The organism is Streptomyces albidochromogenes, assembly GCF_005981925.1.
GTDB lineage: Bacteria > Actinomycetota > Actinomycetes > Streptomycetales > Streptomycetaceae > Streptomyces > Streptomyces albidochromogenes.
Genome location: NZ_VBVX01000015.1, coordinates 1 through 42,812, shown reverse-complemented (window position 1 = coordinate 42,812; position 42,812 = coordinate 1). Strand labels below are relative to the sequence as shown.

Below are 42,812 nucleotides of genomic sequence, written 5' to 3'. Positions count from 1 at the left end.
CCCCTCGACGACTCGGCCGGGCGCCCGGAGGCGCGCCTTCGGCCTGGCCCGATAGCGGTGGGTGACCGTTCGGCATGCGCGGACGCGCCCGCGCTGCTTCGCTGGTTGCGCCCGCTCTGTCCCGTCACCCGAGGAGTGATCATGAGCGCTGCAGGTGAGTCCGGCGGCCGTGCCCAGGAGTTGCGCCAGATGGCGAGGGAGATGGACCAGGCCGCGGAACGCGCCGCCGACCCGGAACAGCGCAAGCGGCTGGAGGACAAGGCGCGCCGCCTCAGGGAACAGAGCGAGCAGGCAAGCAGCATGGGCGGCGGGGACATCTACCCCCCGCAGTAGCCCGTGCCCGCGACACCGGCCGGTGGCTGCCCCCGCGCCCCAGGCGCGCGCGAGGCCACCGGCCGGTCATCCGCCCGACCGCGAACGGTCCGGACCCGCGAACCCGGCCGTCCCACCGGCGCACCGTGGGCCGGCGATCGGGCCGGTTCGCCGGTACGGCGGCGGTGCGCGGCGACGAAACCGCGCGGCCGCGTGATGCTGATGCCGTGAACATCCAGGACCCGGCACACCCCGGCCCGGCGACCCCTGTGCCCGCCCGCGCGCCCACGGTGGGCGTCGAGGAGGAGTACTTCCTCGTCCACCCCGCCACCCGGCGGATGGAGCCGGCGGCGGCCGAGGTCGTCGCACGGGCCGGCACGGTCCTGGGCGACCTCGTCTCCGGCGAGTTCACCCAGTACCAGATCGAGGGCAAGACGCCCGTCTGCGCCACGTCCGGCGAACTGCGCGCGGAACTGACCCGGGTGCGGGCCGCGACCGTGGCGGCCGCACGCGACGAGGGGCTGCGCCTGTGCGCCTCCGGCACACCGCCCGTCGGAGGCGGCGTACCGGACGACATCGGCGACCACCCCCGCTACCGGGCGGGCGCGGACCAGTACCGCGCCCTCCTCGACGACTTCGCGATCAGCGCGTTCCACGCCCATGTGCACCTGCCGGACCGGGACGTGGCCGTCCTGGTCACCAACCACCTCAGGCCGTGGCTGCCGCTTCTCGTCGCGATGAGCGCCAACTCGCCCTTCCACCAGGGGCGCGACACCGGTTACGCGAGCTGGCGAGCCGTCATGCGCAGCGGCTTCCCCTGCCTCGGACCGCCCCCGTACGCCGCGTCGCCCGCGGAGCACCGGCGGATCGCCGAGGAGATGGCGGCCTCCGAGGCCATGCTCGGGGCGGACATGCCGTTCTGGGACGTCCGGCTCAACCCCCGGCTGCCGACGCTGGAGATCCGCACCATGGACGTCCTGCCGGACATCGACGACACGGTTGCGCTCACCGCCCTCATCAGGGCGCTCGTGGTGACGGCGGAGGCGAAGGTGCTGCGCGACGGCGACCCGGGCCCCCGGACGGGCGGTGAGCTGCTGCGCGCCGCGTACTGGCGCGCGGCGCGGGACGGCTGGTCCGGCGCGGGCGTCGACGCGCTGAGCGGCCGGATCCTGCCCGCCCCGGTGCAGGCGGAGCGGCTCGTCGCGTACGTACGCCCCGCCCTGGAGGAGTACGGCGACCTGGACGAGGTGGCGGCGTTCCTGCGGCGCCTGACGGAACGCGGCTGCGGCGCCCGGCTCCAGCGTGCCGCCGCCGCCATGGGGGCGGGACCCGGTGCGGCCGTGGACGAGCTGATCGCGGCCACCGCCGGCGGACAGTGGGCGCTGCCCCGGTGAGGGGGCGCCGCGCCCCGGGAGGCGCCCGCCTCAGCGGGCGGTGAGGGTCGTCACCAGGACGTCGCGGCAGGCGAGACGGCCGGGGTCGAGCGGCCGGATCGGCGAGACCTGGTGCAGGGTGCGGCGGTCGTCGCCGAGGAGCAGCGTGCCCGGCCGGTCCAGCGTCGTCGCCAGGACCCGCTTCCCGTCCGGGTCGAAGACCGCGCTCTCGCCGCCGTCGGCGTTGCGCCGGTCGACCAGGAGCGAGGAGACGAGGGTGACACCGTCCCGGTGCAGCCCCTCGGGGGTGGGCTCGCCCCGACCGTCGGCCGCGGCCACGACCCGGAACGGATGAACCTTCACGTTCCACCGCGCCGCCCGTTCGAGGCCGCCCGCGAGCTCGCCGAGAAGCCGGACCACGGCCACTAGCACCGGATCGGCCGCGAAGGCGTCGGTCAGCGGGTCGAAGTGGCGGTCCACCTGGACGTACAGCGGGTTGGTGTCCTGCGGCTGCACGAACGGCACATGCGGCAGCGGGGTCAGCTCCCCGGTCTCCGCCGCGAGCGAGAACTGCCCGAAGCGCCGCAGCCGGCAGGTGCCGCTCTCGGCGGCGTACCGGTCCGGCGACAGGTTCTCCCAGTGCGCGCGGAAGCGGTCCCAGGCCCCGCTGTCCGTGCCGGTGCACGCCGTCAGGGCGTCAGGCGGCATCAGGTGTACGCCGGTCGAGGTCAGGGCCCGGCGGGCGGCCTCGACGGAGGCGGCGCGGACCGGGTCGGGGGCGGCACCGGTCGTGGTGCCGTAACCGAGGTCTTCCATTGACGACGTCCGTCCACTCGGGCGCTGTGGCGCCCTGGCGGCGCCCCGGCCTCCCATCGTCGGGTGCCCGGCGACGGGCCGCATCCCGGCCGCCACCCGTCCGGCCGGGGGCGGCTCACGCCGGGCGGGCGCGGTGTGCGACGATCCGGCCATGGATCTCGCCCCCCTCGAACTGGCCGTCAACCGCCTGCGGGAAGCCGAAGCCGCCCTGGACGCCGCCCGCGCCGACGTGGAGACGGAAGCCGTCGGCGCCGTCCGCGAGGGCGCGGCGGTCGAGGACGTCTGCGCGGCGTCCGGGCTCACCCCGCACGACCTGCTGCGCCTGGAGAAGACGACGGGCCGGCTGCCCCACTGAGCCTCGGCGGCCCGCGTCAGCGCTCGGGCACGCACAGGACGGGGACCCGCTGCACGAGGTTGTTGCCGAAGCCGCCCCGGTTCCACGGCTGTTCCCCGGGCTGGGTGCGGCCCGTCGCGTCCGTGGCGCGGACGCTCAGCACATGGCGGCCCGGCCCGGCGGCCCAGGACGTCCGCCACCGCCGCCAGGCCCAGACGTTTCCGTCCGGCGGGGCGAGTTCGGCCTCGCCCCACGAGCGGCCGTCGTCCGTGCTCACCTCGACCCGCGCGACCTCGCCGTACCCGGACCAGGCCCGGCCCTCCAGCGGCACCGGGCCGGGCCGTACGACGCGGATCCGTGACATGAAGTCCGGGAAGCCCGGCGGGACCATCAGCGCCCTCGGCTCGATACGCGTGACCGGCTCGCCGGGATCGTCGGCCTCCTGCCGGTAGCGGTACGCCACGGACTGCTGGAAGCCGGTGAACGGGGTGTCGGTGAGGGTGATGTCGCGCAGCCACTTCACGTGCGCCATGCCGTACCAGCCGGGCACGACGAGACGCAGCGGACGGCCGTGCTGCGGCGGCAGGGGGCGGCCGTTCATGCCGTACGCCACCAGGACCGGCGGATCGCCGCCCATGGCCACCGCCAGCGGCAGACTCCGCCGGTAGTCCTGCTCGACTCCGCGCTCGACGCCGTGATCGGCCCCGCCGAAGACCGCCTCGACGGCGTCCGCGCCGACTCCCGCCTCGTCGAGCAGCAGGCGCAACGGCACCCCGGTCCACTCGGCCGTTCCGACCGCCTCCACGAGCCAGGGCTGGCTCACCGGCCGGGGTGTGAGCCGTGCCCGGCCGTTGCCCGCGCACTCCATGGTCACGCGCAGGGTGACGGCCGGGAGGGACCGCAGGGTCCGCAGATCGAGCGTCAGCGGCTCGCGGACCCGGCCGCCCACCGTGAGCAGCCAGTCCTCGGACGCGGTCACGGGGATGTCGTAGTGGACGAGTACGTAGTGCAGTCCGGGCGGGGTGACGTCGTAGCGCAGCGCCTCCAGCGGCAGGCCGTGGTTGCGGGCCGCGAGCGCGAGTTCGTCGACGCCGATGCCCTCGTCCGGTCCGGCGACGCGCCCCGGCGGGCTGATGTCCTCCAGCCGTGCACCGGGCCCGCCGGACGTCGCGCCCCTGCGTCCGTCCATGCCCCCATGGTGCGCTTCTCCCGGATCCCGGGCACCTCGCGACGGAATTGCGCGGGTTCCCGGCCGGCGGGATGCTGGACACATCAGCCCTCCGGTGTGCTGTCCGCCGCCCGTGTGGCCGAACGGGGGGCGCCCGGGGCGTCGGCGTACCACCGCACACCTGCGGCCCCGGCACGGGGCGGGGTCGCCGGGGGAAGCAGCGGTCCCGCGTCTCGGCAAGGAGATGGTCATGGACGGCAGAACTCTGGAAGCGATGCGGACCGCGCTGCGCGGCCCGGTCATCGGCCCGCAGGACCCGGAGTACGACGAGAGCCGCACGATCTACAACGCCATGATCGACCGGCGCCCGGCCGCCGTCGCGCGGTGCGCGGACGCCGCCGATGTCATGGCGGCGGTCGACTTCCTGCGCGACAGCGGGTGCGAAGTCGCCGTCAGGGGCGGCGGGCACAGCGGTCCCGGCCTGGCCCTGGCGGAGGACGGCGTCACCGTCGACCTGTCTCCCATGCGCTGGGTGCACGTCGACCCGGCCGCGCGGACCGCGCGCGTCGGCGGCGGCAGCCAGCTCGGCGACCTCGACCACGCCGCCCACGGCTTCGGCCTCGCCACCCCCGCCGGCATCATGTCCACCACGGGCGTCGGCGGCCTCACCCTCGGCGGCGGGCACGGCCATCTCACCCGCAAGTACGGGCTGACGGCCGACAACCTGCTGGCGGCGGACGTCGTGCTCGCCGACGGCGGCTTCGTCACCGCGAGCGAGACCGAGCACCCGGACCTCTTCTGGGCGTTGCGCGGCGGCGGCGGCAACTTCGGCATCGTCACCTCGTTCAGCTTCCGGCTGCACCCGGTGAGCACCGTGGGCGCCGGCATCACCGTATGGCCGGTCGACACCACCCGCGAGGTGCTGCGCTGGTACCGCGAGTTCCTGCCGCAGGCGCCCGAGGACCTGAACGGCTTCTTCGCGTCGCTCACCGTGCCGCCCGGCCCGCCGTTCCCGGAAGAGATCCACGGGCAGAAGATGTGCGGCGTCGTGTGGTGCTGGACAGGGGACCTGGACCGCCTCGACGACGCCCTCGCCGTCGTCGGCGAACCCGGCCCGCCGGCCTTCCACTTCGCGGCGCCGATGCCCTACCCGGCGCTGCAGAGCATGTTCGACGAGCTGATCCCCGCCGGACTCCAGTGGTACTGGCGCGGGCACTTCTTCGACCGGATCACGGACGACGCCGTCGACGTGCACGCCAAGTACGCCCAGAACCTCCCCACCCCCCTGTCGACCATGCACCTCTACCCGGTGGACGGGGCCGCGAGCCGCGTCGGCCCGGACGCCACCGCGTGGGCGTACCGGGACGCCGTGTGGTCCGGCATCATCGGCGGCATCGACCCGGATCCCGCCAACGCCGAGATGCTGAAGCAGTGGTGCGTGGACTACTGGCAGGAACTGCATCCGCAGTCCATGGGCGGCGGTTACGTCAACTTCATGGGCGCCGGCGAGCGGCAGGACCGGGTCAGGGCGGCGTACCGCGACCACTACGACAAGCTGGCGGACGTCAAGCGGACGTACGACCCGCACAACTTCTTCCACGTCAACCAGAACATCGAGCCGGCCGAGCAGTACTGACCCGCGGTCACCCGGGGCTCGCGGCCGTGCGGCGGCCGGGGCGCGGGACGGCAGCGGTCGGCGGAAGGGGCCGGACGTGCAGCGACCAGCCGTCGTCGAGGCGCCGTCGGTGCTCGGGCTGCGGCCCTCCGGCGTACAGGACCTGCCGGCCGCTCTCCTCGGCGCCGGGCTGCCGGCCCGGCTGGGGGCGGTGTGGGCGGGCCGGGTCGAGGCGCCGGCGTACGACCCCGTGCGGGACCCCGGGACCGGTGTCCTCAACCCGGCCGGCATCGCGCGGTACTCGGCGCTCCTGGCCGACCGGGTCGGCGGTGTCCTCGGCCGCGGCCTCTTCCCCGTGGTCCTCGGCGGCGACTGCAGCATCCTGCTGGGCAACCTCCTGGCCCTGCGCCGCCGCGGCCGCTACGGGCTGTTGTTCCTCGACGGTCACACCGACTTCTACCAGCCGGCGGCGGAGCCGACGGGCGAGGTGGCGTCGATGGAACTCGCCCTGGCCACGGGGCGGGGCCCGCTGCCGCTGGCCGACCTGGAGGGCCTGGGCCCGCTCGTACGGGACGAGGACGTCGTCGCCCTCGGCTTCCGCGACGGCGCCGAGTCCGCCGAAGCGGGGATGCAGCCCCTGCCACCGCTGCTGCACGCGGTCGGCCTCGACGCCGTGCGCGCGGACGGCGCGGCGACGGCCGCGCGCCGGGCGGTCGGGCGGCTCGGCTCCGGCGCGAGCGCCGGGTACTGGGTGCACCTCGACGTGGACGTCCTCGACGACGCCCTCATGCCGGCCGTCGACTACCGCCTTCCCGGCGGTTTGACCTGGGCGGAGCTGGAGACCGTCCTGCGGACGGCGCTCGCAGGCGAACGGGCCCGGGGGTTCGACGTCACCATCTTCAACCCCCGCCTCGATCCCGACGGGACGCTCGCACTCCGCCTGACCGAGTGCCTGGCCCGAGGGCTCTCGGCGCGTACCGGCCAGGAGAGTTGACGCCTGACGCGCCCTGGCTTCCCGGGCCGGTGCTCACCGCCGGAAGCGGAGCGGTCGGGGCCGGCGGGCGCCCCCGGACCGGCCCACGACCCGGCGGGCCACGGCGTGCGCCCCGGCCGTGGCCACGGCGGCGAACGCCAGGCTCCGCGCGGCGTCGCCGGGGCGCGCGGGGAGCAGGACGCCGGCCCCGCGCAGCCGCCTGCGGGCCCACAGCGTGTAGGGGACGACGGTGAGCGCGGACGTGACCGACCCCGGCGTGTACCGGCCGGCGGCGGCGGCCTGGGCGAGGTGGACGAGCCCGTGCAGCCCGAAACCGTCGACGGCATGCTGGTAGAAGGCGGAGCGCCCGCCCGTGCGGTGCCCCTGGACGGCGGCGGCGGCGACCACCAGGGCCATCGCGCCGACGGCGGCCGCGAACTCCCGCCCGTCGATGGACTCCAGCCGCCGCCACACCGGCTCCGGCACCTGGGGGAAGCGCTCGCGCAGCTCCGGTACGTGTGTACGGGCCCACCGGGGCACCGTGGCCACTTCCTCCGCGTCGTGCACCGCCCAGGCCACCAGCAGGCCGAAGGTGACTCCGGCTCCGACGCCGCCACGCGCCCGGCCGCCCCCGCGTTCGCTCATGCGCACCTCGCTCATGAACGAGCAGTCTGCCAGGGCCTGTTACACCCGACGGGAGAGGGGCCGCCACCGCGCGCGGGCGCCCGCCGCCGGCCCCGAGGGGTGAGCGGGCGCCGCCCGCGGCCCGTAGAGGACGGTCGCGAGCACGGCGCCCAGGAGCCCGCCGAGGAGCTGGGCGGTGACGAAACCCGGGAGCGACGCGGGCGCGATGCCGGTGAGGGAGTCGGTGAGGGCCCGGCCGGCCGTCGCCGCCGGGTTCGCGAAGGAGCCCGACGAAGTGAACCAGATCGCCGCGGCGATGTACGAGGCGACGGCGACCGGCATCAGCCGCGCGCGGCCGATGCGCTCCAGTCCGTGGACCACGAGCACGAGCCCCGCCGTGGCGACCGCCTCGCCGAGCAGCAGATGCCCGTCGGACCGTACCCGCGTGGACCAGACACCGGGCGGCCGGCCGAACATCGCCTCGGCCAGCAGGCCCCCGGCGACCGCCCCCGCGAGCTGCGCCGTGATGTAGAGGGCGGCCTCCCGGCCGCTGAAGCGCGCCGCCGCGCGCCGCTGGGACCACCAGGCGAAGAGCGTGATCACCGGATTCAGGTGGGCCCCCGAGACAGGGCCGAGCAGCAGGATGAGCAGGCCGAGTCCGATCGCCGAGGCCAGGGTGTTGGCCAGCAGCTGCACCCCGGTGTCCTGGCTCAGGCCGGCGGCCTGGATGCCGGAGCCGACGACGACGCACACCAGGGCGGCGGTGCCCAGCAGTTCGGCGGCCGCTCGGCGCGGCAGTGCCCTGTCGATGCCCATGCTGGTCCTCCCCCGCACCGGACGCTGATAATGGAAAGTCTATTCCGTATCTTGGAAGCGGTGGGGAGAGGTGTCCACGGGTCGGACACCCGGGGAGCGCTGCGGGCCGGGGCAGGGGAGCGGGCACGGGGGCGGCCTGAGTCCCGTCGTACGGACCACCTACACTCGTCCTCCGTTCCGGCTGACGCCGGAATCCGCACGTTCCCGACTTGAAGGGCCCTCTCCGACGTGAGTTCCGCGAACCGTGCCGAGGCACCGATCTATGCAGGCCTCGTGGAGGAGCGGGGCGACGTACCTGCCGAGGTGCGCCAGATCGCAGAGGAGACTCTGCGGGAGGTCGAGCAGGCCATGGACTTCAGCGCCGTACGGGCGGCGGGCGCGCGCTGGTAGGCGCCCGGCCCGCACACCCCCGCCGGCCGTCGGGCGCGCCCCCTCAGGCCGCCAGGCGCCGCAGGAGGGCGGGCAGCGCCGTCCCGATCGGCTCGCGCACGACCTCGTCGGCCAGCGCGTCGTAGGGCGTCGGCTCGGCGTTGACGACGACCAGGCGTGCGCCGTGCTCCGCCGCGATCCCCGCGAGTGAGGCGGCCGGCTGCACCTTGAGGCTGGTGCCCACCGCCACGAACACGTCGCTCGCCTTGGAGATCGCCAGCGCCGCGGCCACCACCTCGGGGTCGAGCCGCTGTCCGAACATCACCGTGGCCGACTTGAGGATGCCGCCGCACGCACGGCACGGCGGGTCCTCCTCGCCCGCCCCCACCCGCGCCAGCGCCTCCTCCATCGGAGCGCGGGCACGGCAGCCGGTGCACACCGTCGAGCGCGCCGTCCCGTGCAGTTCGAGCACCTTGCGGGCGGGCAGCCCGGCCCTCTGGTGCAGCCCGTCGACGTTCTGGGTGAGGACCCGCACCGGCACCCCGGACCGCTCCAGCTCCGCGATCGCCCGGTGGGCTTCGTTCGGCCGGGCCCGCCGCGCGGGGCTCTCCAGCCGCATGCGCCAGGCGCGGCGCCGGATGTCCGGGTCGGCCATGTAGAAGTCGTACGTGACGAGCTTCTCGGCCTCCGGATCGCGCCGCCACAGGCCGTTCGGCCCCCGGTAGTCGGGGATGCCGGAGTCGGTGGAGATCCCCGCTCCGCTGAGGACGGCGACCAGCGGACGCCGTGCGGTGCCGTTGTCGCTCATACCGGCGAGCGTAGGCGGCGGCCGGTGCCCCGTCGACGGGATTACCCCGCGCCGGACCGCGCGCCGCCGGACCGGACGCCGGGCGGAACCGCGGGCGCCGCCCGGGGCGTCCCCCGGTCCGACGCACAAGATCGACACACGGGATTCCTACCTTCACCGGGGGCGGCGGCATGACGGACACGGCCACGCGGTACCTCTACCTCGCCCGTCACGGCGAGGCGTCGGCGGACGAGACCGACCTGACCGAGCGCGGACGCCGTCAAGCGGTTCTGCTCGGGGAGCGACTGCGCGGGACGCCGCTGTCCGTCGTCCACCACGGCCCGCTGCCCCGCGCCGCCCGGACCGCGACGCTGATCGCCGGCCAGCTCGACGGCGTACCACTGCGCGAGTCGGAGCCGGCCGGCGACTACCTGCCCCACCTGCCGCGCCGCGAGGAGCTTCCCCCGGACTCGGCCGACGCCCTGCTGGCCTTCCTCGCCCGGTTCCCGGCCGAGGAGCGCGAGCGCGGTCCCGCACTCGCCGAGGAGGCTCTCGCGCGCTTCACCGGGCCGGCCGAGGGCGGTGTGCCCCGGCACGAACTGCTCGTCACCCACAACTTCCTCGTCGGCTGGCTGGTCCGGGCCGCCCTCGACGCACCCGAGTGGCGCTGGATGGGCCTCAACCACGGCAACGCCGCGCTGACGGTGATCCGGTACGCGCCCGGCAGACCGTCCGCGGTGCTCTGCCACAACGACACCCGCCACCTCCCGCCGGAACTGCGCTGGACCGGTTTCCCGCCGGAACTGCGCGTCTGAAACCGAGGGGGCCGGCGGGCGACCCGGCGGCCCCGGAACCGGTAGTGCGGGAGTATGGACGCATGGACTCAGGGGCGCGGCGCAACGGCTTCTCCTCGAGGAGGCGACATGGGCAGGTCTGATCGTTACGAACTGGTCTTCGTACGTCCGGGCGAACCGGCGGCCGTACCGGACGCGGCGGACGTCGTGCAGGTGCACCGCACGGACCGCAGCGGGCCCGGCGGCCACCCGGTGTACGCGGACGACACCGGCATCGTCCTGGCCGAGATAAGCGACCGCGAGGAGGTACGGATGCTCGCCAGCGGCGGTCACCAGAACCCGGCGGTCGCCGTCCAGGTGCGCCCGGCCTAGCGGGACCTGCCGCCGGTTGCCGCGTGCGCGGCCCGCGCTTTTGATGGAGGCGGGGCCCCGGCGGACACCTCGCCCGGACGGCCCGACGCCCCGACGACGAGGCGGGACCGGCACCGGAGAGGAACGGATCGTGGAGCTCGTACTGCGCACCGGAAGGCCGGAGGACGCCGCCGAGTGCGGCCGGATCTGTTACGCCGCCTTCTCCGGCATCGCCCTGGAACACGGTTTCGCCTCCGACGTTCCGGGGGCGGAGGTCGCCGCCGGCATGTTCGCCACGCTCCTGGACCACCCCGGCTTCTACTGCGTCGTCGCCGAGCTCGACGGCCGGCTCGTCGGCAGCAACTTCCTGGACGAGCGGTCGCCCGTCGTCGGCGTCGGACCGATCACCGTGGACCCCGTCGTGCAGAACGGCGGTGTGGGGCGGCGGCTCATGGACGACGTCATGCGCCGGGCGGCCGAGCGGCGGGCGCCCGGCGTCCGCCTGCTGCAGAGCGGGTACCACTCGCGGTCGTTCGCCCTCTACGCCGGCCTCGGGTTCGAGTTCCGCGAGACGGTGGCCTGCGTGCAGGGACCGCCGATCGGCGGGACGGTGGACGGGTACGAGGTGCGGCCCGCGACCGACGCCGACCTCGCCGCCTGCAACGCGGTGTGCCGCAGGGTGCACGGCACCGACCGCGCCGGCGAACTGGCCGACGCGCTGAGGGCGGGCACCGCCCGGGTGAGCGAGCACGGCGGGCGGATCACGGGTTACGCCACCGACCTCTCCTTCTTCGCGCACGCGGTGGGCGAGAGCACCGAGGACATCAGGGCGCTCATCGCGGGCGCGCCGGCCTTCGGCGGGCCGGGCATCCTCGTCCCGGCGTCCAACAGCCTGCTGCTGCGGTGGTGTCTGCGCAACGGGCTCAAGGTGCAGCAGCTGATGAGCCTGATGACCACGGGGCTCTACAGCGAACCCGCCGGGGCGTACCTGCCGTCCGTCCTGTACTGACGCCGCCCGCCCGCACTCCCCGTCCGGCCGCCCGCCCGATTTCCCTGTGGTGTGACGAGATGTTGTTGGGGGCGTTCGGGTGGTTGCCGGCCCGGCGTGCAACTGGACCTCGCCCTCAGGACTCCTGTGAGTCAGTGACGACCCGACCCCTGGAGGCCCTGATGACCGGCACACCGATTCCCGCGTTCTCCCCGAGGACGCCCCGATGGGCGCTCGACCCGTACCGCTTCCACGGCGTGGACGACGACCTCGCCCCGCGGAGCGCGGCGCCGGTCGACGACGACTACGCGCTGCTCGCCCCGCGGCCCGAGCGGCGGCCGTCCTTCGCCCTGGCGGCCACGGACCGGCGCCGGCTGGACCTGCACGCGGCCCTGACCACGACCGGTGTGGCGCCCCTCCCCGGCGATCTGGAGGCCATCGACGTCCTCAGCCGGCTCGACGACTCCACGGTCCGGTCCGTCCTGCGCTGGATCACCAGTCCCTGACCCCGTGCCCGGATTCGGGAACACGGCGCAGGCCCGCCGTGTTCTGCTGAGAAAGGCGGCACGCCGTCCTCCCGGCGGGCCGCCCGGCCTCTCACCGATCCGGACATGACCATGATCAGTCCCCGTGTCGTCTCCCTCGCCCCCGCGGGCGCGCTCGTCGTCGCGCTGGTGGGCTGCGCGGGCGCCGGTGCCGCCGGACCGGACGCGAAGCCGGCGGCCGCTCCCGTCTCGGTGGCCGCCTCGGACACCGCCCCGGCGGGCCCCGTGTCCGCCTCACCGTCCGCCGAGCCGGCGGTGCGCGAGAGCGGTACGCGGCAGCAGACCGCGCTGCTGGCCATCCCGTCGATCGGCGTGACGGACCTGCGCGTCGTGCCCTACGAAGGGACGACGGACGACTGGGCCGGCACCCGGATCCAAGACCGCGGTGTGGCTGCCAGCCCGTACGGCGACGAGGGCGGTGTCGGTCCCGGCGAGGTGGGCAACTACCTCGTCACGGCGCACCGCCTCTCCGCCGGCGGCCCCCTGCGGGCGCTTCCGTCCGTCGACAAGGGCGACTCCGTCTTCGTCACCGCGGGCGGCAAGGTGTACGAGTACGAGATCACCGAGACCCGCCGGACGTCGTTCCGCTCGGAGCGGTCGCTGGCCGAACAGCGGGCCGCCGTTCCGGGATCGCCGGGGGAGAAGCCCACCAAGGCGATGATCACGCTCTCCACCTGCGCGACACCCGAGGACGACGCGGCCGGGAACTTCTGGCGCGACGCCAAGGGCAACCCCGAGCACCGCATCGACAAGGTCGGCGTGCTGGTCTCGACCCGGGCCGCGCCGAGCGAGTAGCGCCCCGCCGCCCCTACGCGGTCGCGGTCGAACACCGGCGCACGCGATGTGGCTTGCGGGTGACGGGCGCCGTGCGGCCGTGTCCGCGCGGGCGGTCCGGCCGTTGCTCAAGTCATGATCAAAACTAAGCGTGTCCTCGCCGTCGCGGCCCTCGCCGCCGGCGTCTCAGCCCTCGCGGCGCCGACCGCGAGTGCCGCCGACTCCTCCGGCTACCTGCTGTCCGTTCCCGACGAGCTCGACAAGCTCGGTTCGAGCGCCGTCCCGGTCGACCGCCGAAGTGAGGTGCCCACCGTGACCAATCAGCTCAAGGGGCTCGGCCAGCTGCACAAGCTCGGCGAGCTCCAGCAGGTCACCGGCCTGGCGGCGCCCCTCACCGGTCTGGTTCCCGAGATGGGCTAGCGCCTTCCCCGACGGCAGGCACCGCGCACCGGACGCCGGGGGCCCGCTCCCCGGCGTCCGGTGCGTCCGCGGGCCCGGTGTCCGCAGTCCGCGTCCACGCCCGTGCGGGTGGGCGACGGCGCCCGCGCACGTCATGCTCCGTCCGGGCCCGGCTCCGCCGCCGTGTGCGAGGACTCCAGTTCCGCCCAGACCGTGTGCCCGTGACCGGACCGCTCGTTGCCCCACGCGCGGGCGAGTGTGTCGACGATGAACAGGCCACGCCCGCCGCCCAGCAGGGCCCCCGAAGGGTGACGCCAGCGGGCGCGTATCCGCTCGATGTCCACGCCCGTCCCCCCGTCGTGCACTTCGAGCCGGACCCCACGGCGCCCGCTCTCCCCGCCCTTGAGCCACATGCGGACCCGCCACGGCGGCCGCCCGTGGCGGACGGCGTTCGACAGCAGCTCGCTCACGATGAGCGTGGCGTCGTCGCCGAGGTCCTCCAGGCGCCACCACGTCAGATGCCGGCGGACCGCCTCCCGCGCCCCGGCGGCGCAGCCGGGCGCGAGGGACACGACGGCTCTCGTACTCATCACTCGTCACCGCATTCCGGGCGCAGGTCTCTCCACAGGGTCGGGGGCCGTCAGTCCACGGTGACCACCACCGAGTGCCGTCCGCTCGCCCCGTCGGGAGCGGTGTGCGTCCGCTTCCCGGTCTGGACGGTTCCCGTACGGTCGGTGGCGCGCACCGTGAGGGTGTGGCCGCCGGGCGTGGCCTTCCAGGGGAACGACCACTGCCGCCAGGTGTCGACGGTGTCCTGGTCGGCGAGGTCCGCCGGCCGCCACGGCCCGTCGTCGACGCGGACCTCGACGCGTTCGATGCCCCGGTGCTGGGCCCACGCGACGCCGGCGACCATGACGGTGCCGGCCTTGGGCCGGGCGAAGGGCTTGGGCGTGTCGATACGGGACTGCGTCTTGACCGGGGCCCTGCGCGCCCACTTCCGCTTCACCCAGTACGGGTCGTAGTCGGCGAACGTCGTCAGCTCGATGTCCTCGATCCACTTGCACGCGGAGACATAGCCGTACAGCCCCGGGACGAGCATGCGGACGGGGAATCCGTGCACGAAGGTGAGCGGTTCGCCGTTCATGCCGACGGCGAGCATCGCGTCGCGGCCGTCCATCACGTCCTCGACCGGTGTGCCGAGCGTCATGCCGTCCACCGAGCGGGCCACCAGCTGGTCGGCGGGGCCGCCGCGTGACGGCGGCCGCACACCGGCCTCCCTCAGGAGCTCCGCCAGCGGTACGCCGATCCAGCGCGCGTTGCCCACGTACGGGCCGCCGACCTCGTTGGATACGCACGTCAGCGTGATGTCCCGCTCGATCAGCTCCCGGCCCAGCAGGTCCTGGAAGGTGACGGTCAGCGGTCGCCTCACGCCCTTGCCGTGGATGCGCATGCGCCACGCGCCGGCGTCGACCCTGGGCACCACCAGGGCGGTGTCGACCCGGTAGAACGTCTCGCTCGGCGTGGTGAAGGCACTGATGCCCGGGACGCGCAACCGGGCGCCGGGCGGAATCGGGGCCGCGGGAGAGGCCGGCCGGGGCAGCCGCACCGCGGCGCGCGAGGCGACCGCGCTGCGGCCGCGCCGGCTGCCGAGGGTCCGGCCGAGAGCGCCCGTGCCGGTCGCGGCGACCCCCGCCGCCGTCGCCGCGATCAGGAACCCGCGCCGGTCCCAGCCGCTTTCCCGGCCCTCGGCGGCCCGGGGGCGCGGCCGGTCCAGCATGCCGATCAGCACGTACAGGACGATCGCCCCGGCCACCGCGCCGGCCAGCGACGGCAGCCCGTCCGCCGGGCCGGTCGCGTCCGGGCGGCTCACCGCCGCGGCGGCGCCCACCGCGCCGAAGACCAGCACACCGGCCGCACCGGCGCGCCGGTGGCGCAGGGCCAGTACGCCCAGGGCGAGCGCCAGGGCGGCGAGCGTCGCCACGATGCCCACTTGCAGGACGAGCTTGTCGTTCTCGCCGAAAGTGCGGATCGCCCAGTCCTTGACGGGCGCGGGGGTGCGGTCGACGGCCGCGCCGCCCACGGCGGTCACGGGCCCGGCCTCGGGCCGGACGGCGGCCGACACGAGTTCGGCCACCGCCAGCGCGGCGTAACCGGAGAGCAGGCCGGACAGGGCGGCGAGCCCGCCGCGGACCAGGGTCGTACGGGAGATCCTCACGTCCCCTATTCGCAGCCGGTCACCGGGCGGATTGGTCCGTCATCGGCCTTCCGCCCCGGGTCCGGCCCGCGAGGGCCGGACTAACGGAGCCGTGGCAGCTCCTCCGGCTCCTCGTCCTCTTCGTCCGGCAGCTTCACGTCGCTGACCGTGACGTTGACCTCGACGACTTCGAGCCCTGTCATCCACTCGACGGCCGAGATCACGCTCTCGCGCACGGAGCCCGCGACCTCCGTGATCGAGACGCCGTAGTCGACGACGATCTCCAGGTCGACCGCCGTCTGCTTCTCGCCCACTTCGACACTGACACCCCGCGAAACGGACTTCGCGGCGCCGGGCACGCGCTCGCGTGCCGCCCCGAAGGCCCGGGAGATCCCGCTGCCCATGGCGTGGACGCCCGACACGTCCCGGGCCGCCATTCCGACGATCTTCTCGACCACGCTGTCGGAGATGGTGGTTCGTCCGCGGCCGCCGGGGTCGCCGTGCTTCCCGCTGAGATTCTGTCCGGTCTCGGTCATGGCCGGTCGTTCCTTCCCAAGAAGAGGAGGTTGCCACCGTCCTTCCACGTTAGGCCCGTCCGGCCGACGATGCTCGGCGCGGCGAGGGACCCCCGGCGACGCGCTCAGACCGCGCGTACGGTGACACCCGCCGCGACCAGCGCCGCGGTCTCCTCCTCGGACGCGCCGTCGTCGGTGACGACGACGTGCAGCGCGGAGGCGGGCGCGACGAAAGCGAGGGCGGTACGGGACAGCTTGGCGGACTCCGCGACGGCGACGACGCGGCGGGCCGAGGCGATCGCGGCGCGTTTGACGGCGGCGTCTTCGAGGTCGTACGCCGTCAGGCCGTCGGCGGGGGTGAGCCCGCAGCAGCCGATCACAGCGGTGTCGAAGCGCACTGCGGCCAGCGAGGCCGCGGTCAGCGGGCCGGTCAGCGCCAGCTCGCCCGGGCGCGGCCGTCCGCCGGGCACGAGCAGCGTCAGGCCCGCTGCCGCGCTCAGCGTGTTCACGGCGTGAAGGGACAGCGGCATCACGGTCAGGCGGCGGTGTTCCAGGGCGCGGGCCACTTCCAGGCAGGTGGTGCCGCTGTCGACGACGACGGACTCGCCGTCGGCGATCAGGGCGGCGACCTCGGCGGCGAGCCGCCGCTTGGTTTCATGCCCCTCCTGCGCGCGCAGGGCGAACGGCGGCTCATCGCCCTGGAGCAGCAGGCTTCTCGCTCCGCCCCGGTAGCGCTCCAGAACGCCCTGTTCGGCCAGGACCTCCAGGTCGCGGCGGACGGTCATCTCCGAGGCGCCGGTGAGTGCTGCCAGTTCCGCGACGCCCATGCGGCCCGCCTCGCGTACGGCGTCGGTGATCTGCCGCCAGCGGTCTGTGCTTCCCATGCGCGCAAGTGAACACTAACGGCGTGCGAAGTGCAATCTTCCGAACATGAGAAGTGTTCGTTATGTTCGTAGGCATGGAAAGATCACTGCGGGCCGGCCGGTCGGCCACCTTCGCGTACTTCGCCCTGAACGGCTTCCTCATGGGGATGTGGATCGTCCACATCCCCTCCGTCGAGCACCGGGCCGGGACGAGCCATGCCGTGCTCGGCTGGCTCCTGCTGCTGCTCGGTGCGGGGGCCTTCGCGGGCATGCGGCTCGCCGGGCCGCTCACCGACCGGGCCGGCGCCCGTACCGTCGTGCCGATGGGCGCGGCGCTGTGCAGCGCGGCCCTGGTGCTGCCCGGCCTGGCCAACAGCACCTGGACGCTCGGCGCCGCGCTGCTGGCCCTCGGCTTCGGCAACGGCTGCCTCGACGTCGCGATGAACGCCCATGCCGTACAGGTGGAGCGCGGTTACGGACGGCCCGTCATGTCCGCCTTCCACGCCACGTTCTCCATCGGCGGCGTGCTCGCCGCACTCGTCGGCGCCCGCACGCTGAGCTGGGGCCTGAGCCCGGCCGCGACCCTCGGCGTGGTGGCGCTCCTCGGCCTCGTCGTCGCCGTGGCGGCCGCCCCGGCGCTGCTGCGGGCCGAGCCGCCGCGCACCACCGACGACCCCGCCGCCGCCGCGCGGACCGGTCACGGGGCGCCCCGGCGCATCTGGCTCCTGGCCGCGCTCGCGCTGATGCTCATGCTCTGCGAAGGGGTGGCCAACGACTGGAGCGTGCTCCACCTCGAAGACGTCCTGGACGCACCGGCCGCCACCGCCGCCCTCGCGTACGGCGCCTTCGCCACCGCCATGACCGTCGGGCGTCTGCTCGCCGACCGGGTGGCCGCGCGCACGGGTCCGGTCGCGATCGTCCGGTACGGCGCGTCCCTGGCCGCTCTCGGCCTCACCACGGCCGCGCTCTCCCCCTGGATCCCGCTGGCGCTGTTCGGCTGGACCCTGTTCGGAGCCGGTCTCTCGGGTTGCGTTCCGCAGCTCTTCAGCGCCGCCGGACACGCCGACCCGGACGCCGCCGGGGCCAACGTTTCCCGGGTCGCCGGCCTCGGCTACCTCGGCATGCTCGCCGGACCCGCCGTCATCGGACCCCTCACCCACCTCGTCCCGCTCAACCTCACGTTCTTCCTGCCCGTGGCCTTCTGCGTCGTCGCCGCCTGCACGGCCGGCGTCCTGAGGCCCCGTCACACCGCCCCCGCGGCGCGGGAGGCCGAAGCCGTGTGACCCCCGCGGACCGGCAGCGAGGGGCCGCCCCCCCCACGGAGGGGGGCGGCCACCGGCCTCCCGTACCCGAGCACGCCCCGCGTTTCGTCATGCCCCGGACCGACATCGCCTCCTCCACCGGTAGCACGCCGCCACGCCCGCGGGATGATCCCGGCGCCGCCAGGCAACGCACCGCCCGCTCCCGTCCTCTTCCGCCCTGAGAGCCGATCATCAGGAAGGGACGACGTATCTTGGGTACGAGCCATGCGAGACACGGGGCAGTGGCCCTGACCGTCATAGGTGCCGTACTGGCGCCCGTGTCACCGGCGTTCGCCGCCGATCCGCCGCGGGCCGACCTGCGGGCGGACGTGAACCGGGACGGGCGGGCGGACGTCACCGGAGCCACGGACACCGAGGGCGAGGACACCTGGTCCGCCCGCCGGGGAGCGGTGTTCCTCCCCAACATCGACGACGACACCCGGCGTTGTCCCGTCAAGGGACCCGACGGCCGGCGCCTGTCGGACGCCAAGCTCGCCGCCTGCAACGACGCGTCCGACACCAAGGTCAACGGCGCCGGTGACGCGGCCGACCTGGCCCGGGTGCGGTCCGTACCGATGACGCACCTGCCCGCCGCGGCGACCGGCACCCTGCAGGTCGTCACCGGCGGCAAGAAGGCGCGCGTCTTCGTCAAGCGCTCCTCCGGCTGGGCCGCGGTCACGGCCGGAACGCGCCTGACCGCCGCGGAACTGCGTGCCGGTGCGGAGTTCGGCGTCGAGGGCACCGACGTCATACGGAACAGCGCGGTCTGGGACGGCCGCGCCGTGGTCCGCCTGACGGTGACCTCCGGCGGGAGGAGCACCTCCGACGACGTCACCCTGCGCGTCGCACCGCTGCTCACCCACCACCACCTGCAGAAGGCACAGCAGTTGATGGTCAGCAAGGTGCCGGGCGGGGACGACTACGCCCGTCGGCAGCAGGCGTTCGTCAAGGGTCTCGCGACCGAGGTCAAGACGGCCGGGATCGACAAGCCGCTGGTCACCTTCGACAAGTACGGCGACATCTGGGCGCAGGACTTCGTCGAACCCGGCTACGTGAGCATGGCGGGGCCCGCCGGAAGCCGCCGGACCATGCGCGTGATGCTGCGGTCGGCGCAGGCCGACCGCGAGGCCGGGCGGGAACTGTTCGAGAAGCTGCGCGGCAACGGCGTGGGCGTCGTGCAGGTCTCCGGCGTCCGCGACTCGGAGGAGTGGACGCTCAACTCCATGGGCAACCTGGAGACCATCCCTCCGTACACCCACGGCGGCCGGTCCTTCCCGGCCGGACGCATCATCATGGGCGAGCGCAAGGACAACGGGTCGAAGCCCGCCAGGGCGATGCGGACGCTGCTGAAGTCCCAGGGCCTCCAGGACCCGCTGCTCCTCGACACCTCGTGGCTGCACGTCGGCCACGTGGACGAGTTCGTGCAGTTCCTCCCCGCCGGCACACCGCGCGGGTGGAAGATCGCCATCGCCGATCCGGAGGCGGGCCTGCGGCTGCTGCGCGAGGCGCGGGACGCGGGCCACGGCGGCACCCGGATGTTCTCGGTGCCGGGCGCCCCGGGCATGCCGGCGCCCAAGGAGACCATCGACCAGGCGCTCGCCTCGAAGTGGCTGGTGGCCGACAACACCATGGCCGCGCAGCGGATCGAGGCCAACCTGGAGGTCCTCAAGCGCGAGACGGGCGCGACCGACGCCGAGGTGGTACGGGTGCCCGCGCTCTACACGCGGGGTACGGAACAGGGCGAGAGTGGCGAGCGCGTGCCCCGGCTGTCGCGGATGGGCGCCGGCCAGGTGCCCGACGTGGTCCGCGAGTACGGACAGCACAAGGAGCTCGCCCGACACGCCGACCGCGCGGGGGCGCCGCCGGAAACTGTCATGACCAGCGCCTATGTCCCGGGCGCGGTGAACGGGATCGTCCTCGGCGGGAACCGCTACCTGGCCCCGCGGCAGTGGGGGCCGGTCATCGGCGGCAAGGACGTCTTCACCGCCGCCGTCGACGCCGCGTACGCCGGGGCCGGCATGAAGGTGTCGTACCTCGACGACTGGTACACGTACCACCTCGGGGCCGGCGAGGTGCACTGCGGCACCAACACCCTGCGCGACGCCTCCGCCGCGTGGTGGATGCGGTAGGCGGTCCGCGAAGAGCCCTGGCGCCCGCGTGGCGGCGTGCCGGCGTCCGCAGGTTTGACATGGTGACGGGTGGGGACAGGCTGAGTGAAGGATCGTTCTCAGCCAGATCGGAGGACACCATGATCGTCCTCGGAATCATTCTGCTCATCATCGGTTTCGTGGCCGGCATCTCCATCCTGTGGACCATTGGGATCATCTTGGTCGCCATTGGCGCCGTCCTCTGGATCCTGGGATCGATGGGGCGCGCGGTGGGTGGGCGCAAGCATTACTACTGAGGAGCGCCACTGGACGGGTGCGCCGGGCGCGTGACGCCCGGCGCACCCGTTCGGCCCCACGGCCGGGGGGAGTGGGGCGCTTGCGGGTACTCGACGGGACATGCCCCTGAAATCCGGTGCGCCGCACGAAGGCCGCCCACAGGACGGACACCGGCTGCACCGGCTGCACCGGCTGCGGAGTTCGGCCGTCGTACTGACCTGGGAACGCGGTCGCGCGATCGAGCTGATGCACCGCGCCATGGGCTTCGCGGCGCTCAGCTTCCTCACCCTGGTGCCGCTGCTCGTCGTCGTCGCCGCGGCCGACCTCGCGAGCGGCCAGGGCTTCGCCCGGTGGCTGGTGGCGGGGCTCGGGGTCTCCGAGGTGTCGCAGGCGGAGGTCGAGGAGCTGTTCGGCCGGCCGGGCCAGGCACTGCAGCGGACGACCGCGTTCGGTCTCGCCGCGCTCGCCACGTTCGGTGTGACCTTCGGTTCCGCGGTGCAGACCGGCTACGAGCGCGTGTGGGACCTGCCGACCGCGCGCTGGCACACGATGTGGCGGCACGTCGTGTGGCTCGCCATGCTGATCGCCGCCCTCCTGCTCTTCGTCAAGACGCCCACTCCCGCGGAGTCCCCGGCGCTCGTGACGGTGCTCGTCGCCGCCGGTGACGTCATCGGCCTGTTCTTCTTCTTCTGGTGGTCGCAGCGGGTGCTGCTCTGTGGCCGGATCCGCTGGCGGGCGCTGGCCCCCGGGGCCGCCCTGACGGCGGTCGGCCTGCTCGGGCTGCGGATCTTCTCGCAGTTCGTCTTCTCGCCGCTGATCGCGTCGAACGCGGTGACGTACGGGCCGTTCGGCACCGTACTGGTGCTGCAGTCCTGGCTGGTGGGCGTGGGGTTCGTGGTGTACGGCGGCGCGCTGGTGGGGCGGCTCGTCCACGAGGGGCAGGTACGGCGCAGGCTGGATTCCGTCGCGGGGGAGCCGGGTTGACCGTACGCCCCCGGCGCCCCGGCCGCCGACGGGCCGCCGCCGGTGTCACGGGGTCAGCGCGTGCCGTGGCGGCGCAGGTTGTCCATGAGCAGGCCGGTCGCTTCGCCGACACCGGCGCCGCCCGTGGCGCCGGTGTCCGGCAGGAGCCCGTCCGCGTCCTTGAGCCGGGTCATGGCGTCCTCCACGGCCCGGTGCGCGGCGAACAGGCAGGGCGTGCTGTAGACCGCCACATCGACGCCGAGGGCGGCGAGTTCGGTCAGCGACAGCCGAGGTGACTTGCCGCCGGCGATCTGGTTGAACAGCAGCGGCTTGGTTCCGGCGGCCTCCCGGATCCGCCGGATCGCCCCGACGTCGCGCACCCCGTCGACGAGCACCACGTCCGCGTCGGTCGCCGCCAGGGCCTTCGCGCGGATCATGATGTCCTCGTCGTCGGTGGCGTCGGTCCGGGCGACGACCAGCAGGTCGGTGCGGCTCGCGAGCACCCGGTCGAGCTTCGCCAGGTAGTCCTCCAGCGGCAGGACCTGTTTCCCGTCGGCGTGGCCGCAGCGGCGCGGCCGCCGCTGGTCCTCCAGGACCACTCCCGAGATGCCCGACCGCTCCAGGCGCCGCACCACGTGGCAGGCCAGCTCCGTGTCCACGTAGCCGTCGTCGATGTCCACGAGCAGGTGGTGGCGGGGAAACGCGCCGCGCAGGCGCTCCGCGAAGGCCACCATGTCCGGCCAGGCGATGAACCCGATGTCGGGAAGCCCGTAGTACGAGGCGGCGAAGCCGAACCCGGACACGAACAGACCGTCGTAGTGCTTGGCGGCGAGCGACGCGGAGTACATGTCGTACACACCGATGAGCGGGGTGGTCCCGGCCGAGGCGATCTCGTCGCGCAGGGCGTTGCCGTACAGCATGGGGTGGGCTCCTGACTGGGGGCGGAGGCTGATCAACGCGGGCTGATCAACGCGGGCCGCCCCCGCCGGTTGCGCGGGATCACCCCAAAGGTTCCGTCCGCCGGCCGGCCGCCGAGCGCTCAGCGCTTGAGCAGGTCGCAGACGAAGTCCTCCTGCACGTCGCGCACCCGCTCCAGGAGTTCCGGCTTGTTGTCCTTGTTCACCTGGGTCGTGAGGGAGAAGGTCAGCGAACGCCTGCCGTCCGCCGTGGCGGCCGCGAGCTGCGTGTAGCCGGGGAAGTTGCCCGTGTGCCCGTACACGACACCGCAGCGGGTGGTGTAGCGGAAGATGGCCAGCCCGGCGGCGTTGCGGCCCGGTCCCGCCGGTTCCGAACCGCCGGTGACCCACTTCAGCTGCTGCCGGCGGGTCTCCTTGGAGATCAGGCGGCCGCCGGCGTACGCGCGGATGAACGACGTCAGGTCCTTCGGCGTGGAGACGATCCCACCGGACGCCCACACACCCGACGCGCCCAGTACGGTGCTGACGTCCTCCGGGGGCTCCTGCGGAGTGACCTCATAGCCGTGCAGATAGGGCTGCGGCAGCCGGAAGCCCTGGGGGAGGCTGGTGTCGCGCAGATTCAGCGGACGGTAGACGGTCGTCCGCAGCAGCTCCTCGTACGGCCGGCCCGTCACCGCCTCCGCCATGAGGGCCACCGCGATGTTGTCGGAGTTCGAGTAGTGGTACCGCGAGCCGGGACGGAAGGCGAGCGGTTCGCCCGCGACGAAGTCCAGCAGGCGGCGCGAGTCGAACCGGCGGCGCGGGTCCTCGGACAGCAGACGCGCGAACCGCGGATCGGCGGTGTAGTCCGGCAGCCCGCTGGTGTGCTGGAGCAGCTGGCGCAGCGTCACCCGGCGCCACGCGGCGGGCAGCGAGGGCAGCCGCTTGCCGATGGTGTCGTCGAGCCCGAGCTTCTTCTTGTCGACGAGCTGGAGCGCGACGGCCCCGCTGAACGCCTTGGCCGTACTGGCGATCCGCATGTGGTCGGTGGGCTGCGGCGCCCGGTCGGTCCCCAGCTCGGCGACCCCCGCGCGCACGACCCGCACGTCGTCGCCGCGCCGCAGCACGGCGATGGCTCCGGGCGGCCCGCCCTCCGCGCGCACCAGCCCCCACAGCCGCTGCCGCAGTTCCCGCTCGCCGGGGCTCGGCTCCTTCGCCTGTGCGGGCGCCGACACCAGCCCGGCGACACACGCGCCGGCCACGAGCGCGACGGTGGACAGCCGGAGCCGGCGGGAGCGGGACGGTGCGGGACGTGTGGGCAGCATGGCGGGTACCTCCTGGTGACGTGGACCTGGGGCCCGTCGGTGCCGGGCGCCCATGACTCAGCATCAGGTCACCGCCCGAAGTTCGCCCGCGCGGTCGTCCATCCGGTACGCGTCCGGGCGGCCGCCAGGGGCCCGGTCGCCTCAGGCCGGGGCCCGAAGCGCCTCGGCGGCCGTGGCGGCGACCGCCTCCGCCAGGGCCGACAGCGCGGGCGAGTCCAGCTTCCACTGCTGCCAGAACAGCGGTACGTCCACGGGCCGGCCGGGCGCGAGCAGGGTGAAGACACCGGCCCGCAGCAGCGGTTCGGCCTGCGGTTCCGGCACCAGGCCCCACCCGAGCCCGGCGGCCACCGCGTCGCAGAACCCCTCCGAGGTGGGCACGTAGTGGCGCACCGGGCCCGCGCCCGTCCCGTCGTTCGTCAGCGACCGTACGAAGGCGTCCTGGTGGTCGTCCCTGCGGTCGAAGATGATCACTGGGGCGGCCCGCAGGTCCTCCGCCAGGCTCCCGGTCAGGTGGCGGGCGGCGAAGGCGGCGGTGGCCACCGGCAGGTAGCGGGCCAGGCCCAGGCGGCGTACCGTGCAGCCGGCGACCGGATCGGGCGACGAGGTGACGGCGGCCATCACCTGGCCCTCGCGCAGCAGCGCCGTGGTGTGGGCCTCGTCCTCGCGGCGCAGCTCGAAGCAGACCGGCGGGTCCTGCGGCACTCTGGTCAGCGCCGGCAGGAACCAGGTGGCGAGCGAGTCCGCGTTGACGGCGACGGGCAGCCGGGCCGGCCCCCGCCCGTCGGCGATGCCCAGCTCGGCCCGGGCGTCGAGTTCCAGCCGGGCGAGCTGGCGCGCGAAGCGCACCACCACCTGCCCGGACTCGGTGGGGCGCACCGGCTTCGTACGGGTCAGCAGCACCCGGCCGGTGCGCTGCTCCAGCGCCTTGATGCGCTGGCTGACGGCCGACGGCGTCACGTGCAGGGCGGCCGCCGCGGCGTCGAAGGTGCCCTCGTCCACCGCCGCGAGCAGGGTCCGTACCTGGTCCAAGGGTAGCTCGTCCATCACGAGCGCTAAGGGTACGTTAGAACCTTTAGCTGTACTGAAGGCTCGGTGATCCATAACGTCAGTGGCATGAACCACGGAATCACCACGGCGGCCCTCGTCGGCTTCGGCACCGGACTCTCCCTCATCGTCGCCATCGGCGCGCAGAACGCGTTCGTCCTGCGCCAGGGGGTCCGGCGGCACGCCGTCCTCGCGGTGGTAGCCATCTGCGCCGTGTCGGACGCCGTCCTCATCGCGCTCGGCGTCTCGGGCGTGGGAGCCGTGGTCACCGCGTGGCCCGCCGCCCTGACCGTGGTCGGTCTGGCCGGCGGCGGATTCCTCATCTGCTATGGCGTCCTCGCCGCCCGGCGCGTCCTGCGGCCCGAGCCCGGCGCGGCCCTCAGCGCGCAGGGCGCCACCGCCGGGTCCGCCCGCAAGGCGGTGCTGACCTGCCTCGCCATGACCTGGCTCAACCCGCACGTCTACCTGGACACCGTCCTGCTGATCGGCTCCGTCGCAGCCGACCACGGCTCCCAGCGCTGGGCCTTCGGAGCCGGCGCCGTACTCGCCAGCCTGACCTGGTTCACCACCCTCGGGTACGGCGCCCGCCTGCTCAGCGGTCTGCTGGCCCGCCCGGCCGCCTGGCGGGTCCTCGACGGCCTGGTCGCCGCCACCATGGTCACCATGGGCGGGATGCTGCTGGCCGGGATCTAGCGCCCCGCCCTGCGGGTGCGCGCCCGCCCGTTCCGGGCGTAACGTCCAGAGATGATGTGCCGTGCGACGCGTCGGACGAGAAGCCGTTAGCCATGGTCCCGCCGACGGAGGAGTCCGGGCAGCCGGAGGTACTGGACCGGCTGCTCTCCCGCGTGCTGCGCGAGTCCGACGCGTACGGCGGCGGGATCTACGTTCTGACGGCGGGCGGCCAGGTGCTGTCCGCCGTGGTGCTCGCCGGGGTGCCGTCCAACCTCGCGATGCCGTGGGCCAGGGTGGGGATCTCCGCCTCGGGCCCCCTGGCGGAGGCGGTGCGCGAAGGCCGCCTGGTGTGGGTCGGAGCCGAGGGGGAGCTCGCCCGCCGCTACCCCCGGATCGGTCTCGCGCTGCCGTACTCGTTCGCCCTCGCGGCGGCCCCGGTGGTCAGCGCCCAGCAGACCTGGGGCGGGCTGCTGCTGCTGTGGCCGGGCTCCCATCCGCTGGTGATCGAGCCGCAGCGGCAACGGGCGATCGAGAAGGCGTCCGGATACGTCGGCGCGGCCCTGCGCCGGGCGGAGGAGAACGGCCGTCCGATCGCGGCCACCCCCGAACCGCGCATCGTGCCGGTGCCGCGGCGCCGGATGGTCACGCAGGCCGAGTCGCTGGCGGCGGTCGACTTCACCGAGAGGCTCCCCGAGGGCTGCTGCGCGCTCGACCTCGACGGCCGGATCACCTTCATCACCCCCACCGGGGCGGGCCTGGTCGGCAGCACCGTTCCGGAGCTGCTGGGGGCCAGGCCCTGGGAGGTCCTGCCCTGGCTGGACGACCCCGTGTTCGAGGACCGCTACCGGTCGGCCGTGATGAGCCGCCACGCCACGTCCTTCACGGCCCGGCGACCGGACGACCTGCGGCTGTCGTTCGAGCTGTATCCCGACGCCCGGGGGATCAGCGTGCGCATCGCCCGGTCCTCCCTGGCCGGGGCGGGGGCCGGAGCCGGCGCACCGGGCGCGGTCGTCGCCGCCCCGACGCCGCCGCCTCCGGACTCCGCCGTGATCCCGGAGGCGGGAGCCGCGCCGATGCGGGCGGGCGTGCTCTACCAGCTGGCCCATCTGGCGGCCGCGCTCACCGAAGCCCTCAGCGTGCCCGACGTGATCAAGCTGGTGGTCGACCAGATCGCTCCGAGCTTCGGCGCGCACGCGGTCGCCCTGTTCGCCGTACAGGCGGGCAAGCTGCGGCTGCGGGGCCGGCACGGCTACGCGGCCCGCGAGATGGAGCGGCTCGACGGCGTGCCGCTGTCGCCGGACCACCCGAGCGGCCGCGCGGTGACCACGGCCGAACCCGCCTTCTTCGCCTCCCGCCGCGAACTCCAGGACGCGTTCCCCCGCGCCGCGGACGACGACGGCAACCACGCGTGGGCGTTCCTGCCGCTCGTCGCCGCGGGCCGCCCCATCGGCTGCTGCGTCCTGGCCTACGACCGGCCGCACACCTTCGGGCACGACGAACGCGCCCTGCTGACCGCGTTCGGCGGTCTCGCCGCGCAGGCACTGGACCGCGCGCATCTGTACGACACCAAGAGCGGACTCGCCCGCAGCCTCCAGGCCAGCCTGCTGCCCCAGGCCCTGCCGGAGCTGACGGGCCTGGAAACCACGGCCCGCTATCTGCCGGCCACGCGCGGCATGGACGTCGGCGGCGACTTCTACGACCTGGTGCGCCTCGACGACACCACCGCCGCCGCCGTCATCGGCGACGTCCAGGGGCACAGCGTGACCGCCGCCGCCCTGATGGGGCAGGTCCGTACGGCCGTCCGGGCGCACGCCATCGGCGGGGCGGCGCCCGACGACGTCCTCGCCCGGACCAACCGGCTGCTCACCGACCTGAACCCGGGGCTCTTCACCAGCTGCCTGTACGTCCAGATCGACCTCGCCCGCCGACGGACGTGCATGGCGACGGCCGGTCACCTCCCGCCGCTGCTGCGGCATCCCGACGGGCGCACCGAGAGCGTCGCCGTGCCGCCGGGCCTCCTGCTCGGCATCGACCCCTCGGCGTCGTACGAGGCGATCGACGTCGACCTGCCGCCCGGCGCCGTCCTGGCGCTATTCACCGACGGCCTGGTGGAGAGCCCGGGCACCGACATCGAGGAGCAGACCGCCGGCCTCGCCGCCGCCCTGAGCGAGGGCGCCCAGCACCTGGAAAGCCTCGCCGACGCGCTCACGCGGCGCGCGTCGCGCCGGTCTCCCGACCGCACGGACGACACGGCGCTGTTCCTGCTGCGTCTCACGCCGTCGTAGCACGGCCACGGGCGGGGGCCGGTGCGCCCGGGAGTCGCTCGCGATGTTCTGGATCCGGTCCCGGCCGCGCTCCCGCGTCCGGGGCAGGTACGCGCGGACGATCCCGCCCGCGCCGACCGAGGGCCCCGGCGGGCGGGTCCGCACAGCACTGTGCCCCGGGAACCCGTCCCGGGGCACAGCGAGCGGCATCGGATGCCGTGGTCACACGAGGGGCGTCAGTTGGCGTCGACCAGGTCGTGCGCCGGGACGCTCACCGTACGGGCGCCGGCCCGGCCGCCGAGCACGACCTTCCGCAGGGCGCTGTTGTTCGTCAGGCTGGTCTCCTTGAGGCGCTTCTCGGGGTTGGCCAGCACCTGGATGTAGTACGTGCCGTTCGGCAGGTTGGTGATGTCGAACGACTGCCCGGGAAGGTCCTGGGTGTACGTGTCGCCGGAGCCGACGTCGAGCACCTCGCGGACGGAGATCGAGTTCTCCTGGCCGCACGCGGTGGACAGGTCGGTGTTGTCGGGGTGCCAGTTGGCGTTCTCCACCGTGTAGTCGACCGCGTCGGTGTTGGCCAGGCAGAACGCCTCCTTGCCGCTGCGGACCGTCTCCTTCTTGTCGGCCTTCAGCAGCCGGTAGCTGGCGAAGTCCGTGAAGTGCCAGTGCTCGTGGCCCGCGCGCGGGTCCCACTCCATGGTGCCCGTCGGGGTGTACCCGACCTGCTTGCCGTCGGCGTCGTAGAAGTACTGGTAGGCGTCCATCAGCTTCTTGCCGGGCGAGCGGAAGCCGTCGACCACCAGCTGCGCGGGGCCCGCGTTCCACACGTTGGCGCTGAAGGCCAGGTAGTCCTTGCCCCGCGTGCTGCCCTGCCCCTTGGTGGCCTGGATGCCGTAGGCCGGGAGGGAACGCAGGTCCGGCTTCGGCACGTCCGGGACGTTCGGCGCGCCGGTCGGCCGCTCGGCGGCGGGATCCACGGCGGGAGCCTTGCGCGAACCGTCGGTCTGCCCGGGCTCGTCACCGGCCGCGCCCGCCTTCAGCGCGGCCCTCTTGAGCGCCCACGGGAGGGCGGGAGGTGCGGGCGTGTGCGGCCCGTGACCCACGTTGTACGAGGGGCCGGCCCCGCTCGTCGGAGCGGCCGGCGCGGGTGCGCGCATCGCGCCGTGACCGGCGTGACCGGCCGCGTGCGACCCGTGCTTCATGGCGCTCGCCGCGCCCGCGCCCATGTCGTCGTAACTGCGCTCGCGGATGGTCACCTTGATGGTCTGCGGCTTGTTCTCGATGCCGAAGGCCAGGCGGTAGCGCTTGGCGACGGACACCTTGGCGGTGTACTTGCCGGCCGGCACGCGGACCGGCTCGGAGTAGTAGCCCGCGTAGGTGTTGGAGGCCCAGCCGTCCTCCACGCCCCAGACCGACCCGAGCGTGAACGGGTTGACGGGGCAGCTCTCCGGGTACTTCGACTTCGCCGGCGCGTCGGGACGTATCCGGCCGGAGGCGTTGTTCGGACAGAACGACTCCGTCTTGTCCATCACCTTCCTGCCGTTCGCGTCGGTGAGAGTCACGTGGGCGAAGCCCGGCAGCCCCGAGAAGTCCTTCACCAAGCCCGCGGGAAGGGTCTTGCTCCGCGTCTGCGCGCCCTCGCGGATGACCTGCGTGGCCACGACCGGGTCCTTGTAGGACTTGCGGGACACCCTGAGTTCGAGCGGCCCGTTCTCGGCCGTGAGGTACGTACCGAGATCCAGGTAGACACCCGGGTTCTCCTTGTACGAGTCGAGCGTCACCGACTTCGAGGCGGCGATCAGGCTGAGCTTCGGCGTGCTCTCGGCCTTCTCGTCCTCGGGTGCGGCCGCCACGGCGCCGGCGGTCACGGTGATCGCCGCCGCTGCGGCGATCAGTGAGCGCCACGGGCGGGCTTGGTGGAATCTGGTCATCGTCCCTCGTTTTCCGCGTGCGTGCTGCGAACTGGCTCCGGTCGATGAGAGTCGGTGGAGGGCCGCACGGGTTGTCTCGGGACGCGTGAGACGCACATCGTTGTCCGAAAACAGCCCTTGGGTGCCCAGTTCCAGCCGTTGCAGGTCGCTCTCGCCGCTCGGTGCGCCAGTTGTGGTAGGGCGAAGATACGGGGCGGCCGAACGCCGTGACCGACCGGCCCGGGGCGGACGCGTGAGGGGCCCGCCCGGCACGGTCGCCCGGACGCCCGATCAGCGGGCCGTACGGGAGACTTCGGCGTACAGGGCGGTACGCAGCCAGTCGTCGGCGGCGCCAGGGGTCGGTTCCGGCGAGCCGGACACTTCGGCGGTGAGCTGCCAGTATCGGTCGATGCGGGCCTCGGCGGCGAGCTGCCGGGCGAGGCCGCGACGGAACGCCGGGGTGTCCCGCGCACCGCTCGACCGGGCGTGGGAGGCCACGAAGCAGTCGAGCGCCTCGCCCTCCCGCGCCGGGCGCCCCGCCCGCACGTACGGCGCCGCCAGCGCGTACGCCTCACCGAGGCCGTCGTAGAGCACCGCGGGGCGGAAGCCCGGGCCGGGCCGGTGCGCCGCCGGCTGGCAGTGGTCGGCGCCGGGATGGACGCCGGTGGCGAGGGCGTGCAGCCGGGCGAAGGCGAGCACCTGGGCCGGGGCCGGGTCGGCCGGCGGCTGCGGGACGGCCTGTTCGAGGACGACGGAGACCAGGCGCGCCGGGAGGCGCGGCGGCAGCCAGCGCCGCCAGAACCGCACCAGGGCGGCCGTGCTGGGCGGCGAGGCCAGGGAGCCGACGAGGCGCAGCCGGTCGGCGCGTTCCTCGGCGGCGCAGTCCCGGAGCAGCTGGAGCGCGGCTTCCCGCCAGCGCAGCGCGGTCAGCTGCGAGCCGACTTCGCTGAGCCGCCCCGCGATGACGTCCTCCAGGGCGTCCTCCTGGTCGAGGACCCGGGCCACGTCCGTGACCGGCAGGTCCAGGGAGCGCAGCGAGCGGATCAGGTGCAGCCGGTCGAGTGCTTCCGGGCCGTAACGGCGGTGCCCGCCGGAGCTGCGGGCGGCTTCGGGCAGCAGACCGCGATCGGAGTAGAAGCGGACCGTCTTGACGGTGACGCCCGCGCGCTCGGCCAGCTCGCCGATGCTCAACACTCTGTCGGGGGACACGGCGTGAACCTCCCTCGGGGAAGACCTCACCGTACCGGCGAGCACGCGGGCGACCGCTGTCAGGTGAGGACGTGGACGCGCTGCGTGGTGAGTTCGTACCGCGCCCCGGCTATGGCGAGCCTGCCGGTGGCCACCCGCTCCGCGAGATCGCGGTCGGCCGCGAGACGCGAGCGGACCATGCCGACGTTGCGCGTGATGGTGGAGTCGATACGGGCGGCGCCCTGCTGCCCGTGGTCTATGGCCGGACGTATCTGATCGGCCACGTACTGGATGTGCGCGGGCAGTTCCTCACCCGTCTCGTCGGCGTGCACGGCCGCGGACACCGCGCCGCACGACTGGTGGCCGAGGACCAGGACCAGCGGGATGTCCAGTTCCAGGGCGCCGTACGCGATGCTGCCCAGGACGGCCTCGTCGAGGACCTCGCCGGCCGAGCGCACCGTCATGAGGTCGCCGAGCCCCTGGTCGAAGACGAGTTCCGGCGGCACCCGGCTGTCGATGCACCCCAGGACCACGGCGAACGGGTTCTGCCCCGCCACGAGTGACCGGCGCACGGCGGGTGTCTCGTGCGGATGCCGCTGCTGGAACGCCCGCCACCGGCGGTTGCCGGCGGCCAGCGCGCGCAGCGCCTCGTCGGGCGTGCGCGGCGTGCTCGCCGTCCTGGCCGGGGACCTGCCGGCGGCGGACGAGGCGCCCGCCCCGAGTCCCGTGCCGACGAGGGCGGTTGTGGCCGCGGCGGCTCGCAGGAGTGAGCGGCGCCCGGTGCTCACCGGCGCGGAGGGTGCGTGTCGATTGAAGGTCACGAGGGAGGAACGTAGCGGTCAACCTCTGGCCCGAGATTCATGCTTGTGATCTGTTGGCGCGGTCTTGAACATTCCATGGCCGAGCCCCGTCGACCGCTCGGGTCATGGCGCCTCGCGGGCGCACCGGCCGCGTCAGCGGCGCACGCCCCGGCGACGGCGGTGGTCCCTGATGACAGCGGCGTCGGCGAGCGCCAGCAGGGCCAGCACGGCGAACAACAGTGCGACGACGCCAAGCCCCCACGGGCTCGGGGCGAAGCCCGCCTGGGAGCGCCACGCCCAGACGCCGAACAGCACGGCGAGGGCCAGATACAGCGGCATGCGGACCGACGCCAGCAGATGCCTCAGCCGGTACGCGCGGCGCCGCGCCTGCGGCGGGGGAGGGGCGGCACCGGGACGCTGCCGTTCGTCCCGGTCCGGTGTGTTCTGGCGCATCGGCTGCTCCCGTGCCGCAGGATCCCTCTACCCAGGGTAGTCCCGTCCCCGCGACCGCCGGGGCCCCGCTCCTACTCCACCTTCCGCCGGTCCAGGCCGAGGACCGACGCGGTGTTCCTGGACGTCTTCTCGTCGACGATCGGCCCCGGGCCCAGCACCGCCGACGTCTGCCGGTCCGCCCAGAACCCGAGGTCGAGCGAGGTCTTGGTGAGCGCCTCCGAAGTCCCCAGGGCGGCCTGCTCGGGGCCGGCGGCCTGGGCCGACGAGGCGGCGCTGCCGAGTACCAGGAGATTGAGTGCCGCCGCCGCGGCGGCTGACCGGAGTTTCATGTGCCCACCTCTGTTGCAGGAACGTTCCCGACGGTCAACGAACACACCCGGTGAGCGTTACGAAGTCGCGCCGACCGGGTCACCCCGGTTCACGGACGCCCGGGCGCACGAGCAGGTGTACGACCCCGGCGCCCGGAAGCGGCTGACGGAGCTGACCCGCGCCCTCGTCGCCCGCGGCGGTATCAGTCCTCGGCGAGAATCGCCTCGATCCGCAGGAGTTCGTCCTCGCCGAACTTCAGCCGGCCGGCGGCCTCGACACTGTCGCGCAACTGCCGGGCGCTGCTCGCCCCGACGATCGCGGACGCCACCGTCTCGTCGCGCAGCGTCCAGGCGAGCGCGAGCTGGGCCAGCGACTGGCCCCGCTCCGCGGCGAGTTCGTTCAGCGAGCGCAGGCGCGCCACCAGCGGAGCGGTCACCGCGTCCGCCGTCAGGAACGGGCTCGTACCGGCGGCGCGGGAGCCCTCGGGGACTCCGTTCAGGTAGCGGTCGGTGAGCAGGCCCTGGGCGAGGGGCGAGTACGCCACGGCGCCGGCCCCCACCTCCCGCAGCGCGTCGAGCACGCCGTCCTCCGGGGCGCGGTCCAGCATCGAGTAGCGGGGCTGGTGGATCAGCAGGGGCGTGCCCAGTTCCCGCAGGATCGTCGCGGCCGTACGGGTCTGCTCGGCCGGGTAGTTGGAGATGCCCGCGTACAGCGCCTTGCCCTGCTGGACGGCGGAGTGCAGTGCGCCCATGGTCTCTTCGAGCGGGGTGTCGGGGTCGTACCGGTGCGAGTAGAAGATGTCCACGTGGTCGAGCCCCGTCCGGCGCAGGCTCTGGTCGAGGGACGCGAGCAGGTACTTGCGAGACCCCCACTCGCCGTACGGGCCGGGCCACATCAGGTACCCGGCCTTCGTGGAGACGACGACCTCGTCCCGGTGGCGCGCGAAGTCCTCCGCGAAGAGCCGGCCGAAGACCCGCTCGGCCTCACCGGGCGGCGGCCCGTAGTTGTTGGCGAGGTCGAAGTGGGTGACTCCGAGATCGAAGGCGCACCGCAGGATCTCGCGCTGGGTGTCCAGGGTGCGGTCGCTGCCGAAGTTGTGCCACAGGCCGAGCGACAGCGCCGGCAGCTTCAGGCCGCTGCGGCCGACCCGGCGGTACGGCATGGTGTCGTAGCGGCCGGAGTGTGCGGAGTACACGAAGGGTCTCCTCCGAGGAGTGCGGTTTCGGCGGGGGAACGCCGCGCGGCGCGCGTGCGCCCTCCCAGCCTGCCGGGCCACCGGCCATCCCGTCCAACAGAAGAATGCGAACACTTTGAGAAGCTAGGCTTCTGAATATGGAGCTGAGACACCTGGAGTACTTCGTCACCGTGGCCGAGGAATGCCACTTCACCCGGGCCGCGCAACGGCTCATGGTGTCGCAGTCCGGTCTTTCGGCGTCCGTGCGGGAACTGGAGCGGGAACTCGGCACCGCGCTGTTCGCCCGCACCACCCGGTCGGTCGGCCTGACGGACGCGGGGCGCGCCCTGCTGTCCGAGGCCCGCCGCACCCTCGCGGCGGCCCGCGCCGCCAAGGACGCGGTGGCCGCGGTCCAGGGCCTGCTGCGCGGCACGCTCACCGTCGGCACCGAGCAGTGCATCGCCGGGGTGCACGTCCCGGGGCTGCTGGCGCGCTTCCACCAGCGGCATCCCCAGGTCGAGATCCGGCTGCGGCAGGCGGGCTCGGCGCAGCTCATCGAGGAGGTCGGCAGCGGGCGGCTCGACCTGGCCTTCGCCATCGACTGCGGGGACACGCCCCGGACCGTACGGACCCTGCCGCTCACGGACGAGCCGATGCTGCTGCTCTGCCACCCGGAGCACGCGCTGGGCGGGGCCGAGGAGGTCTCCTGGCGGGAACTGCGCGACGAGCCCTTCATCGACTTCCACTCCGACTGGGGACCGCGCAGGGTCGGTGACGCGGCGTTCGCCGCCGCCGGGGTCGCGCGGCAGGTGTCGCTCGAGGTCAACGACGTCCACAGTCTCCTGGAACTGGTCCGCGAGTCGCTGGGCGTCGCGCTCGTCCCCCAGCACTTCACCCGCAAGCCGGAGGCGGCGGGGCTGCGGGCCGTCCCGCTGGCCGGCGCGCGACGGCTGACCTACAGCAGCGTCACCGCGCTCCCGCACGAGGAGGCGACGAGCCCGGCAGCCCGCGGCCTCGTCGACCTGCTGGAATCCACGGCTCCGTAGGGGGCGCGGGCTCACCGCCTGCCGCACCCCTCGGCGTCCCGTCCCGTCCCGCCGCGCGCCCCCGGACCGGTCACAGGCGCCGCAGCAGCCTCCGCAGGCGCCGCAGCGGACGGGGTGCGCGGACCGGCGGCGGCGCGCCGGCCGACCGCGGGTCGCCCGGCTGCCACAGGGGCACCTGCGGCATGAGGAAACGCGAGCCGGAGACCTCCATCGCGCAGAACAGCTCGCCGCCCATGTCCTCCAGGAAGATGCGGAAGGGCCGCGGCGGGTCCTCCGGCAGCTCGGCGCTCAGGATCGTGACGCTCTTGACGCGGCCCCGCTGGTACGCGACGACCTTGCCGTCCACCAGGAGCTCGATGCCCTCGTGGGGCCGCCCGACCTGGACGGTGATCGAATGCCCGTCCCGATCGAGGTGAAAACGGTGACCGCCGGCCATGCGAACCTCCCCGGGCGAAGCAGGACGTCCTGCTCCCAGGGTACGCAGCCGGGCCCACGACCGGGACTCGGAAGCCGGCGGGGGCGCCGCGGCCGCCCCCGCCGCCCCGACTACTTCTTGAAGCCGTAGTTCAGCGTCTTCTTCGCGTCCGCCGCGCGGTTCGCCTGGGAGGTGGAGGCGAGGACCGTGCCGACGACCGTCCTGCCGCCCCGGGTGGCCGCGTACACCAGGCAGTACCTGGCCTCGGGGCCCGAGCCTGTCTTGATGCCGATGGTGCCCGCGTAGGTGCCGAGGAGGGGGTTGGTGTTGGTCCACGACATGTAGCGGTAGCCGTTGTTGCGCGTGGTGACCTTCTGCTTGGTCGACCGCGTCTTCACCACCGTGCGGAACAGCGGGTACTTCATCGCGTCGGAGGCGAGCTTCGTGAGGTCGCGCGGCGTCGAGTAGTTCGCCTTGTTCCCGATGCCGTCGAACGAGTCGAAGTGCGTGTTGCGCAGACCCAGGGCCCGGGCGGTCGAGTTCATCCGGCCGATGAACGACTGCACCCGTTTCGCCCGTGTGGAGCCGCTGCCGAACCTGTCGGCCAGCGCGTACGCCGCGTCACAGCCGGACGGGAGCATGAGGCCGTACAGCAGCTGACGCACGGTGACCTTGTCGCCGACGATGAGCCGGGCCGACGAGGCGGTCTTCGCGACGATGTAGTCGCTGTACGCCTTCTGGACCGTGACCTTGGCATCCAGGTCGAGGTTCCGCTGCGCGAGGACCACCCGGGCCGTCATGATCTTCGCGGTGGAGCCGGTCGGCAGGCGCTTGTCGGCGGACTTGGCGAAGAGCGTCCTGCCCGTGCCGTTGTTCATCACGAAGCCGCCCTTCGCGGCGATCGTCGGCGGCCTGAGCGTGTCGGCCTGCGCCGCGGCGGAGAGCGGCCCGGCCGTCAGGACGGCCCCGGCGGTGACCGCCACTCCCGCCACGCGCAGAACGGCCCCGATGTCGGTTTTCACGATGGATACTCCAAACGCCCCCCGGGGGGCGGCCAGGTGAGGAATCCGGTCGTCCGTACAACGGCCGGCACCGGGCAATGGATGTGTCCTGAGTCCTCACGCGCCCCGAAGCGGGGGGCGCACGCCGCCGAGGCGGGCAGCGCTCAGCCCGTGGCGCCGGCCGGGCGCCGGCCCGGCTCCCGCGGCGTCGCGCCCGCCACGTACGCGCGAAAGCCGGTCCGCCGCCCCAGGTCCGGGAGCGGATGGACGTGCCAGCCGCGGGCGTACGCCGGGGGCCGCGCCCTGGCCGAGACCAGGACCGCGACGGGCCGGCGCAGCGCCGTGGCGGCCAGGGCGCGCGCGGTGGTGCTCCCGTCGTGACCACTGGGCTGGCGGGAGGCGCACCCCGTACGGAACGCGACCCGGACCGCCTCCTCGCCGCTGACCACGCACGGCGGACGCACCCCCGCGGCCCGCAGCTCCGCCGCGATCCGGGTGAGGTCGCCGGTGTCGCGCCGTACCCGGTCCGTGATCGACCCGAGGACGGCGTACTGGACCGCCAGATGGGCGGCGACGGCCACGGCGACGATCCCGGCCGCGGTACGCCGCCACCGGGCCCCGGGCCGGCAGGCGCCGACCAGGCACTGAGCCACGGGCAGGGCCAGCAGCGCGTACGCCGGGAGCAGGAAGCGCGGCGCCGCGTACCCGACGGCGAACAGGTACGGCGCCGCGAGCGCCGCGCCCACCCCCGTGGCCAGCACGACCGGCACCCGCCGCCCGGCGCGCCCGGCGGCCCGCACACCGCCCGCCACGAACAGCGGCAGCGCGAAGAACCAGAGCGCGGACGCGGGGTGGCGCCAGGGCACGTCGCACGGCCGGCACAGCGCCCGGCCGCCCAGGGCCCGCACGTGGTCGTCGACGGCGAAGTACCAGCCGAGGTGCCCCTGGATCTCACTGGCCCGCCGCAGCCGGGCGGTGAGACCGCCGTAGTGGACGTACGCCTCCGCCACCCACTCGGCGCAGCCGAGCGCCGCGCCGGCCGCCGCCACCACGACCAACGGGACCCTGCGCCGCGCGCGTGGCGTCACCAGGGCCGCCACGGCGAGCGCGAGGAGCAGCCACACCGCGTCGGTCGGACGCATCAGCGCGGCGAACGCCACCCCGGCGCCCGTGCCGATCAGCGCCCGGCGGTCACCCGGGTCGCGGGCCGCCCGCAGGAAGCACCCGGTGGCGGCGAGGGTCCCGTAGGCGACCCAGAGGTTCGGCATGGCCTGCGAGGCGTAGAACATCGTGACCCACAGGCTCGCGAACAGCGCCCCCGCCACCGCGAGCACCGGAGCGGGCAGCAGCCGCCGCCACACCCACAGCGCGAGGAACAGGCCGCCGCCGGCCAGCACGGCCACGTACAGGCGCAGCGCCGCGACCGACGTGGTCACCGCCGTGACCGGCGCGACCAGATAGGTGATCCCCCGGGCCCGGGGCGCGCTGAAGAACGCCGCCGGCGCCTGCGGGCTCACCTGGCTGACGTACACCGTCTCGTCCCAGCCGAGTCCCAGACCGGGGGCGACCAGGGCGAGGTGGACGAGGGCGAAGGCGGTGGCGACGGCGGCGAGCAGGGGCAGCGGGCGCGCGGACCCGCCGTCCGGGGAGCGGCGCTCGCGCGTTTCGACCGGCACACGGAACGGCGTGCCGGTGACGAAGCGTGTCTCGTACATGACCTGGCCTCGCTCGGGGGTACGGCGGGGGGACGGTTCCCCGGCCCCGTCCCTCTCACGCTGCGGGCGGTGGCGCCCGGGCCACCACGCGGGGGAGGCACTCGGCGCAGCGGTTCTCCCGAACGAGTGAGGCGGCGCGGTCCGGCGGCCGTGGTTAGCATCCGACGGGGGGCAGCCCATCGATGGCACGGAGGCCGTCATGCAGCAGACACCCTCGTCACGTCTGTCGGCGAACCGCTCACGTCTCGCCCACAAGGTGCGGTACGCGCTGAGGCACCCGGAGCGCGTCGTGCCCCATCTGCGCCGGGCGGGGCGGGACGGCTGGCTGCGGCTGCGGCACCGGGGGAGCCATGTGGCCTACTACCGGGCGGTCATGGCGTCCGACACGGCGCGCAGCCCGGAGGCGGCCGTCGGCGGCAGCCCCTCGCGCGACCGCTGGCTGGCCATCGGGCAGATGCAGTACGACTACCTGCTGCGGCACGGGCTGAAGCCGCACGACCGGATGCTGGAGATCGGCTGCGGCAACCTGCGCGCCGGATGGCGTTTCATCGCGTACCTGGAGCCCGGCCACTACTACGGGATCGACATCTCGCCCGACATCCTCATGGAGGCCAAGAAGACCCTGGTCGCCTACGGACTCCAGGCGAAGCTGCCGTACCTGACGCCGGTCGCGGACCTGAAGATGGACTTCCTGCCCGACGGCTGGTTCACGGTGGTGCACGCCCACAGCGTCTTCTCGCACTCCCCGCCGCAGGTGATCGACGAATGCCTGGCGCATGTCGGCCGCGTCCTGGCGCCCGGCGGCCACTTCGACTTCACCTTCGACCGTACGGAGGGAGCCGAACACCAGGTGCTGCGGGAGGACTTCTACTACCGCACCGGGACGCTGGTGCGGCTGGCGGCGAAGCACGGCCTCGAAGCCCGCCTCATGGACGACTGGGAGCGGCTGCCGCACGGCCAGTCCAAGATCCGGGTCACCCATCCGGCGGCCGGGCCGGCTCCCGGCGCGGCCGCCGTGGACGACGTACCCGTGGCGGAGACCTGAGCGCGGCGGCCGTGTCCTAGCCGCCGGCGGTGGCGGCTGGATCCGGCCGTTCCGGCGGGCCGAGCTCGGCGGCCAGGGCACCCCGCAGCAGTGCGCGGGCGCGCTCCAGGGAGAGCGAGCCGCTGAGCCAGCGTTCGCTGAGACCCTCCACGAGGGTCGTCAGGCGCTCGGCCGCGTCGGCGGCGCTCACCTCGCCATCGACGGTGCCGGCCTCCTGCGCCCGGCCGATGAGCTCGGCGGCGTACGCGTTCCACTCGTACGTCGAGTCCCGGATCTGCTCGCGCAGTTCGGACTCGAAGACGGCGGTGGCCCGCAGCTCGCCCCAGGCGATGCTGTTCTCCACCACGGCGGGCACTTCCTGGAGTTCGAGCAGCAGCATCTGCTCCAGGGCCGCGCGCGGACCGCGGTCCACGGACGCGGAGGGCTCGGTGTAGCGCTCGGCACGTCCGCTGATGAACTCCAGGGTGCGGCGCATCAGTCCGGCGCGGTCGCCGAAGTGGTAGTAGATGAGCGCGGTCGAGACCTCGGCCTCCGCCGCCAGTTCTTCCACGCGGAGAAGGCATCACCGACTGCCATGTCGACGCGCTGGCACGGTTCGCCGGACCCGGCGTCGTCGTACTCGGCCGGCCGGCCTCCGGCGGGCCGGCCGTGTGGACACGGGTCCACGCACAGGCGCGCACGGCCCTGGAGTCGGCGACGGACGCCCGGGGCAGGCGACTGGAGATCGTGGAGCTGCCCGAGCCGGACCCGGCGGAACTCGGGCGGCGGGGACCGGAGTTCCTGGGCTCCTACGTCAACTACTACGTGGTCAACGACGCGGTGATCCTCCCGCGCTTCGGCGACCGCCGGGCGGACGACCGCGCCGCGTCGATCGTCCGCGACCTCCACCCGGGGCGTACCGTCGTCCCACTGGGCATCGACATGCTGGCCGAGGGCGGCGGCGGGATCCACTGCGCCACCCAGCAGCGGCCGGCGGGCTGAACGCCCGCCGCGCGGCCCGCGCGTCGCGAGCGCGCGGCCCGGCGCCGCGCTACTGGCCGCGGGCCGGCTGGTTGGCGATCAGCAGGGTGACACCGGCGCGGCGAAAGCCCAGACGGGCGTAGATGCGGGCGACCGCCTCGTCGGCGTAGGCGAGGAAGACGGTGTGCACGCCGTTGTCCCGCGCGTGGGCGGCCGCGGCCGCCATGACGGCGGCGCCGAGCCCCTGGCGGCGGGCGGCCGGCAGGGTGCCGATGCCGCCGATCTCGGTGGCGCCGCCCGCCGGGTGGTAGTGGCCGGCGGCGAGCGGGGTGCCGTCCCCGGCGAAGGCGGCGACGAGCTTCTTGTGGCCGGCGTACAGCGAGGGAAGGGTCGTCGCCACCGTGCCGTCCGCGGTGAGCCGCGCGGCCACCGCCGCCAGCTCCGCCCGGCCCGCCGCGCCCACAGCGGTGCCTTCGGCGCCGAAGGCGAGGTGGGGGATGGCCAGTACGGCGGGCAGGGCCGGGTCGTCCGCGTCCACCACGCGGACCGTGACGCCTTCGGGCAGCTTCGGCGCGGGCAGCGGGAGGTGCGGGTCGAGGACCATCAGCGGGCGCTCCGCCACCGAAAGGCCGGCCGCCTCGACACGGGCCCGCAGCGCCGGTGCGACCTCGGCGAGCCACTCGAAGGACTCGGGCACACCGAGTTCACGCTGGCGGGCCCGCACCCGGGCGATGTCGGCGTCCGTGACGTCCGGTGCGCCGGCCGAAGCGGGGCGGGCGTGGAACGGGCCGCCGTAGTACGGGGCGCCCGGCTCCTTCCGTACGAACAGGCGCAGGGAGCCGAACTCCTCGGCTTCGGCGAACAGCAGCGGCACGGTGGCGTAGTACCGCTCCATGCGGTCGCGCGGGGACGTCTCGGTCATGCGGTACATCCCATCACGGGGCCCCGCAGCCCACGGGGCCCCGCACCGCATCGTGACGGACCGGCCGGGCTCAGGCCGCGGCGGGTGTGTAGTGCGAGGCGTCGTCGCCCTCCACGGTGCGGCTGAGTGTGCCGTCGACCCCGGCCGGTACGTCGCCGGCGACCGTCACCCGGTGCAGCAGGCGCGGCAGGTCGCCGTAGTCGTCCGGGGCGTAGTGCTGGGTGGCGCGGTTGTCGAACAGGACGAGGTCGCCGGGCGTCCAGGCCACGCGCACCACGTTCTCGGGGCGGGTGACGTACGACTGGAACAGCCGCAGGAGGTCACGGGAGTCGGACGGGCCCAGCCCCACGATGCTCTGCGCGAAGCCGCCGATGAACAGTCCCCGCTCGCCGGTCTCGGGGTGGACCCGGACGACCGGGTGGACGGTGCGGTAGGTGCGGGACACGAACTGCCTGCGGTGCTCGGCGGCCTTCTCGGACTTCGGCGCGGCGTAGTCGTAGGCGTTGGTGTGCACCGCCCAGAGCTTGTCCGCGAGCTCCCGCAGCGGCTCGGGCAGATCCCGGTACGCGGCGGCCGAGTTGGCGATGAGGGTGTTGCCGCCGTACGGCGGGACCACGAGGGCCCGGAGCGTGGACGCCTTGGGCGGCGTACGGACGAAAGTGACGTCGGTGTGCCAGTGGTTGGCGCGAATGCCCTCGTCGCCGTCGACGGGCAGGATGTGGGGCCGGCCGTCCACGGAGGGGACGGTGGGGTGCGCCGTGGTGAGCTCGCCGAAGAGCGCGGCGAAGCGAAGCTGGGCCTCGTCGTCGAGGCGCTGGTCGCGGAAGACGAGCGCCTTGTGCTCCAGGAGCGCGGAGTTGATCTCGGTGACGAGGGCGGGATCGAGAGCGCGGGAGGCGTCCACGCCGAGGATCTCGGCGCCGATGCGTCCGCCGATCCGCCGGATGTCGAAGCCGGTACCGGTGGTGGTCATGGATGGGGTCCTTTCAGGAGGTGCGGGACGGTCGGGTGGGGCGCGGTCGTCGGCGGCGCGGCAGGGGCGGCGTCACGCCCGCCGCTCCGGTGCGGCGGCCGCCGCACCGGCCGGCCGGCCGCCGGGGCGGGGGAGGCCGTAGTGCTCGCGCAGCGTGCGGCCGGTGTACTCCGTACGGAACAGACCGCGGCGCTGAAGGATGGGCACGACCTGGTCGACGAAGTCGTCGAGCCCGCCGGGCAGATGCGGCGCCATGATGTTGAACCCGTCGGCGGCGCCGTGCGTGAACCACTCCTCCAGCTGGTCGGCCGTCTGCTCGGGGGTGCCGGCGAACACGCGGTGGCCGCGTCCGCCGCCGAGACGGGCGATGAGTTCGCGCAGCGTCAGGCCGTCGCGGCGGGCGAGTTCGGCGACGAGGGTGAACCGGCTCTTGTTGCCGTTGATGTCGCGTTCCTCGGGCAGTTCCGGCAGCGGCCCGTCCAGGGGCAGGCCGGTCAGGTCGGTGCCGAGCATCCCGGACAGCTGGGCGAGTCCGTACTCCGGCACCTGCAGGTCGGTGAGCTCCTGCTCCAGCGCCCGCGCCTCGGCCTCCGTCGACCCGAGGACGGGGCAGATGCCGGGCAGGATCCTCAGGTCGTCCTCGGCCCGTCCGTGGCGCGCCAGACGGGACTTGAGGTCCTTGTAGAACGACTGGCCGTCGGCGAGCGTCTGCTGGGCGGTGAACACGGCTTCGGCGTACCGGGCGGCGAACTCCTTGCCGTCCTCCGAGGAACCGGCCTGCACCAGCAGCGGGTGCCCCTGCGGGCCACGCGGTACGTTCAGCGGGCCCCGGACGCCGAAGTGCTCGCCCCGGTGATTGATCTCGTGGACCTTGTCGGTGTCGGCGTACACACCCCGCTCGCGGTCGAGCAGGATCGCGTCGTCCTCCCAGCTGTCCCACAGCTTGACGGCGACCTCGACGAACTCGCGGGCCCGCTCGTAGCGCAGGCCGTGCTCCAGGTGCTCGTCCTGCCCGAAGTTGCGCGCCTCGTCGGCGGTGCCCGAGGTGACGATGTTCCAGCCGGCCCGGCCACCGCTGATGTGGTCCAGCGAGGCGAACTTGCGGGCGGTGTGGAACGGTTCGTTGAAGGTGGTCGAGACGGTGGCGATCAGGCCGATGTGCTCGGTGACCGCCGCCAGGGCGGACAGCAGGGTGAGCGGTTCGAAGCCGCCCAGCGCGTTGTGCCGGACCTTGCCCCACAGGGCGAGGCCGTCGGCGAGGAACACCGAGTCGAGCAGGCCCCGCTCGGCGGTGCGCGCGAGTTCCTGGAAGTAGCGCAGGTCGGTGACGCGTTCGGGCTGCGTACGGGGATGGCGCCAGGCGGCCTCGTGATGGCCGGCGTTCATCAGGAACGCGTTGAGATGCAGCCGGCGGGGCGGGGACGTGGGCATGGGGATTCCTC

The 42,812-nt window shown here is 74.0% G+C and carries 46 protein-coding genes; 21 read left to right on the top strand and 25 right to left on the bottom strand.

From position 1 onward, the window contains the following. The first annotated feature begins 141 nt into the window (after positions 1–141). Together E2E34_RS03960 and E2E34_RS03950 are read left to right on the top strand one after the other, a co-directional pair. Positions 142–333: a DUF6381 family protein gene (locus tag E2E34_RS03960; protein ID WP_138900488.1), complete on the top strand. Its 192-nt coding sequence runs from the start codon at positions 142–144 to the stop codon at positions 331–333. Positions 334–539: 206 nt separating this feature from the next. After that, a complete protein-coding gene (locus tag E2E34_RS03950; protein ID WP_244315500.1) occupies positions 540–1,706 on the top strand; it encodes a carboxylate-amine ligase in 1,167 nt (388 codons plus the stop codon). Positions 1,707–1,736: 30 nt separating this feature from the next. Here E2E34_RS03950 and E2E34_RS03945 read toward each other — a convergent pair whose 3' ends face one another. Beyond that, positions 1,737–2,501 carry a 2OG-Fe dioxygenase family protein gene (locus E2E34_RS03945; RefSeq protein WP_138900486.1) on the bottom strand — a complete coding sequence of 255 codons (765 nt, stop codon included), beginning with the start codon at positions 2,499–2,501 and terminating at the stop codon, positions 1,737–1,739. Positions 2,502–2,652: 151 nt separating this feature from the next. Here E2E34_RS03945 and E2E34_RS03940 point away from each other — a divergent pair, with 151 nt between their 5' ends. Further along, positions 2,653–2,856: a hypothetical protein gene (locus tag E2E34_RS03940; protein WP_138900485.1), complete on the top strand. Its 204-nt coding sequence runs from the start codon at positions 2,653–2,655 to the stop codon at positions 2,854–2,856. Between the two features lie 16 nt (positions 2,857–2,872). Here the strand turns inward: E2E34_RS03940 and E2E34_RS03935 are convergent, their stop codons facing one another. Then, positions 2,873–4,024 carry a sulfite oxidase gene (locus tag E2E34_RS03935; RefSeq protein ID WP_138900484.1) on the bottom strand — a complete coding sequence of 384 codons (1,152 nt, stop codon included), beginning with the start codon at positions 4,022–4,024 and terminating at the stop codon, positions 2,873–2,875. A 229-nt stretch (positions 4,025–4,253) separates the two neighbouring features. On the opposite strand from E2E34_RS03935, the gene E2E34_RS03930 reads away from it, so the two are divergent. Both E2E34_RS03930 and E2E34_RS03925 read left to right on the top strand, forming a co-directional pair. After that, a complete protein-coding gene (locus E2E34_RS03930; RefSeq protein ID WP_138900483.1) occupies positions 4,254–5,639 on the top strand; it encodes an FAD-binding oxidoreductase in 1,386 nt (461 codons plus the stop codon). 76 nt (positions 5,640–5,715) lie between these two features. Continuing rightward, positions 5,716–6,612: an arginase family protein gene (locus tag E2E34_RS03925; RefSeq protein WP_138900482.1), complete on the top strand. Its 897-nt coding sequence runs from the start codon at positions 5,716–5,718 to the stop codon at positions 6,610–6,612. A 33-nt stretch (positions 6,613–6,645) separates the two neighbouring features. Here E2E34_RS03925 and E2E34_RS03920 read toward each other — a convergent pair whose 3' ends face one another. Together E2E34_RS03920 and E2E34_RS03915 are read right to left on the bottom strand one after the other, a co-directional pair. Next, a complete protein-coding gene (locus E2E34_RS03920) occupies positions 6,646–7,251 on the bottom strand; it encodes an HXXEE domain-containing protein (RefSeq protein ID WP_425573306.1) in 606 nt (201 codons plus the stop codon). A gap of 24 nt (positions 7,252–7,275) precedes the next feature. Then, positions 7,276–8,031 (bottom strand): aquaporin, encoded by a 756-nt coding sequence (locus tag E2E34_RS03915; RefSeq protein ID WP_138900481.1) that lies wholly within the window; start codon positions 8,029–8,031, stop codon positions 7,276–7,278. Between the two features lie 228 nt (positions 8,032–8,259). Here E2E34_RS03915 and E2E34_RS35255 point away from each other — a divergent pair, with 228 nt between their 5' ends. Then, positions 8,260–8,421 (top strand): hypothetical protein, encoded by a 162-nt coding sequence (locus E2E34_RS35255; protein ID WP_167518199.1) that lies wholly within the window; start codon positions 8,260–8,262, stop codon positions 8,419–8,421. A 43-nt stretch (positions 8,422–8,464) separates the two neighbouring features. On the opposite strand, the gene E2E34_RS03910 is transcribed toward E2E34_RS35255, so the two are convergent. After that, positions 8,465–9,208, bottom strand: a complete 744-nt coding sequence (locus E2E34_RS03910) for an SIR2 family NAD-dependent protein deacylase (protein ID WP_138900480.1) — start codon at positions 9,206–9,208, stop codon at positions 8,465–8,467. Positions 9,209–9,378: 170 nt separating this feature from the next. Here E2E34_RS03910 and E2E34_RS03905 point away from each other — a divergent pair, with 170 nt between their 5' ends. From E2E34_RS03905 to E2E34_RS03880, 6 genes are all read left to right on the top strand, one after another. Further along, positions 9,379–10,002, top strand: a complete 624-nt coding sequence (locus E2E34_RS03905) for a histidine phosphatase family protein (protein WP_138900479.1) — start codon at positions 9,379–9,381, stop codon at positions 10,000–10,002. Between the two features lie 108 nt (positions 10,003–10,110). Continuing rightward, positions 10,111–10,353: a DUF6296 family protein gene (locus tag E2E34_RS03900; protein ID WP_138900478.1), complete on the top strand. Its 243-nt coding sequence runs from the start codon at positions 10,111–10,113 to the stop codon at positions 10,351–10,353. A 130-nt stretch (positions 10,354–10,483) separates the two neighbouring features. Further along, positions 10,484–11,341, top strand: coding sequence for a GNAT family N-acetyltransferase (locus E2E34_RS03895; protein ID WP_208765136.1), 858 nt, complete (start codon positions 10,484–10,486; stop codon positions 11,339–11,341). A 134-nt stretch (positions 11,342–11,475) separates the two neighbouring features. Then, on the top strand, positions 11,476–11,826 hold the full coding sequence (locus E2E34_RS03890) for a hypothetical protein (RefSeq protein ID WP_244315499.1): 351 nt from the start codon (positions 11,476–11,478) through the stop codon (positions 11,824–11,826). 111 nt (positions 11,827–11,937) lie between these two features. Then, positions 11,938–12,660: a class E sortase gene (locus tag E2E34_RS03885; protein ID WP_208765138.1), complete on the top strand. Its 723-nt coding sequence runs from the start codon at positions 11,938–11,940 to the stop codon at positions 12,658–12,660. Between the two features lie 114 nt (positions 12,661–12,774). Further along, positions 12,775–13,059 carry a hypothetical protein gene (locus E2E34_RS03880; RefSeq protein ID WP_138900476.1) on the top strand — a complete coding sequence of 95 codons (285 nt, stop codon included), beginning with the start codon at positions 12,775–12,777 and terminating at the stop codon, positions 13,057–13,059. Between the two features lie 131 nt (positions 13,060–13,190). Here the strand turns inward: E2E34_RS03880 and E2E34_RS03875 are convergent, their stop codons facing one another. The 4 genes from E2E34_RS03875 to E2E34_RS03860 all read right to left on the bottom strand — a co-directional run bounded on the left by E2E34_RS03875 (position 13,191) and on the right by E2E34_RS03860 (position 16,631). Further along, positions 13,191–13,628 (bottom strand): ATP-binding protein, encoded by a 438-nt coding sequence (locus E2E34_RS03875; protein WP_138900475.1) that lies wholly within the window; start codon positions 13,626–13,628, stop codon positions 13,191–13,193. 50 nt (positions 13,629–13,678) lie between these two features. After that, on the bottom strand, positions 13,679–15,262 hold the full coding sequence (locus E2E34_RS03870) for a molybdopterin-dependent oxidoreductase (RefSeq protein WP_138900474.1): 1,584 nt from the start codon (positions 15,260–15,262) through the stop codon (positions 13,679–13,681). A gap of 71 nt (positions 15,263–15,333) precedes the next feature. After that, positions 15,334–15,768 carry an Asp23/Gls24 family envelope stress response protein gene (locus E2E34_RS03865; protein WP_138900473.1) on the bottom strand — a complete coding sequence of 145 codons (435 nt, stop codon included), beginning with the start codon at positions 15,766–15,768 and terminating at the stop codon, positions 15,334–15,336. A gap of 104 nt (positions 15,769–15,872) precedes the next feature. Next, entirely contained in the window at positions 15,873–16,631 is a 759-nt protein-coding gene (locus E2E34_RS03860; RefSeq protein ID WP_138900472.1) for a DeoR/GlpR family DNA-binding transcription regulator, read from the bottom strand. 74 nt (positions 16,632–16,705) lie between these two features. On the opposite strand from E2E34_RS03860, the gene E2E34_RS03855 reads away from it, so the two are divergent. The 4 genes from E2E34_RS03855 to E2E34_RS03845 all read left to right on the top strand — a co-directional run bounded on the left by E2E34_RS03855 (position 16,706) and on the right by E2E34_RS03845 (position 21,279). Next, complete coding sequence (locus E2E34_RS03855) at positions 16,706–17,893, top strand: MFS transporter (RefSeq protein WP_138900471.1); 1,188 nt, start codon at positions 16,706–16,708, stop codon at positions 17,891–17,893. Positions 17,894–18,153: 260 nt separating this feature from the next. Then, positions 18,154–20,040 carry a protein-arginine deiminase domain-containing protein gene (locus tag E2E34_RS03850; protein ID WP_244315498.1) on the top strand — a complete coding sequence of 629 codons (1,887 nt, stop codon included), beginning with the start codon at positions 18,154–18,156 and terminating at the stop codon, positions 20,038–20,040. A gap of 119 nt (positions 20,041–20,159) precedes the next feature. After that, on the top strand, positions 20,160–20,315 hold the full coding sequence (locus E2E34_RS35250) for a DUF6131 family protein (protein ID WP_167518198.1): 156 nt from the start codon (positions 20,160–20,162) through the stop codon (positions 20,313–20,315). A 100-nt stretch (positions 20,316–20,415) separates the two neighbouring features. Then, a complete protein-coding gene (locus E2E34_RS03845) occupies positions 20,416–21,279 on the top strand; it encodes a YhjD/YihY/BrkB family envelope integrity protein (RefSeq protein ID WP_138900469.1) in 864 nt (287 codons plus the stop codon). A gap of 53 nt (positions 21,280–21,332) precedes the next feature. Here the strand turns inward: E2E34_RS03845 and E2E34_RS03840 are convergent, their stop codons facing one another. The 3 genes from E2E34_RS03840 to E2E34_RS03830 form a co-directional block, all read right to left on the bottom strand. Continuing rightward, a complete protein-coding gene (locus E2E34_RS03840) occupies positions 21,333–22,178 on the bottom strand; it encodes an isocitrate lyase/PEP mutase family protein (RefSeq protein WP_138900468.1) in 846 nt (281 codons plus the stop codon). 119 nt (positions 22,179–22,297) lie between these two features. Further along, a complete protein-coding gene (locus E2E34_RS03835; protein ID WP_138900467.1) occupies positions 22,298–23,479 on the bottom strand; it encodes a serine hydrolase domain-containing protein in 1,182 nt (393 codons plus the stop codon). Between the two features lie 141 nt (positions 23,480–23,620). After that, complete coding sequence (locus tag E2E34_RS03830) at positions 23,621–24,523, bottom strand: LysR family transcriptional regulator ArgP (RefSeq protein ID WP_138900492.1); 903 nt, start codon at positions 24,521–24,523, stop codon at positions 23,621–23,623. Between the two features lie 69 nt (positions 24,524–24,592). Between E2E34_RS03830 and E2E34_RS03825 the strand changes: the two genes are divergently transcribed. Then, positions 24,593–25,216, top strand: coding sequence for a LysE/ArgO family amino acid transporter (locus E2E34_RS03825; RefSeq protein ID WP_138900466.1), 624 nt, complete (start codon positions 24,593–24,595; stop codon positions 25,214–25,216). A 92-nt stretch (positions 25,217–25,308) separates the two neighbouring features. After that, on the top strand, positions 25,309–27,480 hold the full coding sequence (locus tag E2E34_RS03820) for a SpoIIE family protein phosphatase (RefSeq protein WP_138900465.1): 2,172 nt from the start codon (positions 25,309–25,311) through the stop codon (positions 27,478–27,480). 215 nt (positions 27,481–27,695) lie between these two features. Here the strand turns inward: E2E34_RS03820 and E2E34_RS03815 are convergent, their stop codons facing one another. From E2E34_RS03815 to E2E34_RS03790, 6 genes are all read right to left on the bottom strand, one after another. Then, on the bottom strand, positions 27,696–29,390 hold the full coding sequence (locus tag E2E34_RS03815; RefSeq protein ID WP_138900464.1) for a lysyl oxidase family protein: 1,695 nt from the start codon (positions 29,388–29,390) through the stop codon (positions 27,696–27,698). Positions 29,391–29,660: 270 nt separating this feature from the next. Then, positions 29,661–30,578, bottom strand: a complete 918-nt coding sequence (locus tag E2E34_RS03810; RefSeq protein WP_244315497.1) for a helix-turn-helix domain-containing protein — start codon at positions 30,576–30,578, stop codon at positions 29,661–29,663. Between the two features lie 59 nt (positions 30,579–30,637). Then, positions 30,638–31,345 carry a carbonic anhydrase gene (locus E2E34_RS03805; RefSeq protein WP_244315496.1) on the bottom strand — a complete coding sequence of 236 codons (708 nt, stop codon included), beginning with the start codon at positions 31,343–31,345 and terminating at the stop codon, positions 30,638–30,640. Between the two features lie 165 nt (positions 31,346–31,510). After that, positions 31,511–31,810 carry a hypothetical protein gene (locus E2E34_RS03800; protein WP_244315495.1) on the bottom strand — a complete coding sequence of 100 codons (300 nt, stop codon included), beginning with the start codon at positions 31,808–31,810 and terminating at the stop codon, positions 31,511–31,513. A gap of 71 nt (positions 31,811–31,881) precedes the next feature. Beyond that, on the bottom strand, positions 31,882–32,139 hold the full coding sequence (locus E2E34_RS03795; protein WP_138900462.1) for a hypothetical protein: 258 nt from the start codon (positions 32,137–32,139) through the stop codon (positions 31,882–31,884). Positions 32,140–32,321: 182 nt separating this feature from the next. Continuing rightward, positions 32,322–33,314: an aldo/keto reductase gene (locus tag E2E34_RS03790; protein ID WP_138900461.1), complete on the bottom strand. Its 993-nt coding sequence runs from the start codon at positions 33,312–33,314 to the stop codon at positions 32,322–32,324. Between the two features lie 137 nt (positions 33,315–33,451). Between E2E34_RS03790 and E2E34_RS03785 the strand changes: the two genes are divergently transcribed. Next, entirely contained in the window at positions 33,452–34,339 is an 888-nt protein-coding gene (locus E2E34_RS03785) for a LysR family transcriptional regulator (RefSeq protein ID WP_138900460.1), read from the top strand. A gap of 70 nt (positions 34,340–34,409) precedes the next feature. Here E2E34_RS03785 and E2E34_RS03780 read toward each other — a convergent pair whose 3' ends face one another. The 3 genes from E2E34_RS03780 to E2E34_RS03770 all read right to left on the bottom strand — a co-directional run bounded on the left by E2E34_RS03780 (position 34,410) and on the right by E2E34_RS03770 (position 37,470). After that, entirely contained in the window at positions 34,410–34,775 is a 366-nt protein-coding gene (locus E2E34_RS03780) for a hypothetical protein (protein ID WP_138900459.1), read from the bottom strand. A 110-nt stretch (positions 34,776–34,885) separates the two neighbouring features. Then, a complete protein-coding gene (locus E2E34_RS03775) occupies positions 34,886–35,776 on the bottom strand; it encodes a D-alanyl-D-alanine carboxypeptidase family protein (RefSeq protein ID WP_244315494.1) in 891 nt (296 codons plus the stop codon). A gap of 143 nt (positions 35,777–35,919) precedes the next feature. After that, positions 35,920–37,470 carry an ArnT family glycosyltransferase gene (locus tag E2E34_RS03770; protein WP_138900458.1) on the bottom strand — a complete coding sequence of 517 codons (1,551 nt, stop codon included), beginning with the start codon at positions 37,468–37,470 and terminating at the stop codon, positions 35,920–35,922. A 199-nt stretch (positions 37,471–37,669) separates the two neighbouring features. On the opposite strand from E2E34_RS03770, the gene E2E34_RS03765 reads away from it, so the two are divergent. Beyond that, positions 37,670–38,515 (top strand): class I SAM-dependent methyltransferase, encoded by an 846-nt coding sequence (locus E2E34_RS03765; RefSeq protein WP_138900457.1) that lies wholly within the window; start codon positions 37,670–37,672, stop codon positions 38,513–38,515. 16 nt (positions 38,516–38,531) lie between these two features. Here the strand turns inward: E2E34_RS03765 and E2E34_RS03760 are convergent, their stop codons facing one another. Then, the gene (locus E2E34_RS03760; protein ID WP_244315493.1) at positions 38,532–39,065 is read right to left on the bottom strand and encodes a TetR family transcriptional regulator C-terminal domain-containing protein; all 534 of its coding nucleotides are present in this window, start codon (positions 39,063–39,065) and stop codon (positions 38,532–38,534) included. A gap of 11 nt (positions 39,066–39,076) precedes the next feature. Between E2E34_RS03760 and E2E34_RS03755 the strand changes: the two genes are divergently transcribed. Continuing rightward, complete coding sequence (locus E2E34_RS03755) at positions 39,077–39,496, top strand: agmatine deiminase family protein (protein ID WP_138900456.1); 420 nt, start codon at positions 39,077–39,079, stop codon at positions 39,494–39,496. A 49-nt stretch (positions 39,497–39,545) separates the two neighbouring features. On the opposite strand, the gene E2E34_RS03750 is transcribed toward E2E34_RS03755, so the two are convergent. The 3 genes from E2E34_RS03750 to E2E34_RS03740 all read right to left on the bottom strand — a co-directional run bounded on the left by E2E34_RS03750 (position 39,546) and on the right by E2E34_RS03740 (position 42,801). After that, the gene (locus E2E34_RS03750; protein ID WP_138900455.1) at positions 39,546–40,397 is read right to left on the bottom strand and encodes a GNAT family N-acetyltransferase; all 852 of its coding nucleotides are present in this window, start codon (positions 40,395–40,397) and stop codon (positions 39,546–39,548) included. A gap of 70 nt (positions 40,398–40,467) precedes the next feature. Continuing rightward, positions 40,468–41,370, bottom strand: a complete 903-nt coding sequence (locus E2E34_RS03745; RefSeq protein ID WP_138900454.1) for a TauD/TfdA dioxygenase family protein — start codon at positions 41,368–41,370, stop codon at positions 40,468–40,470. A gap of 72 nt (positions 41,371–41,442) precedes the next feature. Beyond that, positions 41,443–42,801: an LLM class flavin-dependent oxidoreductase gene (locus E2E34_RS03740; protein WP_138900453.1), complete on the bottom strand. Its 1,359-nt coding sequence runs from the start codon at positions 42,799–42,801 to the stop codon at positions 41,443–41,445. Positions 42,802–42,812: the final 11 nt, after the last annotated feature.

What these genes read in the sequence shown, in the direction of transcription:
- E2E34_RS03960 (WP_138900488.1), top strand. Translation starts at nt 142, where the DNA reads ATGAGCGCTGCAGGTGAGTCCGGCGGCCGTGCCCAGGAGTTGCGCCAG.
- E2E34_RS03945 (WP_138900486.1), bottom strand. Translation starts at nt 2,501, where the DNA reads ATGGAAGACCTCGGTTACGGCACCACGACCGGTGCCGCCCCCGACCCG.
- E2E34_RS03940 (WP_138900485.1), top strand. Translation starts at nt 2,653, where the DNA reads ATGGATCTCGCCCCCCTCGAACTGGCCGTCAACCGCCTGCGGGAAGCC.
- E2E34_RS03935 (WP_138900484.1), bottom strand. Translation starts at nt 4,024, where the DNA reads ATGGACGGACGCAGGGGCGCGACGTCCGGCGGGCCCGGTGCACGGCTG.
- E2E34_RS03930 (WP_138900483.1), top strand. Translation starts at nt 4,254, where the DNA reads ATGGACGGCAGAACTCTGGAAGCGATGCGGACCGCGCTGCGCGGCCCG.
- E2E34_RS03920 (WP_425573306.1), bottom strand. Translation starts at nt 7,251, where the DNA reads ATGAGCGAGGTGCGCATGAGCGAACGCGGGGGCGGCCGGGCGCGTGGC.
- E2E34_RS03915 (WP_138900481.1), bottom strand. Translation starts at nt 8,031, where the DNA reads ATGGGCATCGACAGGGCACTGCCGCGCCGAGCGGCCGCCGAACTGCTG.
- E2E34_RS03910 (WP_138900480.1), bottom strand. Translation starts at nt 9,208, where the DNA reads ATGAGCGACAACGGCACCGCACGGCGTCCGCTGGTCGCCGTCCTCAGC.
- E2E34_RS03905 (WP_138900479.1), top strand. Translation starts at nt 9,379, where the DNA reads ATGACGGACACGGCCACGCGGTACCTCTACCTCGCCCGTCACGGCGAG.
- E2E34_RS03900 (WP_138900478.1), top strand. Translation starts at nt 10,111, where the DNA reads ATGGGCAGGTCTGATCGTTACGAACTGGTCTTCGTACGTCCGGGCGAA.
- E2E34_RS03885 (WP_208765138.1), top strand. Translation starts at nt 11,938, where the DNA reads ATGATCAGTCCCCGTGTCGTCTCCCTCGCCCCCGCGGGCGCGCTCGTC.
- E2E34_RS03880 (WP_138900476.1), top strand. Translation starts at nt 12,775, where the DNA reads ATGATCAAAACTAAGCGTGTCCTCGCCGTCGCGGCCCTCGCCGCCGGC.
- E2E34_RS03875 (WP_138900475.1), bottom strand. Translation starts at nt 13,628, where the DNA reads ATGAGTACGAGAGCCGTCGTGTCCCTCGCGCCCGGCTGCGCCGCCGGG.
- E2E34_RS03865 (WP_138900473.1), bottom strand. Translation starts at nt 15,768, where the DNA reads ATGACCGAGACCGGACAGAATCTCAGCGGGAAGCACGGCGACCCCGGC.
- E2E34_RS03860 (WP_138900472.1), bottom strand. Translation starts at nt 16,631, where the DNA reads ATGGGAAGCACAGACCGCTGGCGGCAGATCACCGACGCCGTACGCGAG.
- E2E34_RS03855 (WP_138900471.1), top strand. Translation starts at nt 16,706, where the DNA reads ATGGAAAGATCACTGCGGGCCGGCCGGTCGGCCACCTTCGCGTACTTC.
- E2E34_RS35250 (WP_167518198.1), top strand. Translation starts at nt 20,160, where the DNA reads ATGATCGTCCTCGGAATCATTCTGCTCATCATCGGTTTCGTGGCCGGC.
- E2E34_RS03845 (WP_138900469.1), top strand. Translation starts at nt 20,416, where the DNA reads ATGCCCCTGAAATCCGGTGCGCCGCACGAAGGCCGCCCACAGGACGGA.
- E2E34_RS03840 (WP_138900468.1), bottom strand. Translation starts at nt 22,178, where the DNA reads ATGCTGTACGGCAACGCCCTGCGCGACGAGATCGCCTCGGCCGGGACC.
- E2E34_RS03835 (WP_138900467.1), bottom strand. Translation starts at nt 23,479, where the DNA reads ATGCTGCCCACACGTCCCGCACCGTCCCGCTCCCGCCGGCTCCGGCTG.
- E2E34_RS03830 (WP_138900492.1), bottom strand. Translation starts at nt 24,523, where the DNA reads ATGGACGAGCTACCCTTGGACCAGGTACGGACCCTGCTCGCGGCGGTG.
- E2E34_RS03825 (WP_138900466.1), top strand. Translation starts at nt 24,593, where the DNA reads ATGAACCACGGAATCACCACGGCGGCCCTCGTCGGCTTCGGCACCGGA.
- E2E34_RS03820 (WP_138900465.1), top strand. Translation starts at nt 25,309, where the DNA reads ATGGTCCCGCCGACGGAGGAGTCCGGGCAGCCGGAGGTACTGGACCGG.
- E2E34_RS03815 (WP_138900464.1), bottom strand. Translation starts at nt 29,390, where the DNA reads ATGACCAGATTCCACCAAGCCCGCCCGTGGCGCTCACTGATCGCCGCA.
- E2E34_RS03800 (WP_244315495.1), bottom strand. Translation starts at nt 31,810, where the DNA reads ATGCGCCAGAACACACCGGACCGGGACGAACGGCAGCGTCCCGGTGCC.
- E2E34_RS03795 (WP_138900462.1), bottom strand. Translation starts at nt 32,139, where the DNA reads ATGAAACTCCGGTCAGCCGCCGCGGCGGCGGCACTCAATCTCCTGGTA.
- E2E34_RS03785 (WP_138900460.1), top strand. Translation starts at nt 33,452, where the DNA reads ATGGAGCTGAGACACCTGGAGTACTTCGTCACCGTGGCCGAGGAATGC.
- E2E34_RS03780 (WP_138900459.1), bottom strand. Translation starts at nt 34,775, where the DNA reads ATGGCCGGCGGTCACCGTTTTCACCTCGATCGGGACGGGCATTCGATC.
- E2E34_RS03770 (WP_138900458.1), bottom strand. Translation starts at nt 37,470, where the DNA reads ATGTACGAGACACGCTTCGTCACCGGCACGCCGTTCCGTGTGCCGGTC.
- E2E34_RS03765 (WP_138900457.1), top strand. Translation starts at nt 37,670, where the DNA reads ATGCAGCAGACACCCTCGTCACGTCTGTCGGCGAACCGCTCACGTCTC.
- E2E34_RS03750 (WP_138900455.1), bottom strand. Translation starts at nt 40,397, where the DNA reads ATGACCGAGACGTCCCCGCGCGACCGCATGGAGCGGTACTACGCCACC.
- E2E34_RS03745 (WP_138900454.1), bottom strand. Translation starts at nt 41,370, where the DNA reads ATGACCACCACCGGTACCGGCTTCGACATCCGGCGGATCGGCGGACGC.
- E2E34_RS03740 (WP_138900453.1), bottom strand. Translation starts at nt 42,801, where the DNA reads ATGCCCACGTCCCCGCCCCGCCGGCTGCATCTCAACGCGTTCCTGATG.